At 62.8% G+C, this 55,881-nt stretch carries 44 protein-coding genes, 1 other RNA gene and 12 pseudogenes; 15 read left to right on the plus strand and 42 right to left on the minus strand.

The genetic code is table 11. The features are described from left to right. Positions 1–90: 90 nt before the first annotated feature. From lpxC to rsmI, 18 genes and pseudogenes are all read right to left on the minus strand, one after another. Positions 91–1,002, minus strand: coding sequence for a UDP-3-O-acyl-N-acetylglucosamine deacetylase (lpxC, locus tag G3436_RS08305; RefSeq protein ID WP_043862073.1), 912 nt, complete (start codon positions 1,000–1,002; stop codon positions 91–93). A gap of 112 nt (positions 1,003–1,114) precedes the next feature. Then, positions 1,115–2,303: pseudogene (gene ftsZ / locus G3436_RS08310) on the minus strand (cell division protein FtsZ). Positions 2,304–2,358: 55 nt separating this feature from the next. After that, positions 2,359–3,611: pseudogene (ftsA, locus tag G3436_RS08315) on the minus strand (cell division protein FtsA). 15 nt (positions 3,612–3,626) lie between these two features. Beyond that, positions 3,627–4,493: a cell division protein FtsQ/DivIB gene (locus G3436_RS08320; RefSeq protein WP_163943474.1), complete on the minus strand. Its 867-nt coding sequence runs from the start codon at positions 4,491–4,493 to the stop codon at positions 3,627–3,629. A gap of 4 nt (positions 4,494–4,497) precedes the next feature. Then, positions 4,498–5,454, minus strand: coding sequence for a D-alanine--D-alanine ligase (locus G3436_RS08325; protein ID WP_163943477.1), 957 nt, complete (start codon positions 5,452–5,454; stop codon positions 4,498–4,500). Then, positions 5,451–6,905, minus strand: coding sequence for a UDP-N-acetylmuramate--L-alanine ligase (murC, locus tag G3436_RS08330; RefSeq protein WP_163943480.1), 1,455 nt, complete (start codon positions 6,903–6,905; stop codon positions 5,451–5,453). The genes G3436_RS08325 and murC overlap by 4 nt, the downstream gene beginning before the upstream one ends. Beyond that, complete coding sequence (gene murG, locus G3436_RS08335; protein ID WP_163943482.1) at positions 6,898–7,977, minus strand: undecaprenyldiphospho-muramoylpentapeptide beta-N-acetylglucosaminyltransferase; 1,080 nt, start codon at positions 7,975–7,977, stop codon at positions 6,898–6,900. The genes murC and murG overlap by 8 nt, the downstream gene beginning before the upstream one ends. Further along, positions 7,967–9,181, minus strand: coding sequence for a putative lipid II flippase FtsW (gene ftsW, locus G3436_RS08340; protein WP_163943485.1), 1,215 nt, complete (start codon positions 9,179–9,181; stop codon positions 7,967–7,969). Before ftsW ends, murG begins: the two co-directional genes overlap by 11 nt. After that, positions 9,178–10,524, minus strand: coding sequence for a UDP-N-acetylmuramoyl-L-alanine--D-glutamate ligase (gene murD / locus G3436_RS08345; protein WP_163943488.1), 1,347 nt, complete (start codon positions 10,522–10,524; stop codon positions 9,178–9,180). Before murD ends, ftsW begins: the two co-directional genes overlap by 4 nt. Positions 10,525–10,529: 5 nt before the next feature. Beyond that, positions 10,530–11,612 carry a phospho-N-acetylmuramoyl-pentapeptide-transferase gene (gene mraY, locus G3436_RS08350; protein WP_163943491.1) on the minus strand — a complete coding sequence of 361 codons (1,083 nt, stop codon included), beginning with the start codon at positions 11,610–11,612 and terminating at the stop codon, positions 10,530–10,532. Next, positions 11,612–12,979, minus strand: a complete 1,368-nt coding sequence (locus tag G3436_RS08355; RefSeq protein ID WP_163943493.1) for a UDP-N-acetylmuramoyl-tripeptide--D-alanyl-D-alanine ligase — start codon at positions 12,977–12,979, stop codon at positions 11,612–11,614. The genes mraY and G3436_RS08355 overlap by 1 nt, the downstream gene beginning before the upstream one ends. Continuing rightward, positions 12,972–14,438: a UDP-N-acetylmuramoyl-L-alanyl-D-glutamate--2,6-diaminopimelate ligase gene (locus G3436_RS08360; RefSeq protein WP_163943496.1), complete on the minus strand. Its 1,467-nt coding sequence runs from the start codon at positions 14,436–14,438 to the stop codon at positions 12,972–12,974. The genes G3436_RS08355 and G3436_RS08360 overlap by 8 nt, the downstream gene beginning before the upstream one ends. Continuing rightward, positions 14,438–16,170, minus strand: a pseudogene (locus G3436_RS28260) (peptidoglycan D,D-transpeptidase FtsI family protein). Before G3436_RS28260 ends, G3436_RS08360 begins: the two are co-directional and overlap by 1 nt. Then, on the minus strand, positions 16,170–16,463 hold the full coding sequence (gene ftsL, locus G3436_RS08370; RefSeq protein ID WP_163943499.1) for a cell division protein FtsL: 294 nt from the start codon (positions 16,461–16,463) through the stop codon (positions 16,170–16,172). The pseudogene G3436_RS28260 and the gene ftsL overlap by 1 nt, the downstream one beginning before the upstream one ends. Continuing rightward, positions 16,460–17,407 (minus strand): 16S rRNA (cytosine(1402)-N(4))-methyltransferase RsmH, encoded by a 948-nt coding sequence (gene rsmH / locus G3436_RS08375; RefSeq protein ID WP_163943501.1) that lies wholly within the window; start codon positions 17,405–17,407, stop codon positions 16,460–16,462. The genes ftsL and rsmH overlap by 4 nt, the downstream gene beginning before the upstream one ends. Further along, a complete protein-coding gene (gene mraZ / locus G3436_RS08380) occupies positions 17,404–17,859 on the minus strand; it encodes a division/cell wall cluster transcriptional repressor MraZ (protein WP_163943504.1) in 456 nt (151 codons plus the stop codon). Before mraZ ends, rsmH begins: the two co-directional genes overlap by 4 nt. 308 nt (positions 17,860–18,167) lie before the next feature. Continuing rightward, positions 18,168–18,528: RNase P RNA component class A (gene rnpB, locus G3436_RS08385), an RNA gene on the minus strand. Positions 18,529–18,595: 67 nt separating this feature from the next. Continuing rightward, positions 18,596–19,472 (minus strand): annotated as a pseudogene (gene rsmI, locus G3436_RS08390) (16S rRNA (cytidine(1402)-2'-O)-methyltransferase). Positions 19,473–19,659: 187 nt separating this feature from the next. Here rsmI and G3436_RS08395 point away from each other — a divergent pair. From G3436_RS08395 to G3436_RS08410, 5 genes and pseudogenes are all read left to right on the plus strand, one after another. Next, entirely contained in the window at positions 19,660–21,474 is a 1,815-nt protein-coding gene (locus tag G3436_RS08395; RefSeq protein ID WP_163943507.1) for a penicillin-binding protein activator, read from the plus strand. Next, positions 21,474–21,845 (plus strand): YraN family protein, encoded by a 372-nt coding sequence (locus tag G3436_RS08400; protein ID WP_163943509.1) that lies wholly within the window; start codon positions 21,474–21,476, stop codon positions 21,843–21,845. The genes G3436_RS08395 and G3436_RS08400 overlap by 1 nt, the downstream gene beginning before the upstream one ends. Positions 21,846–22,043: 198 nt before the next feature. Continuing rightward, positions 22,044–22,381 (plus strand): annotated as a pseudogene (locus tag G3436_RS28810) (SIS domain-containing protein); the annotation flags it as partial. Between the two features lie 12 nt (positions 22,382–22,393). Continuing rightward, entirely contained in the window at positions 22,394–22,573 is a 180-nt protein-coding gene (locus tag G3436_RS28815) for a phosphoheptose isomerase family protein (protein WP_420801189.1), read from the plus strand. Beyond that, positions 22,570–23,148, plus strand: coding sequence for a BON domain-containing protein (locus G3436_RS08410; RefSeq protein ID WP_163943512.1), 579 nt, complete (start codon positions 22,570–22,572; stop codon positions 23,146–23,148). Before G3436_RS28815 ends, G3436_RS08410 begins: the two co-directional genes overlap by 4 nt. An 82-nt stretch (positions 23,149–23,230) precedes the next feature. On the opposite strand, the gene G3436_RS08415 is transcribed toward G3436_RS08410, so the two are convergent. From G3436_RS08415 to rplM, 7 genes and pseudogenes are all read right to left on the minus strand, one after another. Further along, complete coding sequence (locus G3436_RS08415; protein ID WP_163943514.1) at positions 23,231–23,659, minus strand: ClpXP protease specificity-enhancing factor; 429 nt, start codon at positions 23,657–23,659, stop codon at positions 23,231–23,233. A gap of 17 nt (positions 23,660–23,676) precedes the next feature. Then, on the minus strand, positions 23,677–24,294 hold the full coding sequence (locus G3436_RS08420) for a glutathione S-transferase N-terminal domain-containing protein (protein ID WP_163943518.1): 618 nt from the start codon (positions 24,292–24,294) through the stop codon (positions 23,677–23,679). Positions 24,295–24,413: 119 nt separating this feature from the next. Beyond that, positions 24,414–25,193 carry a cytochrome c1 gene (locus G3436_RS08425; RefSeq protein WP_163943520.1) on the minus strand — a complete coding sequence of 260 codons (780 nt, stop codon included), beginning with the start codon at positions 25,191–25,193 and terminating at the stop codon, positions 24,414–24,416. Next, positions 25,193–26,404: a cytochrome b gene (locus G3436_RS08430; protein WP_163943523.1), complete on the minus strand. Its 1,212-nt coding sequence runs from the start codon at positions 26,402–26,404 to the stop codon at positions 25,193–25,195. Before G3436_RS08430 ends, G3436_RS08425 begins: the two co-directional genes overlap by 1 nt. After that, positions 26,404–26,996, minus strand: a pseudogene (petA, locus tag G3436_RS08435) (ubiquinol-cytochrome c reductase iron-sulfur subunit). Before petA ends, G3436_RS08430 begins: the two are co-directional and overlap by 1 nt. Before the next feature lie 262 nt (positions 26,997–27,258). Next, entirely contained in the window at positions 27,259–27,651 is a 393-nt protein-coding gene (rpsI, locus tag G3436_RS08440) for a 30S ribosomal protein S9 (RefSeq protein WP_163943526.1), read from the minus strand. A 14-nt stretch (positions 27,652–27,665) separates the two neighbouring features. Then, on the minus strand, positions 27,666–28,094 hold the full coding sequence (rplM, locus tag G3436_RS08445) for a 50S ribosomal protein L13 (protein ID WP_043862045.1): 429 nt from the start codon (positions 28,092–28,094) through the stop codon (positions 27,666–27,668). 247 nt (positions 28,095–28,341) lie between these two features. Between rplM and G3436_RS08450 the strand changes: the two genes are divergently transcribed. Both G3436_RS08450 and G3436_RS08455 read left to right on the plus strand, forming a co-directional pair. Next, a complete protein-coding gene (locus G3436_RS08450; protein ID WP_163943529.1) occupies positions 28,342–29,382 on the plus strand; it encodes an NADP(H)-dependent aldo-keto reductase in 1,041 nt (346 codons plus the stop codon). Positions 29,383–29,596: 214 nt separating this feature from the next. Next, positions 29,597–30,493 carry a GlxA family transcriptional regulator gene (locus G3436_RS08455; RefSeq protein ID WP_178116376.1) on the plus strand — a complete coding sequence of 299 codons (897 nt, stop codon included), beginning with the start codon at positions 29,597–29,599 and terminating at the stop codon, positions 30,491–30,493. A gap of 89 nt (positions 30,494–30,582) precedes the next feature. Here G3436_RS08455 and zapE read toward each other — a convergent pair. From zapE to G3436_RS08470, 3 genes and pseudogenes are all read right to left on the minus strand, one after another. Continuing rightward, positions 30,583–31,678: pseudogene (gene zapE, locus G3436_RS08460) on the minus strand (cell division protein ZapE). Between the two features lie 81 nt (positions 31,679–31,759). Continuing rightward, a pseudogene (locus tag G3436_RS08465) lies at positions 31,760–33,108 on the minus strand (tryptophan--tRNA ligase). A gap of 24 nt (positions 33,109–33,132) precedes the next feature. After that, positions 33,133–33,768 carry an alpha/beta hydrolase gene (locus G3436_RS08470; protein WP_163943531.1) on the minus strand — a complete coding sequence of 212 codons (636 nt, stop codon included), beginning with the start codon at positions 33,766–33,768 and terminating at the stop codon, positions 33,133–33,135. 137 nt (positions 33,769–33,905) lie between these two features. Between G3436_RS08470 and G3436_RS08475 the strand changes: the two genes are divergently transcribed. Next, positions 33,906–34,337 (plus strand): ZapG family protein, encoded by a 432-nt coding sequence (locus tag G3436_RS08475; RefSeq protein ID WP_163943534.1) that lies wholly within the window; start codon positions 33,906–33,908, stop codon positions 34,335–34,337. A 75-nt stretch (positions 34,338–34,412) separates the two neighbouring features. On the opposite strand, the gene mdeB is transcribed toward G3436_RS08475, so the two are convergent. Together mdeB and G3436_RS08485 are read right to left on the minus strand one after the other, a co-directional pair. Next, on the minus strand, positions 34,413–37,094 hold the full coding sequence (gene mdeB / locus G3436_RS08480; protein WP_163943536.1) for an alpha-ketoglutarate dehydrogenase: 2,682 nt from the start codon (positions 37,092–37,094) through the stop codon (positions 34,413–34,415). Positions 37,095–37,119: 25 nt separating this feature from the next. Next, positions 37,120–38,316, minus strand: a complete 1,197-nt coding sequence (locus G3436_RS08485) for a methionine gamma-lyase (RefSeq protein ID WP_163943539.1) — start codon at positions 38,314–38,316, stop codon at positions 37,120–37,122. Positions 38,317–38,443: 127 nt separating this feature from the next. Between G3436_RS08485 and G3436_RS08490 the strand changes: the two genes are divergently transcribed. Next, a complete protein-coding gene (locus G3436_RS08490) occupies positions 38,444–38,923 on the plus strand; it encodes an Lrp/AsnC family transcriptional regulator (RefSeq protein ID WP_163943542.1) in 480 nt (159 codons plus the stop codon). Positions 38,924–39,050: 127 nt separating this feature from the next. On the opposite strand, the pseudogene G3436_RS08495 reads toward G3436_RS08490, so the two are convergent. From G3436_RS08495 to G3436_RS08505, 4 genes and pseudogenes are all read right to left on the minus strand, one after another. Beyond that, positions 39,051–40,672 (minus strand): annotated as a pseudogene (locus G3436_RS08495) (bifunctional sulfate adenylyltransferase subunit 1/adenylylsulfate kinase). 127 nt (positions 40,673–40,799) lie between these two features. After that, positions 40,800–40,949 (minus strand): hypothetical protein, encoded by a 150-nt coding sequence (locus G3436_RS28820; protein WP_420801188.1) that lies wholly within the window; start codon positions 40,947–40,949, stop codon positions 40,800–40,802. A gap of 15 nt (positions 40,950–40,964) precedes the next feature. Continuing rightward, a complete protein-coding gene (cysD, locus tag G3436_RS08500; RefSeq protein WP_163943545.1) occupies positions 40,965–41,882 on the minus strand; it encodes a sulfate adenylyltransferase subunit CysD in 918 nt (305 codons plus the stop codon). Positions 41,883–42,018: 136 nt separating this feature from the next. Further along, entirely contained in the window at positions 42,019–42,777 is a 759-nt protein-coding gene (locus G3436_RS08505; RefSeq protein WP_163943560.1) for a Nif3-like dinuclear metal center hexameric protein, read from the minus strand. 239 nt (positions 42,778–43,016) lie between these two features. Between G3436_RS08505 and algW the strand changes: the two genes are divergently transcribed. Further along, positions 43,017–44,174 (plus strand): Do family serine endopeptidase AlgW, encoded by a 1,158-nt coding sequence (gene algW, locus G3436_RS08510; protein ID WP_163943562.1) that lies wholly within the window; start codon positions 43,017–43,019, stop codon positions 44,172–44,174. Positions 44,175–44,271: 97 nt separating this feature from the next. Here the strand turns inward: algW and G3436_RS08515 are convergent. The 4 genes and pseudogenes from G3436_RS08515 to G3436_RS08530 all read right to left on the minus strand — a co-directional run bounded on the left by G3436_RS08515 (position 44,272) and on the right by G3436_RS08530 (position 48,424). Then, positions 44,272–45,035: pseudogene (locus G3436_RS08515) on the minus strand (amino acid ABC transporter ATP-binding protein). 12 nt (positions 45,036–45,047) lie between these two features. Then, positions 45,048–46,144 (minus strand): annotated as a pseudogene (locus tag G3436_RS08520) (amino acid ABC transporter permease). 10 nt (positions 46,145–46,154) lie between these two features. Further along, positions 46,155–47,332, minus strand: a pseudogene (locus G3436_RS08525) (amino acid ABC transporter permease). Between the two features lie 63 nt (positions 47,333–47,395). Next, positions 47,396–48,424, minus strand: a complete 1,029-nt coding sequence (locus tag G3436_RS08530; protein ID WP_163943563.1) for an amino acid ABC transporter substrate-binding protein — start codon at positions 48,422–48,424, stop codon at positions 47,396–47,398. 336 nt (positions 48,425–48,760) lie between these two features. On the opposite strand from G3436_RS08530, the gene G3436_RS08535 reads away from it, so the two are divergent. The 4 genes from G3436_RS08535 (at position 48,761) to G3436_RS08550 (ending at position 52,812) form a co-directional block, all read left to right on the plus strand. Then, complete coding sequence (locus G3436_RS08535) at positions 48,761–49,420, plus strand: alpha/beta hydrolase (RefSeq protein WP_163943565.1); 660 nt, start codon at positions 48,761–48,763, stop codon at positions 49,418–49,420. 102 nt (positions 49,421–49,522) lie between these two features. Continuing rightward, a complete protein-coding gene (gene rhlB, locus G3436_RS08540) occupies positions 49,523–50,974 on the plus strand; it encodes an ATP-dependent RNA helicase RhlB (RefSeq protein ID WP_338001220.1) in 1,452 nt (483 codons plus the stop codon). A gap of 193 nt (positions 50,975–51,167) precedes the next feature. Continuing rightward, positions 51,168–52,112, plus strand: a complete 945-nt coding sequence (locus G3436_RS08545; protein ID WP_163943569.1) for an ornithine cyclodeaminase family protein — start codon at positions 51,168–51,170, stop codon at positions 52,110–52,112. Positions 52,113–52,185: 73 nt separating this feature from the next. Continuing rightward, the gene (locus G3436_RS08550) at positions 52,186–52,812 is read left to right on the plus strand and encodes a helix-turn-helix transcriptional regulator (protein ID WP_163943570.1); all 627 of its coding nucleotides are present in this window, start codon (positions 52,186–52,188) and stop codon (positions 52,810–52,812) included. Between the two features lie 28 nt (positions 52,813–52,840). Here G3436_RS08550 and G3436_RS08555 read toward each other — a convergent pair whose 3' ends face one another. Beyond that, entirely contained in the window at positions 52,841–53,620 is a 780-nt protein-coding gene (locus G3436_RS08555) for an ABC transporter substrate-binding protein (protein WP_163943573.1), read from the minus strand. Positions 53,621–53,844: 224 nt separating this feature from the next. Between G3436_RS08555 and G3436_RS08560 the strand changes: the two genes are divergently transcribed. Beyond that, a complete protein-coding gene (locus G3436_RS08560) occupies positions 53,845–54,333 on the plus strand; it encodes a GNAT family N-acetyltransferase (RefSeq protein ID WP_163943576.1) in 489 nt (162 codons plus the stop codon). On the opposite strand, the gene moaE is transcribed toward G3436_RS08560, so the two are convergent. From moaE to moaC, 3 genes are read right to left on the minus strand one after another with little or no spacing between them, the layout of a single operon-like run. Continuing rightward, complete coding sequence (gene moaE / locus G3436_RS08565) at positions 54,334–54,780, minus strand: molybdopterin synthase catalytic subunit MoaE (RefSeq protein ID WP_163943579.1); 447 nt, start codon at positions 54,778–54,780, stop codon at positions 54,334–54,336. Between the two features lies 1 nt (position 54,781). After that, positions 54,782–55,027 (minus strand): MoaD/ThiS family protein, encoded by a 246-nt coding sequence (locus tag G3436_RS08570; protein ID WP_163943581.1) that lies wholly within the window; start codon positions 55,025–55,027, stop codon positions 54,782–54,784. After that, positions 55,024–55,497: a cyclic pyranopterin monophosphate synthase MoaC gene (gene moaC / locus G3436_RS08575; protein WP_163943585.1), complete on the minus strand. Its 474-nt coding sequence runs from the start codon at positions 55,495–55,497 to the stop codon at positions 55,024–55,026. Before moaC ends, G3436_RS08570 begins: the two co-directional genes overlap by 4 nt. Positions 55,498–55,881 lie beyond the last annotated feature (384 nt).

Below are 55,881 nucleotides of genomic sequence, written 5' to 3' on the forward strand. Positions count from 1 at the left end.
TGCCAGCGAAGAGGCCGGTAAAGGCAGCACAATAAAAAAGGGCCACCCGAAGGCAGCCCCAAAAATAACTAAAGAAGAGAGAGTTCGTACTTACACTGCCGCAACCGGACGCATGTAAGAGATCGGTGCCGTACTGGCATCTTCGAAGGTCACCACTTCCCAGGCATCGGTTTCCTCGATCAGCTTGCGCAGCAGCTGGTTGTTCAGCGCGTGCCCGGACTTGTAGCCCTTGAACTCGCCGATCAGGCTGTTGCCCAGCAGGTAGAGGTCGCCAATCGCGTCGAGGATCTTGTGCTTGACGAATTCGTCTTCGTAACGAAGGCCGTCTTCGTTGAGCACGCCATCCTTGTCCACAACGATCGCGTTTTCTACGCTGCCGCCGAGGGCGAGGTTGTGCTTGCGCAGGTACTCGATGTCACTCATGAACCCGAAGGTACGGGCGCGGCTGACTTCCTTCACGAACGAGGTGCTGGAAAAGTCCACGCTGGCACTTTGAGTCCGGTTGTGGAACACCGGGTGGTCGAAATCGATCTCGAAACTCACCTTGAACCCTTCGAAAGGCAGGAAAGTGGCGCGCTTGTCGCCGTCTTCCACTGTCACTTCACGCAGGATGCGGATGAACTTCTTGGCTGCGTCCTGTTCTTCCAGGCCGGCAGATTGAATCAGGAATACAAAGGGCCCGGCGCTGCCGTCCATAATTGGCACTTCGGACGCGGAGAGCTCGACGTAGGCGTTATCGATGCCCAGGCCAGCCATGGCCGAGAGCAGGTGCTCTACCGTGTCTACCTTGGTATCGCCATTGACCAGTGTCGTCGACATGGTCGTCTCGCCGACGTTTTCCGCGCGGGCAGGGATCTGCACCACAGGGTCGAGGTCGGCGCGGCAAAATACGATGCCGGTATCCACAGGGGCGGGCTTGAGGGTCAGGTAAACCTTTTCCCCGGAGTGCAGACCGACACCTGTGGCACGGATGATATTTTTCAGGGTGCGTTGTTTAATCATGGCATTGGCCGCTTCAGCGCAAATTGCGAACTGGTATCAACAAAGGCTGAGGATAATAGCAGACCCGGCCTTTGCTGAACACCAATCACCTTCATAGCCCTGATAAATTCCATTAATCGGCCTGGCGACGAAGGAAAGCCGGGATGTCCAGATAATCCAGGTCGTCCTGTGGGTTGAGCTTCTGTGCCGCGGCGGCCCGGCGTGCGCCTGGTTGCGCATGACGGTCGGACGCTCGAGGTCGCGGTAGTTGACCGACGCCTGTTCCGGACGTACCGGTGCCGGGGCAGCGGTTTGTACGGCAGCCGTCTGCAGGGTGTTGTCGATGACCTTGACCGGTTTCTCGATCTTGGCACCCAGCCCGGTGGCCACCACGGTGACGTGCAGCTCGTCGCGCATGTCCGGGTCGATGACAGTACCGACCTTGACCATGGCGTGGTCGGACGCGAACGCCTCGATGATGCTGCCCACGTCGGAGTATTCACCCAGCGACAGGTCAGGACCTGCAGTGATGTTCACCAGGATGCCGCGGGCGCCTGCAGGTTGACGTCTTCGAGCAGCGGGTTGCGGATGGCCGCCTCGGTCGCTTCACGCGCACGGTTCGGGCCGCTGGCGCAGCCGGTGCCCATCATGGCCATGCCCATCTCGCTCATCACGGTACGCACGTCGGCGAAGTCGACGTTGATCATGCCCGGACGCTTGATGATGTCGGAGATACCGCGAACGGCACCGGCCAGCACGTCGTCAGCCTTGGCAAATGCCGACAGCAGGCTGGCATCCTTGCCCAGGATGGTCAGCAGCTTCTCGTTCGGGATGGTGATCAACGAGTCGACGCTGTCGGCCAGAGCACGGATGCCCTCGTCGGCAATCTGCATGCGCTTGCGACCTTCGAACGGGAACGGACGGGTCACCACCGCAACGGTGAGGATGCCCATTTCCTTGGCCACTTCGGCAATGATCGGGGCTGCACCGGTACCGGTACCGCCGCCCATGCCGGTGGTGATGAACACCATGTTGGTGCCCTGCAGCACTTCGGCAATGCGCTCACGGTCTTCCAGTGCGGCCTGACGACCGACTTCCGGATTGGCCCCGGCACCCAGGCCCTTGGTCACGCCAGTGCCCAGTTGCAGGATGGTGCGCGCGCCGATGTTTTTCAGCGCCTGAGCATCGGTGTTGGCGCAGATGAATTCGACGCCTTCAATGTTGCTCTTGACCATGTGATTGACGGCGTTGCCACCGCCGCCACCGACGCCGATCACCTTGATGACCGGACTTTGCGGGACGTTGTCTACGAGCTCGAACATTTTCCCTCTCCTTTCAGTTCTCTAGTTTTTGCGCCTACTACTACTGCTTTGAAACTTAAAAGTTGCCCTGGACCCAGCGCTTGAGTCGCTCAAGCACGGGGGCCTTCGGTTCATCGCCATAGCTGTTGCTGCTGATACCGGTCAGGGTCACGCCTTCGGACTGCTTCTGCAGGCCATAGGTCAGAAGGCCCACGCCGGTGGAATAGATGGGGTTGCGCACCACGTCGCTCAGGCCCCGCACGGTGTACGGCACGCCCAGGCGTACCGGCATGTGGAAAATCTCTTCGGCCAGCTCCACCGCGCCTTCCATCTTGGACGTACCGCCGGTGAGCACGATGCCCGCAGGCACCAGGTCTTCGTAGCCGCTGCGGCGCAGTTCAGCCTGGATCAGGGTGAACAGTTCGTCGTAACGTGGCTCGACCACTTCGGCCAGCGCCTGGCGCGACAGTTCGCGCGGTGGGCGATCACCCACGCTCGGCACCTTGATGGTTTCACCGGCACCGGCCAGCTTGGCCAGGGCGCAGGCGTAGCGGATCTTGATCTCTTCGGCGTACTGGGTCGCGTACGCAGCGCCATGGCGATGTCGTTGGTGACCTGGTCGCCGGCAATCGGGATCACCGCCGTGTGGCGGATAGCGCCCTCGGTGAAGATCGCGATGTCGGTGGTACCGCCGCCGATGTCCACCAGGCACACGCCCAGCTCTTTCTCGTCATCGGTCAGTACCGAATAGGCCGAGGCCAGTTGCTCGAGAATGATGTCATCGATTTCGAGGCCGCAGCGGCGCACGCACTTCTCGATGTTCTGCGCTGCATTCACCGCGCAGGTGACCACGTGCACCTTGGCTTCCAGACGCACGCCCGACATGCCCAGTGGCTCGCGCACGCCTTCCTGGTTGTCGATCACGTAGTCCTGCGGCAGGGTATGCAGCACCCGCTGGTCGGCCGGGATGGCCACGGCCTGGGCCGCGTCGAGTACCCGCTCAAGGTCCGCGGCGCTGACTTCGCGATCACGGATCGCGACGATGCCGTGGGAGTTCAGGCTGCGGATATGATTGCCCGCCACGCCGACGAACGCCGAGTGAATCCGGCAGCCAGCCATCAGCTGGGCCTCTTCGACAGCGCGCTGGATCGACTGCACGGTGGATTCGATATTGACCACCACGCCCTTTTTCAACCCGCGCGAGGGATAGGTGCCGATACCGACGATTTCCAGGGTGCCGTCGGCGGCGACTTCGCCCACCAGTGCAACCACCTTGGACGTACCGATATCCAGCCCGACGATCATTTTGCCGCTATGCGCATTTGCCATGGGTCCTGCCTCTCTCTAATTCTTCGCAACAGCGGGTTGGGCTGTCGTCGGTGCATTCGGTTCCCGCCAGCCAACGGCCAGGCCATTGGCATAACGCAGATCGATGCGGGCGATGTTCGTGATCTGTTCTTTGAGCGTCTTGTCGTAAATGGCAATGAAGCGGCGCATCTTTTCCACCAGGTGGTCACGCCCCAACAGCAACTCGATCCCCGGGCCGGCGCTGCCAGCACCGGTGGTCAGAAACCAGCTGCCGCGCTCGCGCAGTTCCAGCCGGGCAATCGAGAACCCCATGGGGCGCAACATCTGGCTCAATACCTGGTACTGCTGCATCACTTGCTGCTGTGCCCGTTGCGGCCCGAACAACTGCGGCAGGTGCTCGTAGTTGGCCAGCTCACGCGGGGTGAATGCCTGGCCCTGGTTGTTGAGCAGCGCCTCATCACCCCAGCGCGCCACCGGCAGCTGTTCTTCGAGGCGGATCACCACCTCGTCCGGCCACACCCGACGCACTTCGGCATGGGCGATCCAGGGCATCAGCTCCAGCTCGGCACGCATGCTGGCCAGGTCCACGGTAAAGAAACTTGCCGCCACATACGGGGCGATACGCTGCTGCACCGCCTGCTGGCTGATGTAGCTCAGATCGCCTTGTACGGCGATCTTGGTAATCGGCCGGTCGGCGTACGGCATCAGGCGCTGCGCACCCTCATAGGCGCCGAAACCGGCAACCACCAGCAGCACCGGCCACAGCAGGCGCTTGAACACACTGAAGTTGGCCTTGGGCAGGCGCGCCGACAGTGGCTCCTTGGCCACCATCCGGCTGGCACCACGCGGCACCGGCTTGCGGCCGGTGGCGGGTTGCTGATGACGTACCATCGCGCCTTGCATGGGCTTAACCTCGCGCCTCGACGCTGGCCGCCAGGATCGCCAGCACCAACTGCTGGAAGTCCAGGCCGGCCGCGCGTGCCGCCATCGGGACCAGGCTGTGATCGGTCATGCCTGGTGCTGTGTTGACTTCCAGGGGCCAGAAATTGCCCTGCTCGTCCTGCATCACGTCCAGGCGGCCCCAGCCGGCAATGCCGATGGCGTCGCACGCACGTGCAGTCAGTTCGATCAGTTCCTGTTCCTTGGCAGCGTCCAGGCCGCACGGAATGCGGTACTGGGTATCGTTGGCAACGTACTTGGCGTCGTAGTCGTAGAAGGTGTGCGGGGTGCCCAGCGCAATCGGCGGCAAGACCTGACCACGCAGAACGGCAATGGTGAACTCCGGACCGTGAATCCACTGTTCAACCAATACTTGCGAGTCGTAGGTGGCGGCGTCCTTCCAGGCAACGATCAATTCGTCCACGTTGCTCACTTTCGCCATACCGATACTGGAACCTTCATGGGCCGGTTTGACGATCAAAGGGAAGCCCAGTTCCGCGCCTGCAGAAATACAGTCTTGCTCGCTGGCCAGCACGGCGTGGTGCGGGGTCGGAATACCCAGGCTTTTCCACACCTGCTTGGTACGCAGCTTGTCCATGGCCAGGGCCGAGGCAAGGATGCCGCTACCGGTGTAGGGGATGCCCAGGCATTCGAGCAGGCCCTGCATGCTGCCGTCTTCGCCGCCACGGCCGTGCAGGATGATGAAGGCACGGTCGAGCTTTTCGTGCTGCAGGCGCGCCAGCAGGTCATCGCCCACATCGATGGCGACCACGTCGACACCGGCACGGGTCAGCGCGTCGATCACCGCCGCACCGGACTTGAGCGATACCTCGCGCTCGGCGCTCTTGCCGCCATACAGCACACCGACGCGGCCGAAGGCTTGCGGCTCGAGGGTGGAAGGCAGCGTGGAATAGTTGGCCGTCATTTCGACTTCCCCTGACTGGCAACGGCACCCGCGAACAGCGGGCTCTTGATTAATTGCGGTGCAAGCCCGCCGATGTCACCGGCGCCCTGGCACAGCAGGATGTCACCGGCACGCAGCAACGGCTTGACCAGCGGCGCGAGTTCCACGCCGCGTTCGATGTAGATCGGGTCGAGCTGACCGCGCTGGCGGATGCTGTGGCACAACTGGCGGCTATCGGCACCGGGGATCGGCTCTTCGCCGGCCGGGTAGACCTCCATCAGCAGCAGTACGTTGGCGTCGGCCAACACCTGCACGAAATCGTCGTACAGGTCGCGGGTGCGGCTGTAGCGGTGCGGCTGGTACACCATCACCAGGCGGCGCTCCGGCCAGCCACCACGCACGGCCTTGATCACCGCCGCGACTTCGGTCGGGTGGTGACCGTAATCGTCGACCAGCATCACGCTGCCGCCTTCGACCGGCAGCTCGCCGTACACCTGGAAGCGTCGACCCACGCCCTGGAAGCCCGACAGCCCCTGCACGATGGCTTCGTCGCTGATGCCTTCGTCGGTGGCGATGGCGATGGTCGCCAGCGCATTGAGCACATTGTGGTTGCCCGGCATGTTCACCGACACGTCCAGCGGCTCGCGGTCACGGCGCAGTACGGTGAAGTGGGTCTGCATGCCCGACTGACGCACATTGATCGCGCGCACGTCGGCTTCCTCGGCAAAGCCGTAGGTCACCGCCGGACGCTTGACCAGCGGCAGGATCTCGCGCACCACCGGGTCGTCCAGGCACACCACCGCCAAGCCGTAGAACGGCAGGTTGTGGAGGAACTCGACAAAGGTCTTCTTCAGCTTGTTGAAGTCACCTTCGTAGGTTGCCATGTGGTCGGCGTCGATGTTGGTGACCACCGCGACCAGCGGTTGCAGGTGCAGGAAGCTGGCATCGCTTTCATCGGCTTCGGCGATCAGGTAGCGGCTGGTGCCAAGCTGAGCATTGGTGCCGGCTGCATTGAGCCGGCCACCGATAACGAAGGTCGGGTCCAGGCCACCTGCGGCGAACACCGAGGCCAGCAGGCTGGTGGTGGTGGTCTTGCCGTGGGTGCCGGCCACCGCGATACCGTGGCGGTAGCGCATCAGTTCGGCCAGCATCTCGGCACGTGGCACCACTGGAATGCGGCGCTCCAGCGCGGTGGCGACTTCCGGGTTGGCAGTATTGATGGCGCTGGAGACCACCAGCACATCGGCACTGGCAGCGTTCTCGGCACGGTGGCCGATGAAGATTTCGGCACCGAAGGATTCCAGGCGCTCGGTGACCGCCGAGGTCTTGAGGTCGGAACCCGACACCTGGTAACCCAGGTTCAGCAATACCTCGGCAATGCCGCACATGCCTACGCCGCCGATACCGACGAAGTGGATGCGGCGAATCCGGCGCATTTCTGGTTGCGGCATGGCTTTCTGGTGCTCAACCATGGGCCACCTCCAGGCAGATATCGACCACGCTGCGGGTGGCGGCGGGCTTGGCCAGGCGCCGTGCGGTGGCGGCCATGGAGTCGAGTTTTTGCGGTTGCATCAGCACCTCGTTCAGGCGTTCAGCGAGCTGCGCTGCGCCAGTTGTCGCTTGTGGCAGCAGGAAGGCGGCGCCTTCACGTGCCAGATAATGGGCGTTGTGGGTCTGGTGATCGTCGATGGCGTGGGGCAAGGGCACCAGCATCGAGGGCAGACCGGCCGCCGCCAGTTCGCTGACGGTCAGCGCACCGGCCCGGCAGATCACCAGGTCGGCCCAGCCATAGGCATGGGCCATGTCTTTGATGAACGGCTCTACCTGAGCCTCGATCCCGGCTTCGCGATAGCGCTCGGCGGTGATCTGGTCGTGTTGCTTGCCGGCCTGGTGGAACACCTCTGGGCGCAGCGCCTCGGGCACCAGCGCCAGGGCTTGCGGCAACAGCTTGTTCAACGGCTCGGCACCCAGGCTGCCGCCCAGCACCAGCAGGCGCGCGCGGCGCCCGGCCAGCGGTGCACGTACAGGCTCCAGGAACAGTTCGCCGCGCACCGGGTTGCCGGTGGTGCGCAGCTTGTCGCTGGCCGCGAAGGTCGCGGGGAAAGCTTCGCAGACTCGCCCGGCCAGGGGCACCAGCAGCCGATTGGCGGTACCCGCCCTGGCGTTCTGCTCGTGAATCACCACCGGTACGCCGGCCAGCTTCGCCGCCACACCACCCGGCCCCGTCACGTAGCCGCCAAAGCCGACCACGCACACCGGTTTGAGGCGGGCGATGATGCGGCGTGCCTGCAACACCGCCTTGAACAGGGTGAACGGCGCCTTGAGCAGCGACAGCTTGCCCTTGCCCCGCAGGCCGGTGACCTGGATCAGGTGCAGTTGCAAGCCGGCCTGTGGCACCAGCTCGTTTTCGATACCGCGGGGGGTGCCCAGCCAGTGCACGGTATAGCCGCGCGCCTGGAATTCGCGGGCGCAGGCCAGCGCCGGGAACACGTGGCCCCCGGTGCCGCCGGCCATGATCAGTACGTTTTTGCCATTAACGGCCATGTTTCGGCTCCTCGGCAAAATCGCTTTCGTCGAACTCGTGCTCTTCGCTGCCCAGGTGTGTGCGGCTCTCCCACTCGATGCGCAACAGCAAGCCCATGCAGGCACAGCAGATCACCAGCGAGCTGCCGCCGTAACTGAGGAACGGCAGGGTCAGGCCCTTGGTCGGCAGCAGGCCGACGTTCACCCCGATGTTGATCAGGAACTGACCGATCCACAGGAACGCCAGGCCATAGGCCATGTAGGCGGCGAAGAATTGCTTGGCTTTCTCGGCCCACAGGCCGATGTACATGGCACGCACGCTGACGAACACGAACAGCGCCACGGTCAGCAGCGAGCCGACCACGCCCAGTTCTTCGGCCAGCACCGAGAACACGAAGTCGGTGTGCGCTTCGGGCAGGTAGAACTGCTTCTGCACGCTATTGCCCAGGCCCACGCCCAACCACTCGCCACGCCCGAAGGCAATCAGTGCCTGGGTCAACTGGTAGCCGGAGCCGAACTGATCCGACCAGGGGTCGGTAAAGGTGATCAGCCGCGCCATCCGGTAGGGCTGTGCCTGCACCAGGATGAACACCGCAGCCACCGCCAGCACCACCATCAGGCTGAAGCGGAACAGCCCCACCCCGCCCAGGAACAGCATCGCCGCAGCGGCGCCCATCATCACTACGGTGGCGCCGAAGTCCGGCTCCATCAGCAGCAGGCCGGCCATCGGCAACAACACGATGAACGGTTTGAAGAAACCCATCCAGCTCTCGCGCACTTCGGTCTGGCGACGCACCAGGTAGCCGGCGAGGTAGATCACCACGAACACCTTGGCGATTTCCGAGGGCTGCACGTTGAAGAAACTGAAGCCGATCCAGCGCATCGAGCCGTTCACTTCGCGCCCGATCCCGGGCACCAGCACCAGCACCAGCAGGCCGAAGGCACCGACCAGCATCATAAAGCCCATGCGCTGCCAGGTGGCGATCGGCACCATCATGGTGACGATGCAGGCGAACAGGCCGATGGCCACGTAGATCAGGTGGCGAATCATGTGGTACAGCGGGTTGCCCGACTGCACGGCGGCCACTTCCGAGGACGCCGAGGTGATCATCACCAGGCCCAGGCCCAGCAGTGCCAGGCAACCGGCGAGCATGGCAAAGTCGAGGTCGATGCCACGGCCAGTGATCAGCGGGGACGGGTACGGTCTGACGATACCGAAGATCATGCCAGCCCCTCCACCGCCTGGGCGAACAGCCGCCCACGCTCTTCGAAGTTCTTGAACATGTCCAGGCTCGCACAGGCTGGCGACAGCAGCACGGCATCGCCGGCCTGGGCCAGCGTGGCGCATTGCTGCACGGCTTCGTCGAGGCTGGCGACGCGAATCAGCGGCACGGCGTCGCCCAGGGCTTCGGCCAGGCGCTCGGCATCACGGCCCAACAGCACCACGGCGCGGCAATGGGCGGCCACCGGTGCGCGCAGGGCAGCAAAATCGGCGCCCTTGCCGTCGCCACCGGCAACCAGCACCAGCTTGCCGTCGATATCCGCGCCCAGGCCCTCGATGGCCGCCAGTGCGGCACCGACGTTGGTGGCCTTGGAATCGTCGTACCAGCTCACGCCGTCACGCTCGCGCAGCCATTGGCAACGGTGCGCCAGGCCGGCGAAGGTACGCAGGCTCGCCAGCATGGCATCGAACGGCAGGCCGACCGCGTGGCCCAGGGCCAGGGCCGCCAGGGCGTTGGACTGGTTGTGGGCACCGCGGATCTTCAGCTCGCGTACCGGCATCAACGCCTGGAACTCGAATGCCAGGCATTTCTCGCCGTTTTCTTCGCGCAGGCCAAAGCCCTTGAAGTCTGGTGCGTTCAGGCCGAAGGTCCAGTACGGCACGCTCTCCATCAGCAACGGACGGCTCAGTGCATCCTGACGATTGACCACCACCTGGCGCGCGCCGCGGAAAATCCGGTGCTTGGCCAGGTGATAGGCCGGCAGGCCGCTATAGCGATCCATGTGGTCTTCGCTGACATTGAGCACCGTGGCCACTTCAGCGTTGAGCTGGTCGGTGGTCTCCAGCTGGAAGCTCGACAGCTCCATCACGTACAGCTCAATAGCATCGTCCAGCAGGTCCAGCGCCGGCGTGCCGAGGTTGCCGCCCACGGCCACGCGCTTGCCCGCCGCCGCCGCCATCTCGCCCACCAGCGTGGTGACGGTGCTCTTGGCGTTGGAGCCGCTGATGGCGACGATGGGCGCCTTGGCGTGGCGGGCGAACAGCTCGATATCACCCGACAGCTTCACACCACGTGCGGCAGCCAGTTGCAACGCCGGGGTGGCCAGGGCCAGGCCAGGGCTTACATACAACTCGTCGGCACGGCACAGAAACTCCACATCCAGTTCGCCGCAACGCACTTCCACCTGCGGGTAGTCGCGACGCAAGGTCGCCAGCTCCGGCGGGTTCTCGCGGGTGTCGGCCACCGCAAACGCAATGCCCCGGTTCGCCAGGAAGCGAACCAGGGACATGCCGCTCTTGCCGAGGCCGACAACGATGCGGAAGTGGTCAGACGCGATCAGGGACACTCGTTCTACCTCAGTTTCAGGGTGGCAAGGCCGAACAGCACGAGAATCACGGTGATGATCCAGAAGCGGACGATCACCCGAGGCTCGGGCCAACCCTTGAGTTCAAAGTGGTGGTGGATCGGTGCCATGCGAAACACACGCTTGCCGGTCAATTTGAAGGACGCCACCTGGATCACTACCGAGAGGGTCTCCATCACGAACACACCGCCCATGATGAACAGCACGATTTCCTGGCGCACGATCACCGCGATGGTGCCCAGCGCAGCGCCCAGCGCCAGCGCGCCGACATCGCCCATGAACACCTGCGCCGGGTAGGTGTTGAACCACAGGAAGCCCAGGCCTGCGCCGATCAGCGCGCCGCAGAACACAATCAGCTCGCCGGCACCGGGTACATAAGGGATCAGCAGGTATTCGGCGAACTTCACGTTACCCGACAGGTAGCAGAAGATGCCCAGCGCCCCCCCGACCATCACGGTCGGCATGATTGCCAGGCCATCGAGGCCGTCGGTCAGGTTGACCGCATTGCTCGAACCGACGATGACGAAATAGGTCAGCACCACGAAGCCGATGCCCAGCGGCAGGGTGACGTCCTTGAGCATCGGCACGATCAGGGTGGTTTCCACGCTGGTCGGCGCCGTCATGTACAGGAAGATTGCCGCGCCCAGGCCGAACACCGATTGCCAGAAGTACTTCCAGCGGCTTGGCAGCCCGCGCGAGTTCTTTTCGATCACCTTGCGGTAGTCGTCGACCCAGCCCACCGCACCGAACAGCAGGGTGACGATCAGCACCACCCACACATAGCGGTTGGTCAGGTCGGCCCACAACAGCGTGCTCACGCCGATGGCCGAGAGGATCAGCGCACCGCCCATGGTCGGGGTGCCGGACTTGGACAGGTGCGATTGCGGGCCGTCATTGCGCACGGCTTGACCGATCTGGCGAATCTGCAGGGTACGGATCATCCAGGGGCCCAGCCACAGGGCCAGCGACAACGCGGTCAGCACACCCAGAATCCCGCGCAGGGTCAGGTACTGAAAGACCGCGAAGCCTGTGTAGAACTGTTGCAGATACTCAGCCAGCAGCAGCAGCATTAATGTTTCTCCCCGCTGGAACCGCACAAGGCCGCCACGACGTTTTCCATCGCTGCGCTGCGCGAACCCTTGATCAAAATAGTGGTGTTGATGGCCTGCTCGACGCGAACGGCGTCGATCAGGTCAGCTTGAGTAGCGAAATGATGGGCACCTGTGCCAAACGCCTTGACGGCATGGGCCATCATCGGGCCCACGGCGTAGAGTGCCGCTACCTTGCCTTTGGCATACTCGCCAACCTGGCGATGCCCTTCTTCGGCCCACTGGCCCAATTCGCCGATATCCCCGAGCACCAGGACGGTGCGCCCGGAAAAGCCGGCGAGTATATCAACGGCAGCGCACATGGAGGTGGGGTTTGCGTTGTAACTGTCATCGATCACGCGTACACCCGTGGGGGCGATCTGCACCACCGTACGGCCCTTGACCGGTTGCACGGCGTTCAGGCCGGCGACAATACCGCCCAGCGTCAGACCAAAGGCGTGCGCCGCCGCCGCCGCCGCCAGTGCATTACTGACGTTGTGGGTGCCCAGCAGATTGAGCTGCACGCGCGCGTTGCCCAAGGGGCTGCGCAGCTCGAAGCCCGGGCAGCCGCGCACATCGTGACGGATATCGGCGGCATGGAAATCGGCGCGGCCATCGGCCAGGGCAAAGGTGACCACGCGATGGGAGCCGGCGCGCTGCTTCCAGATGCCGAACGCCTTGTCATCAAGGTTCAATACAGCCACGCCATCCTGAGCCAGACCTTCGAGGATCTCGCCCTTGGCTTCGACGATTTTCTCCGGCCCGCCGAACTCGCCCACATGTGCAGTGCCGGCATTGTTGATCAGCACCACCTGCGGCTTGGTCAGGCCCACGGTGTAGGCGATTTCACCCAGGCGCGAAGCCCCCAGCTCGACCACCGCCGCAGTATGCTGCGGGGCAATTTCGAGCAGGGTCAGCGGCGCCCCCAGGTCGTTGTTCAGGTTGCCCCGCGTGGCCAGTACCGGGCCGCGCGTGCGCAGGATGCTGGCGAGCATTTCCTTGACCGTGGTCTTGCCGCTGGAGCCGGTGATGGCTGCCACTGGCCGAGTAAACTCGGCACGGTTGAGCGCGCCCAGTTGCCCCAGGGCGATACGGCAGTCGGCCACGAGCAGTTGCGGCAATGGGCTGCCCGCCACTTCGCGCTCGACCAGCGCGGCCACGGCGCCTTTGCCGGCCACTTCATTCAGGTAGTCGTGGCCGTCGAAACGCGGCCCGGCCAACGCGACGAACAGTTGCCCGGCGACGATGGCACGGCTGTCGATGCTGACGCCGGTGAAGGTCGCGTCGGCGCCCAGCACGCGCCCCTGCAACGAGGCCGCGAGCTGGCTCAGCGAACGGGCTTCAAGCATGCTCGGCCTCCCAGGCGGCCAGGGCTTTCTCGGCCTCGACCAGGTCGGAGAAGTCATGGCGCTGGCCATTGATCTCCTGGTAATCCTCATGCCCCTTGCCGGCCAGGACGATGACATCGTCGGCCTTGGCACTGGCGATCAGGTGGGCAATGGCCTCGCCACGGCCAGCGATGAACTCGACGCCTTGATCACGCGCAAAGCCTGGGCGAATGTCGTCGAAAATCTGCTGCGGGTCTTCGCTGCGCGGGTTGTCGTCGGTGACCAGCACGCGGTCGGCCAGGCGCTCGGCCACTTCGGCCATCAGCGGGCGCTTGCCGCGATCACGGTCGCCACCACAGCCGAACAGGCACGACAACTGGCCACGAGCATGCGGGCGCAAGGCTTCGAGTACCTTTTCCAGCGCGTCGGGGGTGTGCGCGTAATCGACCACCACCAGCGGCTTGCTGCCGCCGCCCAGGCGTTGCATGCGGCCTACCGGACCTTCGAGTTTTGCGGTGACCTTGAGAATGTCGTCCAGCGGGTGGTCCATCGCCATCAGCGTACCCACTGCTGCCAGCAGGTTGCTGAGGTTGAAACGCCCCAGCAAGCGGCCGCACAGCATGTGCTCGCCCTGTGCAGTCACCAGCACCGCACGTACGCCATCGTCGTCGAAGTGCGCATCGCGGCAATACAGTGAGGCGTCAGGATTGCTCAGGCTGTAGCTGATCAGGCGGGACTCGCCGCCTGCAGCCGCCAGCTCGCGCCCGAACGCATCGTCGAGGTTGACCACCCGGCAACGCAGGTTCTGCCAGTTGAACAGGCGTGCCTTGGCCGCCTGGTAGGCCTGCATGCTGCCATGGTAGTCCAGGTGGTCGCGCGACAGGTTGGTCATTACCACGATGTCGAACGCCAGCGCCGCCACCCGCCCCTGCTCCAGCGCGTGGGAAGAGACTTCCATGGCCACGGCCTTGGCCCCGGCCTTTTTCAGGTCGTTGAGGGTCGCCTGTACCGCGATCGGGTCGGGGGTCGTCAGGCGGCCGCTCTGCAGCGAACCGTAGAAACCGGTACCCAGGGTGCCGATCAGGCCACAGTGCTGGCCCAGCAGGTCCAGCGCCTGGGCCACCAGCTGGGTCACACTGGTCTTGCCGTTGGTACCCGTCACGCCGATCAGCTCCAGCTGACGGCTTGGCTCGCCATAGAAGCGCCCGGCGATGTCGGACAGCTGGGCAATCAGGCCCTTGACCGGAATCAACGGCACGTCGGTGATCGGCAGCACGGTGGCGCCGTTCACTTCATAGGCCACCGCCGCCGCGCCACGCTTGAGCGCATCGGCAATGTGCTCGCGACCGTCCACCCGCGCCCCCGGCACCGCCAGGAACAGGTCGCCGGCACGCACGCTGCGGCTGTCCAGGGTCAGCTCGCGGATCAACGGGTCGTTGCTGCCGCTCAGGGCAAACAGTTTACTCAATGGCATCGTCATCAACCGCGCCCTCCCTTGGCCGGGGCAGCATCGGCCTGCTGCGCTGGAGTGGGTGCCGGCAGGTTGTCTGGCGGCACATTCATAAGACGCAGGGTGCCGGACATGACCTTGCTGAAGACCGGCGCGGACACCAGGCCACCGAAGTAGCCGCCCTTGCTCGGTTCGTCGATCACCACGACGATGGCATAACGCGGGTCGCTCATCGGCCCGAAGCCGGTGAACAGCGAACGGTAGGCGTTCTCGGTGTAGCCCTTGGAGCCCACGGTGGCCTTGCGCGCGGTACCACTCTTGCCGCCGACGTGGTACGACGGCACCTGGGCGCGGAACACACCGCGCGGGGCCTCGATCACCTGCTGCAGCATGGCCTGGATGGTTTCAGCGGTTTCCTTGGGCACCACTTGCGTCGACTCGGGCTCCTTGTCGACCTTGAGAATGCTCAGCGGCACCATCTTGCCGTCGTTGGCCAGGGCCGCATAGGCATGCACCAACTGCAAGGCGGTGACCGACAGGCCATAGCCATACGACAGGGTCGCGGTCTCGGCCTTGCGCCACTCGCGGTGGTTGGGCAGGTTGCCGACACGCTCGCCCGGGAAGCCCAGGCCGGTGTACTGGCCAAGCCCCAGTTGCGACATCACGCGGTAGATCGATTCGCCACCGATATCGAAGGCGATCTTGCTCATGCCGACGTTACTGGAGTTGATCAGGATACCGGTCAGATCGAGGATCGGGCCTTCGCTCTTGGATACGTCGCGGATGGTGTAGCGCCCCAGCTGCAAGGTGCCCGGATACACCTCGACCTTGTCGGTAGGCTTCCAGCGGCCGCTTTGCAGCGCAGCGCTCATCGAGAACGGCTTGACCGTCGAACCCGGTTCGAACACGTCGATGATGGCGCGGTTGCGCATGGCCGCAGGGAACATGCTGCGGCGGTTGTTCGGGTTGTAGGTGGGCTGATTGACCATGGCCAGCACTTCACCGGTCTTCACGTCCATGATCACCAGGCTGCCGGCCTTGGCTTCCTGCTCGGCGATCGCGTTGCGCAGCTCGCGGGTAGCCAGATATTGCAGGCGCAGGTCGATGGACAACGCCAAGGTCTTTCCGGCCTTGGCGTTTTTGGTTACCTGGATGTCCTTGATCAGACGCCCTCGCCTGTCCTTGATCACCTGGCGCTTGCCGGGCACCCCGGCCAGCCACTCGTCATAGGCCAGCTCCACACCCTCGCGACCGTGGTCGTCCAGGTCGGTGAACCCGACCATGTGCGCGGCGACGTCGCGGCCGGGTAGAAGCGGCGGAACTCTTCGATGCCGTAAACACCGGGCACCTTGAGGTCGAGCACCACCTGCCCCTGCTCCGGGGTCAGGCCACGCACCAGGTAAATGAATTCCTTGTTGGCCTGCTGCTCGAGGCGCTCGGTCAACTGCTGCGGGTTCTGCTTGAGCGCAGCGGCCAGGGCCGGCCAGCGGTCTTTGGCAGCCTGCATTTCCTTGGGGTTGGCCCACAGCGTAGTGACCGGCGTACTCACCGCCAGCGGCTCGCCATTGCGGTCGGTGATCAGCCCACGATGCGCCGGGATCGGAATATGGCGCAGGCTGCGGGCATCGCCCTGGCCCTTGAGGAAGTCGCGATCGACCACCTGCAGGTCGACGATGCGCCAGGCAATGGCACCCACCATGATCGCCAACAGGCCGATCACCACGCGGAACCGCCACGGATACAGGGCGCCCTCGAGTTTCATCATGGCGCCACCATCCGCACTTCGTCAGCGGCAGGGATGCGCATGTGCAGCTGTTCGCTGGCCAGGTTCTCGATGCGGCTGTGGGCGGTCCAGGTGCTCTGCTCGAGGATCAGCCGGCCCCACTCAGCCTGCGCCTTGTCGCGCTCGCTGAGTTCGCCATACAGGATGTTGAGCAACTGGCGGTTCCAGTGCGCGCTGTACGACACGGCAATCGCCGAAACGAGCACGCCGACAAAAAGCAGAAGCATCAGGAAGCTTCCGCCTGGCAAAGGCTTGGCGAAAAGCCTGCTCACCGCAGCTTCTCCGCCACACGCATGACCGCGCTACGCGAGCGCGGGTTGGCCTTGAGCTCGGCCTCGGAGGCAAACTGCGCCTTGCCGTGCACCTTGATCTTGGGGTCGAACGGCGTGTGCTGCACCGGCAGGTTGCGCGGCAGGTTGTCGGCCTCGCCCTTGGCCAGCTTGCGCATGAACAGCTTGACGATACGGTCTTCGAGCGAGTGAAAGCTGATGACCACCAGGCGGCCGCCAACTTCGAGGGTATCGAGCGCAGCCTGCAGCCCGGCTTCGAGATCGCCCAGCTCGTTGTTGACGTGGATGCGCAGGCCCTGGAAGGCACGGGTGGCAGGGTTCTTGCCCTTTTCCCAGGCAGGGTTGGCAACCTTGAGCACTTCGGCAAGGTCGGCGGTACGGGTGAACGGTTGCTGCTCGCGACGCGCGACCACGGCGTTGGCCATGCGCTTGGCAAAACGCTCCTCACCGTATTCCTTGAACACCCGGGCGATTTCTTCGGCGGGTGCGCTGGCAATGAACTCGGCTGCACTGACGCCGCGGCTCGGATCCATGCGCATGTCCAGCGGGCCATCGTTCATGAAACTGAAGCCACGCTCGGGGTCATCGAGCTGCGGCGACGACACGCCCAGATCGAGCAGGATGCCATTGACCTTGCCGGTCAGACCGCGCTCGGCCACTTCATCGCCCAACTCGGCAAAACTGCGCTGCACAATGACAAAGCGGCCGTCTTCGGCCGCCAGCGTTTGCCCGGTGGCAATCGCTTGAGGATCCTTGTCGAACCCCAGCAGCCGGCCCTGCGGCCCGAGGTGCTGGAGAATCAGCCGGCTGTGCCCGCCGCGACCGAAGGTACCATCCAGGTAGCAGCCATCGGCGCGTACGGCGAGAGCCTCGACGGCTTCGTCCAGCAGTACGGTGATGTGTTTAAAGCCGCTATCTATAGTCACAGGATCAAATCACGCAGTTCATCAGGCATCGCGCCCGGTTGTTGAATGGCCGCCAGGTCTGCTGCAGATACAGCGTTCCAGGCGTCCTCGTCCCACAGTTGAAACTTGTTCAGTTGCCCCACCAGCATCGCCCGCTTGTCCAGCTTGGCGTAGTCGCGCAAACGCGGTGGCACCAGAAAACGCCCACTGCCGTCGAGCTCCAGATCCACCGCATTGCCAATCAGCAAACGCTGCAGGCGACGGTTCTCTTCGCGTAACGACGGCAAGGCGCGCAACTTGGCTTCGATCAGTTCCCACTCATCCAGCGGGTAAACGCACAAGCAGGGATCCACCGCATCGATCGTCACGATCAGTTGCCCGGAACTGCGCGAATCGAGCTCGTCACGGTACCGGCTCGGCATGGCGAGACGACCCTTTGCGTCGAGGTTGATTGCGTTGGCTCCGCGAAACACGGCTGCACTTCCCTAAATGTTAGCTTTTTTGTGTCTGAAAACCCACTTCATGCCACTTTCCGCCACTTGCGCACACTATAGGAATCCGCCTACCACACCGTCAAGGCGCGCTTATAAGGAAAACCCTTACAGATCGGAGATTTAGCGCAACAAGGCGACAAGAAGGGGCAAATCAGAGGGGGTTTTGACGGGGAAACGCAAATGCACTCAAACGGATAGCGTGCAAAGTTAAAGTGATTTATTAAGAGTAAGATTTTTTTGGTATTACCAGGACACGCCTGCTATCGAATCAAGCAGGGAGGGAAGAGGTGGAGAGTCGATCTGTAAGCCGGGTTCTGTCGAGGACAGTCATTCCTCTACGACGGCCATCACTGGACGCCTTTAGCAACCTACCCGGTTCCAACGCGGGCCGCGCCATATGGAACCCTATTTGGTCTTGCTCCGAGTGGGGTTTACCTAGCCACGAACTGTTGCCAGTCGTGCGGTGCGCTCTTACCGCACCTTTTCACCCTTACCGGCACCGAAGTGCTTAGGCGGTTATTTTCTGTGGCACTTTCCGTAGGCTCACGCCCCCCCAGGCATTACCTGGCACTCCGCCCTATGGAGCCCGGACTTTCCTCCCCCCTCTTTTGCGGAACAAAAGAAGGCAGCGACTGTCCAATCGACTCTCCGCCGCAAAGGTTAACGGCAGAGGGCCCGGAGAACAAGCGATAAAACAAATAATATCACTACGCCACTAGTGGTCTTTCTGTTTTTCCAGGGCAATTTGATACAAGACGTTCTTGCGCACCCCGGTGATTTCCGCCGCCAGCGCTGCTGCGCGCTTGAGTGGCATCTCGGCCAACAGCAGGTCCAGCACGCGCACCACCTCGCTACTGACGGCCTCTTCGCTTTCCGGTGCCGTCCATCCGGCCACCAGCACCACGCACTCGCCGCGCTGCTGATTGCTGTCAGCCTCGACAAACGCGCGCAACTGCGCCAATGGCAACCCCTTGAGCGTCTCGAAGGTCTTGGTCAGCTCGCGCGCCAGCAACGCCGGGCGTTCGCCCCCGAACACGCTTTCCATGTCTTGCAGGCACTCCAGGATACGGTGTGGTGCCTCGTAGAAGATCAGCGTACGCGGCTCCTCCTTGACCTGGCTCAGGCGCGCACGACGCCCCACTGCCTTGGCCGGCAGAAACCCCTCGAAGATGAAGCGATCAGAAGGCAGGCCCGCCGCCGACAGCGCCGCAATCAGGGCACACGCCCCCCGGCACTGGCACCACCTCGATACCGGCAGCGCGCGCCTGGCGTACCAAGTGATAACCCGGATCGGAAATCAGCGGCGTACCGGCATCGGAAATCAGCGCCACCGCATCGCCGGCCAGCAGGCGCGTAATGAAGCGACTGCCTTCATCCCGCTCGTTGTGCTCGTGACAGGCCGCCAACGGGGTGTTGATGCCGAAATGCTGCAGCAGGCGGATCGAATGGCGGGTGTCCTCGGCCGCGATCAGCGCCGCGTCGCGCAGCACTTTCAGCGCCCGTGCACTGATGTCGTCCAGGTTGCCGATGGGCGTGGCCACCACATAAAGCTTGCCGGCAGTGGAATTGAAAGCACCTGGAGCATCGGTCACAGCACACACCTGTCGTATAGATCAAAGCGCCATTGTAGCCCGTAAGACCGCAATAATGCGTTACCTGCGCTGGCGGCACGTACCGCCGGCACGACCTATATTGAAGGATTAACGCCAGCAAGATCGCGCCCCGGCCAGCGCTTGGGTACAATTGCAGGTTAATTTGATCGAGTAACAGGATTTTTACATGATCGCTTGCCTGCGGCTGCTCTCAGCCCTCTGCCTCGCTGCCCTGCTGGCAGCTTGCGCCAGTTCGCCCTCGTCCAGCCTGGGCGAGCTGCCGCGCACACCTGACGCCAGCATCGAGCAACTGCTCGACCAGGCTGCCACCAGCAAGACACCGGAAAAGGCCGCACTGCTGCGCCTGAGCGCTGCCGACCTGGCCTACCGCCAGAAAGACAACGCACGCGCCTCGCGCATTCTCGAGCACGTGTCGATCGACACCCTCAAGCCGGCCCAGCAAGTCTTCGCCAGCACCCTGAGCGCAGAACTGGCCATGAGCCGCAACCAGCCCAAGGCGGCCGTCGCAGCCCTGAGCCACCCGAGCCTGGCGCGCCTGGACGAACTGCCGGCCGAGCAGCAACTGCGCACCCGCAGCGTGCATGCCGCAGCACTGGAGGCCGACGGCCAGACCCTCGCCGCCGCCCAACAGCGCGTCGCCATGGCACCACTGCTCAGCGGCGCCAGCGCCAGCGCCAACAACGACGCGATCTGGGCCCTGGTCGCTTCGCTGCCGACCGAACAGTTGCAAGGCACCGGCACCGACACCCTGGCTGGCTGGACCCGCCTGGCCCTGGCTGTGAAAAGCGCCGGCACCCTGGAACAGCAGCAGGCCGCCATCGAAACCTGGCGCAGCCAGCACGCCGATCACCCGGCAGCCCAGCAACTGCCCCAGGCACTGGTCAAACTCAAGGAACTGGCCAGCCAGCCGCTGACCAAGATCGCCTTGCTGCTGCCCCAGGAAGGCAGCCTGGCAAGCGTTGCCCGCGCCCTGCGCGACGGCTTCATGGCCGCGCACTTCCAGGCCCAGCAAGCCGGCCAGAAGCCACCTGCCATCGAAGTATTCGACAGCTCGCGCCTGACCTCGCTGGACGATTTCTACCGCAAAGCCCAGGCGGCCGGCGTGCAGTTGGTGGTCGGCCCGCTGGAGAAGAATCTGGTCAAGCAACTGAGCGCCTACCCGCAACTGCCGATCACCACCCTGGCCCTGAACTACAGTGATGCGGGCCAAGCTGGCCCGGCACAACTGTTCCAGTTCGGCCTGGCGGCCGAAGACGAAGCACGTGAAGTCTCGCGCCGCGCCCATGCCGACGGCATGCGTCGTGCCGTTGCCATGGTGCCGAGTGGCGAATGGGGCGACCGCGTGCTCAAGGCCTTCCGCCAGGACTGGGAAGCCAAGGGCGGCACCCTGATCGCCGCCGCACACGTGACCCAACCGGTGGCCCTGGCCCAGCAGATTGCCGACCTGTTCCAGCTGCGCCAGAGCGAAGGGCGCGCCAAGAGCCTGCAAAGCACCGTGGGCGGCAATGTCTCGTCGCAGCCATCGCGCCGCCAGGACATCGACTTCATCTTCCTCGCCGCCACCCCGACGCAGGCGCAGCAGATCAAGCCGACCCTGAACTTCCAGTACGCCGGCGACGTGCCGGTGTATGCGATTTCCAGCGTGTACAGCGCCTCCGGCGACGTCAACGCCTACAACGACATGGCCGGCATCCGCTTCTGCGAAACCCCATGGCTGCTGGACACTGGCAACAGCCTGCGCCAGCAAGTGGTGCGCCAATGGCCGCAAGCCGCCGGCAGCCTCGGCCGCCTGTATGCAATGGGCGCCGATGCCTACAGCCTCGCGCCGCGCCTGGGCCAGCTCAAGACCCTGCCGGACAACCGTATCGAAGGCCTGTCGGGCAGCCTGAGCATGAACCCCAACCAGCGTATCGAGCGTCAGTTGCCGTGGGCCGAGTTTGCCGGCGGTCAGGTCAAACGCCTGCCAGACACCCCACGCTGATGCCCGACAGTTCGCGCCAGGCGGCCGGCAATGCGGCCGAACAGCAAGCCCTGCACTACCTTCAGGCGCAGGGCCTGCAACTGCTGGCGCAGAACTGGCGATGCAAACGCGGTGAGCTTGATCTGGTCATGCTTGACGGCGATACAGTAGTATTCGTCGAAGTCCGCTACCGTCTGCACGCGGGCTTTGGCGGAGCACTGGCCAGCGTCGATACCCGCAAACAGCAAAAACTGGTGCTTGCCGCCCAGTATTTTCTGCAGAAGGAGGCACGTTGGGCCAACCAGCCCTGTCGTTTCGACGTGATTGCCCTGCAAGGCCGTGGTCATTCAGGCACACCGCTCGACTGGCTGAAAAATGCCTTCGACAGTTGAACCCGCCCCGCCTGATGCACGCGTTACCCACTCAACTTTTTTGCTCTTTGTTTCGCGGGCTGCACAGTCATGTGCCGCAGGACCTTCAAGGTGCTGCGACACGCCCGACCAGCCGCCCCACTTAAGGTCACACAGATGGACATGCAATCCCGAATTCGCCAGCTATTCCAGGCCAGCATCAACACCAAGCAACAGGCGATGGAAGTCCTTGCACCACACATCGAGCAAGCCAGTCAGGTGATGGTCAACGCGCTGCTCACCGAGCGCAAGATACTTGCCTGCGGCAACGGCGGCTCGGCCGGCGATGCCCAGCACTTCTCCTCCGAGCTGCTCAATCGCTTCGAACGCGACGCCCGAGCCTGCCGGCGATCGCACTGACCACCGACAGCTCGACGATCACCTCGATCGCCAATGACTACAGCTACAACGAGATCTTCTCCAAGCAGATCCGTGCCCTGGGCCAACCGGGTGATGTGTTGCTGGCCATTTCTACCAGCGGCAACTCGGCAAACATAATTCAGGCGATCCAGGCCGCACATGATCGCGAAATGATTGTCGTAGCTCTGACCGGACGCGACGGCGGCGGCATGGCCTCGCTGCTGCTGCCCGAAGATGTCGAGATTCGCGTACCGGCCAACGTCACCGCACGTATCCAGGAAGTCCACCTGCTGGCGATCCACTGCCTTTGCGACTTGATCGACAGCCAATTGTTCGGGAGTGAAGAATGACCCCTAATCGCCTCGGCCTGATGGCCCTGACCCTGTGCCTGAGCCTCACCGGCTGCAGCTCGGTGATCACCGCCAGCCGCGAAAAACCGATCGAGGACGATCGCGGCACCCGCACCTTTGGCAGCAAGATCGACGATTCGCTGATCGAGACCAAGGTTGCCGTCAACGTTGCCAAGGCCAGCCCGGACCTGGACAGCAACTCGCATATCGTCGTGACCAGTTTCAACGGTATCGTGCTGCTCGCCGGGCAGACGCCACGCGCCGACCTCAAGAGCCTGGCCGAGCAGACTGCCGGGCAGGTTCAGCGGGTCAAGCGGGTACACAACGAGCTGCAGGTGCTGCAGCCCTCCTCACTGCTGGCACGCAACAACGACGCCTGGCTGACCACCAAGATCAAGACCCAGATGCTGGCGGACAACAGCATCCCCGGATCGCGGATCAAGGTCGTCACCGAAAACGGCATCGTCTACCTGCTGGGCCTGCTGACCCAACAGGAAGCCAACCAGGCCACCAGCCTGGTACAGGGCGTGTCGGGCGTGCAGAAGATCGTGAAGCTGTTCGAGTACATCGATTGACCTCACCAGCCCTTCGCCGGCAAACCAGCGAAGGGCTGGCGAAGCCCACAAAAAAAAGGCGACCTGCTCAGGTCGCCTTTTTTCATTTCACCACTTTCAGGCTTGGCCGGCCGCTTGGACGCGGTGGCTGGCCGCCACTGGGCGGGCCATCGTCTTCAGGCTCCGCGCCTTCCTCGTCAAGCTCGTCATCCTCCACCAGCGGCGGCTCGAGCTCGAACACCATGCCCTGGCCATTCTCCCGGGCATAGATGCCGAGAATGGCCCCGGCCGGCACGTACAGCGTATGGGCAACCCCACCAAAACGCCCCTCGAAGCTCACCGCTTCGTTGTCCATGTGCAAATGACGCACAGCGCTGGGCGAAACATTCAAAACGATCTGACCATCACTGGCAAAACCTTGTGGCACCTGCACCGCAGGGTACTCGGCATTGACCAGCATGTGCGGCGTGCAATCGTTGTCCACGATCCATTCATACAAAGCACGCACCAGATACGGACGACTGGAGTTCATCAACAGCTCCTTAGAACCTAACGCATATCACGTTCAGCAGCGGACAGACTTGCCTGGAAGGCTTCTCGGGCAAACTGGCGCTCCATATAGTCAAGCAACGGCTTGGCAGGCCGCGGCAATTCGATACCCAATACCGGCAAACGCCACAGTATGGGCAGTAGACAACAATCAACCAGACTTTGCTCCTCACTGAGGAAACAAGGCTTGTCGGCGAACAGCGGCGACACTCCGGTAAGGCTCTCGCGCAGCTCCTTGCGCGCCTGCACACGGGCGGCTTCCTTGCTGCGCGGGTCGAGAATCAGGTCAACCAGCGAACACCAGTCACGCTGGATACGGTGAATCAGCAGACGGCTGTTGGCCCGCGCCACCGGGTACACCGGCAACAGGGGCGGATGCGGATAACGCTCGTCGAGGTATTCCATCACGACCGTCGATTCATACAACGCCAGGTCACGATCTACCAGAGTCGGTACGCTGCCATACGGGTTGGCTTCCAGCAGCTTGGGCGGCTGGCGCCCGGCTTCGACACTGATGATCTCGACGCTGACACCTTTCTCGGCGAGAACGATGCGCACCCGATGAGAATAATGATCAGCGGGGTCGGAGTAGCAGGCTAACCGATTGGTCACGCCCATGGGGGTCCTCCTCGCGTGTTGAAATTATGAAATTGCAAATGCAAACGCGCCCTGAAGGCCCCTCCATACTGCGGAGTGACCCCAGGGCGCGCGTTAAACTACCAGAAATTACGCTGTGATCAGTGCACGTCCTTCCAGTATTCGCGCTTGAGCAGGTAGGCGAATACAAAGAAGAAGGCCAGGTACAGCAGCACGTAAGTCCCGATGCGTTGGCTCTCGAGCTTGACCGGGTTGGCCGAGTACGCCAGGAAGGTCACCAGGTTCTTGACCTTCTCGTCGAACTGCTCGTCCGTCAGGGTACCGGATTTCGGCACGATGGTCAGCTGGTCGCACGCCTCATGGGTCAGCGGCGCACCGGTCAGCGGGTCGAACTGCTTCTTGCCCTCGACCACGGTCTGTACCTGCTTGCAACCCACCACCTGACGCCCCTGCAGGCCCACCAGGACGTTTGGCATACCTACGTTAGGGAAGACCTTGTTATTCACGCCCCATGGCCGTGAAGGGTCCTCGTAGAAGGCACGCAGGTAACTGTACAGCCAGTCATTGCCACGCACCCGTGCCACCAGGGTCAGGTCGGGCGGCGCTGCGCCGAACCAGGCCTTGGCATCGTTGGCCTGCATGCCGATGTTCATGTGGTCGCCGATCTTGGCGCCGGTGAACACCAGCTTCTCGAGCATCAGCTCGTGGGGGATGCCCAGGTCATCGGCAACACGCTCGTAACGCTGGAACTTGGCGCTGTGGCAACCCATGCAATAGTTGGCGAAGGTGCGGGCACCGTCCTGCATGGCGGCCTTGTCGGACAGGTCGATATCGACCTTATCCAGTTCAAGGCCATGCTCGGCGGCGAAGGTCAGCGCAGGCATCACTGCCAGGATCAATACTGCAAATAGCTTTTTCATCAGCCAGTCACCCTTTCCGGAACCGGTTTGGTCTTCTCGAGCCTGGTGTAGAACGGCATCAGAATGAAGTAGGCGAAATACAGGAAGGTACATACCTGCGACAGCAACGTGCGGCCCGGGGTTGGCGCGAGCACGCCGAGCACACCCAGGATCACGAAGGAAATGCAGAACACCCACAGCCAGATCTTGCTCATCCAGCCCTTGTAGCGCATCGACTTGACCGGGCTACGGTCGAGCCACGGCAGCACGAACAGCACCGCAATGGCCGCACCCATGGCGATCACGCCCAGCAGCTTGTCGGGAATCGCACGCAAGATCGCGTAGAACGGCGTGAAGTACCAGACCGGCGCGATGTGCTCAGGCGTCTTGAAGGCGTTGGCCTGTTCGAAGTTGGGTTTTTCCAGGAAGTAGCCACCCATTTCCGGGAAGAAGAACACGATCAGACAGAAGACGAACAGGAACACGACCACGCCGACGATGTCTTTGACGGTGTAGTACGGGTGGAACGGGATACCGTCCAGCGGGATGCCGTTTTCATCTTTTTTCTTCTTGATGTCGACACCATCGGGGTTGTTCGAACCCACTTCATGCAACGCCAGGATGTGCAGCACCACCAGGCCCAGGATCACGATCGGCAACGCGACCACATGCAGGGCGAAGAAGCGGTTCAGGGTAATGCCGGAGATCAGGTAGTCACCACGGATCCACTGGGTCAGGTCATCGCCGATCAGCGGGATGGCACCGAACAGCGAGATGATCACCTGGGCCCCCCAGTACGACATCTGCCCCCACGGCAGCAGGTAGCCCATGAAGGCCTCTGCCATCAGCGCCAGGTAGATCAGCATGCCGAACAGCCACACCAGCTCGCGAGGCTTCTGGTACGAGCCGTACAGCAGGCCACGGAACATGTGCAGGTAGACCACGACAAAGAACGCCGATGCACCGGTAGAGTGCAGGTAGCGCAGGATCCAGCCGTACTGCACGTCACGCATGATGCCTTCGACCGAGGCGAACGCCTCTTCGGCCGAAGGGGTGAAGCTCATGGTCAGCCACACGCCGGTCACGATCTGATTGACCAGCACCAGCAGGGCGAGGGAACCGAAGAAGTAGAAGAAGTTGAAGTTCTTCGGTGCGTAGTACTTGCTCAGGTGATCTTCCCACATCTTGGTCGCGGGGAAGCGGGCGTCAACCCAGTCCATGAACTTACTCATCACGCATTCTCCTGATCGACGCCGACGACGATGATGTCATCCGACTCGTACGAGTGCGGCGGCACTGGCAGATTGAGCGGCGCCGGCTGGGCCTTGTAGACGCGGCCGGCGAGGTCGTAGTGGGAACCGTGGCACGGGCAGAAATAGCCGCCTACCCACTTGGGGCCCAGGTCAACAGGCGCCACTTCGGGGCGGAACGTCGGCGAGCAGCCCAGATGGGTGCACAGACCCACGAGCACGAGGATTTCCGGCTTGATCGAGCGGTTCGACGGGTCGACGTAAGTCGGCTGTACCGAGGCCTTGGATTCAGGGTCGGAGAGGTCGCCGGTGATCTTCTTCAGGTTGCCCAGAATCTCTTCGGTACGGCGGACGATGAACACAGGCTGGCCGCGCCACTCAGCAATCATCTGCTGACCTGGCTCCACCTTGGCGATGTTGACCTTGACCGGTGCACCGGCAGCTTTCGCCTTGGCACTGGGAAACCATGACCCTACGAACGGGACCGCAGCCCCCACCGCTCCTGCAGCACCCACCACGGATGTGCTGCTACAAGGAAGCGACGCCGGCCTGCATTGACGCCGTCATTGCTCATTCAGTCCTCTCCCATCAGCTTTGTGGCCTGTTGCAACAGGCATCTACTAAGTAAATTTCGAACTGCTAAAAATTTGCCGCATGGTAATGAAAAGACCCATCTAACACAAGGTTATTACCTGACCTAAAGCCTGTATCCCTTATAGCACTTGACCTGCGTCTATGCGGCAAGTTGTCACACAGCCCGTACGCCCCCTTTATTCAAGACATAAAAAAAGCCCGGTTCCACCAGGAACCGGGCTTTTTTTGAACGCCGAAGCGAATTAACGCTTGGAGTACTGAGGACGCTTACGTGCTTTACGCAGGCCCACTTTCTTACGCTCGACTTCACGGGCGTCACGGGTAACGAAGCCAGCTTTGCGCAGTGCGCCACGCAGGGTTTCGTCGTACTGCATCAGTGCACGGGTGATACCGTGACGGATAGCGCCCGCTTGACCGCTGACACCACCACCGATAACGGTGACGTAGATGTCGAACTTCTCGGTGGTTTCGGTGAGTTCCAGCGGCTGGCGAACTACCATGCGCGCGGTTTCACGACCGAAGAAGGTCTCGAGGGTGCGGTTGTTGATGGAGATGCTGCCAGTACCCGGACGCAGGAAAACGCGTGCGGTTGCAGTCTTGCGACGGCCAGTGCCGTAATTTTGAGTCGCCGACATAATGAACTATTCCGTTAAATCTTCAGTTCTTGGGGCTGCTGAGCAGTATGAGGGTGTACAGCGCCCGCATAGACTTTCAGCTTACGGTACATGTCGCGACCCAGCGGGTTTTTCGGCAGCATGCCTTTTACCGCGGTCTCGATCACGCGCTCAGGCGCTTTGGCGATCAACTTCTCGAAGTTGATTTCCTTGATGCCGCCCGGGAAACCGGAGTGGGAGTAGTACATTTTGTCCGAAGTCTTGGCACCAGTGACACGTACCTGCTCGGCATTGATCACGACGATGTAGTCGCCGGTGTCAACGTGAGGGGTGTACTCTGGCTTGTGCTTGCCACGCAGACGGCTCGCGATCTCGGTGGCCAGACGACCCAGGGTCTTGCCAGCAGCGTCAACGACGAACCAGTCGCGTTTTACTGTTTCGGGTTTAGCAGTAAAAGTTTTCATTCTTTATAGCCTCAGGGGCCGTCCCGCAATTTTAAGACGGCAGATCTTACTGAATAGTGCGTACTTTGACAAGGTCAAAGGCAGCCGGATACGGACGCTATCGGGGGCTCGGGTCAGCACGTCCAATACTCGGCAAGATTCTTCGGCGGCGGGGCATCACTTCCACTGCTGAGAGAGGTGCAGAATTATCCAGATTGCAGAAAAAATATCAACCTGCTTTTATGCTTCTTTTGCCGTGGAGATCGACATGGAGTATCGCCAGCTGGGTCGCACCGACCTCAACGTGAGCGCATTGTGCCTGGGCAGCATGACCTGGGGCGAGCAGAACGACCAGGCCGAGGGCTTCGCCCAGATCGAACGGGCCAAGGCGGCCGGGGTCAATTTCATCGATACCGCGGAGATGTACCCGGTGCCACCGCGCCCGGAAACCTACGCGGCCACCGAGCAGATCATCGGCAACTGGTTTGCCCAGCGCGGTGACCGCGCCGACTGGATCCTGGCGAGCAAGGTGGCCGGCCCCGGCAATGGCATCAGCCACATTCGCGACGGCCAGCTCAAGCACAACCGCCAGCACATCGTCGCGGCGCTGGACGCCAGCCTCAAGCGCCTGCAGACCGACTGGATCGACCTGTACCAGTTGCACTGGCCAGAACGCAGCACCAACTTCTTCGGCAAGCTGGGCTACCAGCACCTGCCCCAGGACCACTTCACTCCGCTGGAAGAAACCCTCGAAGCGCTGGACGAGCAGGTCAAGGCCGGCAAGATCCGCCACATCGGCCTGTCCAACGAAACACCGTGGGGCACCATGAAGTTCCTGCAACTGGCCGAGAGCCGCGGCTGGTCGCGCGCAGTATCGATCCAGAACCCGTACAACCTGCTCAACCGCAGCTTCGAAGTGGGCCTGGCGGAAATCGCCATCCGCGAACAGTGCGGCTTGCTGGCCTACTCGCCCCTGGCGTTCGGCATGCTTTCGGGCAAGTACGAAAACGGCGCACGGCCGCCACAGGGCCGCCTGACCCTGTTCAACCGTTTTTCGCGCTACTCCAACCCACAGACCGTCGCCGCCTGCAGCCGCTATGTGGCGCTGGCCCGCGAGCACGGCCTGGACCCGGCGCAGATGGCCCTGGCGTTCGTTACCCAGCAACCGTTCGTGACCAGCAACATCATCGGCGCCACCTCGCTCCAGCAACTGGACAGCAACCTGGCCAGTGCCGAACTCAGGCTCGGTGACGATCTGCTGGCGGCCATCGAGGCGATCCACCAGGACCAGCCCAACCCTGCCCCGTAAAGTGCTGCAACGGTTCCCGTGCCCGGCACGGGAACCGAGGGTAGACACAATCGCCAAAAAATAAGACGATCCAGCCGGTGATTGACCACTCTACCCTATAAGAATAACGACAATGATGTTTACCCAACCTACCGCATCACTGCGGCGCGTCAGCATCCTGGCCATCGACAAGGTGTTTGCTTCGACGCTCATGCAGGCCAAGGATTTCTTTCACCTGGCCAGCCTGCGCTATGGCAAGCAACTGGGCATAGGCCTGCAGCCGATGTTCGAAACGCGCCTGGTGAGCCCCGACGGCCTGCCGGTGCAGAGCTTCAGCGATGTGCAGATCCCCGTGGACAGCGGCCTGGAACAGGCCGATGTGATCATCCTGCCGGCCTTCTGGGACGATTTCGATGCCCTGTGCCAGCGTTACCCTCAAGTGTTGCCGTGGCTGCGTGAGCAGCACGCACGCGGCGCGGTGCTGTGCGGCGAAGCCAGTGGGGTGTTCTGGCTGGCCGAGGCCGGCCTGCTGGACGGCAAGGAGGCGACCACCTACTGGCGCTTCTTCAGCCAGTTCGCCGAACGCTTCCCGCAGGTCACGCTGAACCAGGACAAGCACCTCACCGATGCCGACAACCTGTACTGCGCCGGCGGCACCACCTCGGCCTGCGATCTGTACATCTACCTGATCGAGCGCTTCTGCGGCGCCAACGTGGCGCAGGCGGTGGCCCGCGACATTCTTTACGAAGTACAGCGCAACTACACGCCGGGACGCATGGGCTTTGGCGGGCAGAAGCTGCACCAGGACCTGATCATCCTGCAGATCCAGCAGTGGCTCGAGGAGCACTTTGCCGACAAGTTCCGCTTCGAGGATGTGGCGCGCAACCACGGCATGAGCATCCGCAACTTCATGCGCAGGTTCCAGAGTGCGACCGGGGACAAGCCGCTGCACTACCTGCAACGACTGCGTATCGAAACGGCGAAGGGGTTGCTGTCGGGAACGCGCAAGAGCATCAAGACCATCAGCTACGAGGTGGGCTATGACGATGCGAGTTTCTTTGCGCGGCTGTTCCGCCAGCACACGGAGTTGTCACCGAACCAGTACCGGCAGCAGTTCATGCAGGCGGCCTGAGCGGCCTATCACAGCTCAAGCCCGCTCCCACAGGTTCGCTGCAAACCTGTGTGGGAGCGGGGCCTGAGCCGCGATAGCAGCGACGCGGTTTAAGGCTTGTGCGCCCGCGCCAGAAACTCGTGGGACTGCATCTCCAGCAACCGGCTCAGGGTACGCTGGAATTCGAAGCTCAGGCGCCCGCCGGTGTACAGGTCCTTGAGTTCCACTTCAGCCGAGATGATCAGCTTGACGTTGCGGTCGTAGAATTCGTCGACCATGTTGATGAAGCGTCGCGCCAGGTCATCGGTAGCCACACCCATCTGCTCCACGCCGCTGAGCAGCACCGCATGGAAGATCTTGCCCAGCTCGATGTAGTCGTTCTGGCTGCGCGGCCCGTCGCACAGCTCGCGGAAGTCGAACCAGGCCACGTCATCGCAGGTACGCAACGCACGGATCTCGCGGTTCTCGATCATCAGCACGTCGTTTTCCACCGCCTGGGTGCACTCCGGCGTCAACGCCCGGAAACTCTTGCGCAGGCTTTCGTGGGCGGCTTCGTCGAGCGGGAAGTGGAACAGTTCGGCCTGCTCCAGGTGCCGCAGACGGTAGTCCACGCCGCTGTCGACGTTGACGATGTCGGTGTTCTGCTTGATCAACGCGATGGCCGGCAGGAAACGCGCCCGCTGCAGCCCGTCCTTGTACAAACCGTCGGGCACGATGTTGGAGGTGGCCACCAGGGTCACGCCGTTCTTGAACAGCTCCTCCATCAGGGTGCCGAGGATCATCGCGTCGGTAATGTCGGAGACGAAGAACTCGTCGAAGCAGATCACCCGCGCCTCGTCGGAAAAAACGCTTGGCGATGATCGTCAACGGGTTCTTCTCACCCTTGAGGGTGCGCATCTCTTCATGCACACGCTTCATGAAGCGGTGGAAGTGCGTACGCACCTTCTGCTCGAACGGCAGCGCCTCGTAGAAGGTATCGACCAGGTAGGTCTTGCCCCGGCCTACCCCGCCCCAGAAGTACAGGCCCTTGACGGGCGCCTGCTCTTTCTTGCCGAACAGCTTGCCGAACACGCCCGGCTTGCTGTTCTGAGCCGCGACCAGATCGTCATAAAGGCGCTGCAGGTGACGCACCGCTGTTTCCTGCGCCGCGTCATGGAAGAAATCGGGACGTTTCAGATCTGCTTGATATCGTTCTAAGGGCGTCATAATTCGTTAGCAAGGCAACAAAAGCGGGCCGTCACTGTAGCGACGGCCCCGGGTAATGGCAATCAGACTTGCGATTGACCGTTAGTCCTGCTGGGGCTGCAAGGCCGCGCGCAGGCTGTGGATGGCAGCGTCGCGCGCCGCAGCATCATCGAACTGCGGGCCATCGGCCACGCACTCGCCTTCCAGCCACAGGCTGAAGCCCAGGCCTTCGTCGCGCACGTCCAGGGCCTGGCCCGCCTGCAGCTGCTTGCTCACAGCGCCCGCAGCCTTGCCGTCGGCAAACGTGCGCGACAACAGCAACTGCTCGCCGTCTGCCGAGAGCAGGCGGAAGCGGAAGCTGCCGTCCTCTTCACGGAAGCTGACGAAGCGGGCGGCCTTGGCGGCCTTCTTCTTCACCTCGCCACCCACCTGCACACTGCTGCGGAACGAACGCAGGCCCACCGCCTCGCGCAGTTGCTCGAGGAACGGCGTGGCGATTGCGCGGGCCTTCTGCGCGCCGGCGAGGAGGATGTCCTCCAGGTCGGCCGGGCGCGCGATCAACTGATGGTAATGCTCGCGCGGTTCGCTCAGCTGGCTGTCGAGGAGTTGGAACAGGCGCTGCTTGGCCTCGCCCCAACCCAGCCCTTGCAGCAGCTCGCAGCGCAACGCTTCGGCCTGGGCCGGGGTCGCGAACGCCTGGAACAGGGTGAACAGGTGCGAGTTGTCCGGGTCCTTCGCTTCGCCGGGGGCACGCGAGTCGGTGACGATGCGCGAAATCGCGTCCTTCATGTCCTTGGCGCTGGTGAACAACGGGATGGTGTTGTCGTAGCTCTTGGACATCTTGCGGCCGTCCAGGCCCGGCAAGGTGGCGACGCTTTCCTCGATCAGCGCTTCGGGCATGGCGAAGAACGCCTTACCCTGGCCGAACAGGTGGTTGAAGCGCTGGCCGATGTCGCGCGCCATTTCCACGTGCTGGATCTGGTCACGCCCCACCGGCACCTTGTTGGCGTTGAACATCAGGATGTCGGCGGCCATCAGCACCGGGTAGCTGTACAGGCCCATGCTCACGCCGGCATCCGGGTCTTCACCGGTCTCGACGTTCTTGTCCACCGAGGCCTTGTAGGCGTGCGCACGGTTGAGCAGGCCTTGGCCGCGACGCAGGTCAGCAGCCAGGTCAGCTCGGGGATCTCGGGGATATCGGACTGACGGTAGAAGGTCACGCGCTCCGGGTCCAGGCCACCGGCCAGCCAGGTGGCGGCGATTTCCAGGCGCGAACGCTGGATGCGCTGCGGGTCATCGCACTTGATCAGCGCATGGTAGTCGGCCAGAAAATAGAACGAGTCGACACCCGGCTCGCGGCTGGCAAGGATCGCCGGGCGGATGGCGCCGGCGTAGTTGCCAAGGTGCGGCGTGCCCGTGGTGGTGATACCGGTAAGGATACGAGTGGTCATGGCTAATCGCTTATCAGGCTTGTATCAGTTCGAAAGGCGCGGCAGCACCAGATCCTTGAGGTCGGTCAGCTTGCCGTGAAAAAAGTGTCCGCATTCTGCCACTTTCAGCAGCTCGTGGGGGCGCGGCAGTGCATCGGACCAGTCGTGGACGATCTGCGGGTCGATCACTTCGTCGGCTTGCGGCTGAATCACGCTCAACGCGCAACCCTGCGGCAGGCTGTCTGCAACGCCCAGGCGCATCACTGCCGGGGCCACCATGAACAGGTGCCTGAGGGCCACGCCTGCGGCCTCGAGCCGACCACCGAGGCTGGCCGCGACGAAGCCACCGAAGGAGAAGCCCATCAGCGTCAATGGCAACTGCGGATGTTTTTCCAGCAGCCAGCGGGCTGCAGCCTGTGCATCATCGACTTCGCCGCTGCCCATGTCATGGCTGCCGGCACTGGCGCCCACGCCGCGGTAGTTGAAACGCAAGGTGATGTAGCCGGCATCGCGGGCGGTGCGTTGCAGCATCGACACCACCTTGTTGGTCATGGTCCCGCCTTGCACCGGATTGGGGTGGCACAGCAGGACGATGCCGCGGGCGTCTGCCACGTCCAGGTACAGGGCTTCCAGTTGGCCGACCGGGCCATCGATGAATACGGGGGTTTCGCGGATAAGCAAGGATGAACTCCGTGACCTCTGGAGGGGTCGACTCGTCTAGCTGATGATTCTGTCTGAGATATTTGCGATCGCTCGCGGTATACAGCGCAGGTCCGAGCCGTTAACGTAAAGCAAAGCCGTTTATAGAGGAAGGACTCGTGGAACTCTCGCTCTTAGTTTGGTTGTTGCCGACCCTGGCCCTGGTTGTGGGTGTCGTCGTTGGTTTCCTGGTCGCCCGCCTCTTGCCCAATGCTGCCCCGAGCAGCACGCAGCGGCAGCTGGACGATATCCAGGAACGTTTTGACAGTTATCAGAGTGAAGTGGTGACCCACTTCAACAGCACCGCTGCGCTGGTCAAGAAGCTCACCCAGAGCTACCAGGAAGTGCAGGATCACCTGGCCGAAGGCGCCAACCGCCTGGCCCTGGACGAGCAGACCCGTCAGCGCCTGCTGGCCGCGCTGCACTCGGAGACGCAAGGCCCACGCGACCGCCTCACGCCGCCCAAGGACACCGAAGTGCCCCGCGACTACGCGCCCAAGGCACCGAACACCCCGGGCATGCTGGACGAGCACTACGGGCTCAAGCGCTGATCGCAGCGGCCCATTCGCCATCAGGCAGTAAAAAAGGGGCACTTCGACAAGTGCCCCTTTTTTCATTCTTGCTGTTCAACGGTACCAGGGCCCAGCCACATGCAGCGCCGGATACCGCTCCCGCGCAGCGACCATCACGCCCTCCTCCAGCACGCCGTCATCCACCAGCGCCTGCAAGCTGGCCAGCACCACACTGAACCGGTCCACCTCGAAGAACTGTCGCAAGCGCTGGCGCGTATCACTGCGCCCGAAGCCATCGGTCCCCAGCGTCACATACGGCGCCGACACATACTCGGCGATCAGTTGCGGCCAGGCGCGCACGTAATCCGTGGCGGCGATCACCGGCGCGTCACCCAGCAGGCACTGCGCCACATGGCTGCTGCCGCCCTGCCCCAACCGTTGAGCGCGCTGTACATCCCGCGCATCACGCGCCAGTTCGCTGAAACTGGTCACACTGAACACCTCGCTGGCCACGCCCCAGTCGGTGGCCAACAGTTCACTGGCGGCGATCACCTCCCGCAGGATAGCGCCGGCCCCCAGCAGGCGAACCCGCCCATGGGCGGGTTCCACCGGCTGCTCTGCAAACCGGTACATCCCGCGCAGCACGGCCTCATGCACCTCTGCCGGCAATGACGGATGGGGATAGCTCTCATTCATCAGCGCCACGTAATGGAACTCGTCACACTGCTCCACCATCATCCGCTGCGACGCGTGCGCCAGGATCACCGCCAGCTCGCCGGCAAAGCATGGCTCCCAGGCGCGGCAATTGGGCACCATGCAGGCCATCACCAGGCTGGACCCGTCCTGGTGCTGCAAGCCCTCGCCACCCAGCGTGGTGCGCCCGGCCGTGGCGCCCAACAGCAGGCCCCGCGCGCGTTGGTCGGCAGCGGCCCAGATCAGGTCACCCACGCGCTGGAAACCGAACATCGAGTAATAGATGTATACCGCCAGCATCGGCTCGCCGTGCACCGCATACGACGTGGCAGCGGCCACCCAGGACGAGATCGCGCCGGCCTCGGTGATGCCCTCCTCCAGCAACTGGCCATCCTGCGCCTCCTTGTAGGAGAGCAGCGAACTGGCATCTTCGGGCTCATAGCGCTGGCCGTGGGGCGAGTAGATGCCGATCTGGCGAAACAGGCTGGCCATGCCGAAGGTGCGCGCCTCATCGGCGACGATCGGCACCACGCGCGGGCCCAGCTGCGGCGCCTTGAGCCACGCACCCAGCATGCGCACCGCCGCCATGGTCGTCGACATCGCCTTGCCCTCGGCCTGCAGCGCAAAACCGCCCATCACCTCCAGGGCGGGCACCGGTACGGGCAGGGCCTGCGCCCGCCGTGCCGGCAGGCTGCCCCCCAACGCGGCACGTCGTTCACGCAGGTAGCGCATCTCGCGGCTGTCCTCTGCGGGGCGATAGAACTGCAACTGCTCCACCTGCGCATCACTCAGTGGCAGATGAAAGCGGTCACGAAACGCCAGCAAGGCCTCTACATCCAGCTTCTTGGCCTGGTGCGCCGTCATCCTCGACTCACCGGCGGCACTCATGCCGTAACCCTTCTTGGTCTTGGCCAGGATCACCGTCGGGCGGCCCTTGCAGGCCTTGGCGGCAGCAAACGCGGCGTACAGTTTGCGAAAGTCATGGCCACCGCGTTTGAGCGCATTGATCTCGGCCGAGCTCATGTGCTCCACCAGACGCTGCAATGCAGGGTGCTGGTTGAAGAAGTGCTCCAGGTTATAGGCCCCGTCATTGGCCCCCAGCGTCTGGAACTGGCCATCGGGCGTGGCGGCCAGTTGGCGCAGCAGCACATGCTCGCTGTCCCGCGCGAACAACGCGTCCCACTCCGAGCCCCACAGCACCTTGATCACATTCCAGCCGGCGCCACTGAACAGCGCCTCCAGTTCCTGGATGATCTGCCCGTTGCCGCGCACCGGGCCGTCCAGGCGCTGCAGGTTGCAGTTGACGATGAAGGTCAGGTTGTCGAGCTTTTCGCGGGCCGCCAGGGTCAGCCCGGCAATGGACTCGGGCTCGTCCATCTCGCCATCACCGAACACGCCCCAAACCTGACGCCCGGCCGTTTGCGCCAGGCCGCGGTGCTGCAGGTAGCGCATGAAGCGCGCCTGGTACACCGCATTCAGCGGGCCGATGCCCATGGACCCGGTGGGAAATTGCCAGAAGTCCGGCATCAGCCACGGGTGCGGATAAGAGCACAGGCCGCAGCCCCCGACCTCCTGGCGATAGCTGGCCAGTTGCGCTTCGCTCAGGCGCCCCTCCAGAAACGCTCGCGCATAGATGCCTGGCGCCGAGTGCGGCTGGAAGAACACCAGGTCGGCGCTGCGCTGTGCGCCGCCCTGCTCGCCACGGAAAAAGTGCTGAAAACCGACTTCGAAGATTTCCGCCGCCGAGGCATAGCTGGCGATATGCCCGCCCAGGTCGCCGTAGGCGTGGTTGGCGCGCATCACCATCGCCAGCGCGTTCCAGCGCAGGATGCTGGTGATGCGCTCATCCAGTTCCAGATCGCCGGGATAGGCGCCCTGGTGCTCCAGCGAGAGGGTATTGCGGTAGGCCGAATAGGGTTGCGCGCCGCGCTCAAGACCCAGCTCGCGTGCATGCGTCTCCAGTTGCTCCAGCAGGAAACGCGCCCGCGCCGGCCCGCAATGGGCCAGGGTCGACTCCAGTGCCGCCAGCCACTCGGCGGTTTCGCCGGGGTCGCTGTCGTCGTCCAGGCCGTCCTCCGGCACAAGGTTCATCATTGCCACCATTGCCAAGACCTCATCCGTGACGGGTTCAGGCACACGCCTTGAGTGCCTGTTGCACATCGGCCAGCAGGTCGTCGATGTCTTCCAGCCCGACCGAAAACCGTACCAGCCCCTCGGAGATGCCGTAGTGCGCACGCTCTTCTGGGGTATAGCTGGAATGGGTCATGCTTGCCGGGTGCTGAGCCAGCGATTCGGCGTCGCCCAGGCTTACGGCGCGGCTGAACAGCTGCAGCGCATTCATGAACCGTCGCCCTGCGCTGATGCCGCCCTTCAGTTCAAAGGCGATCATGCCGCCCGGCAGGCGCATCTGCTGCCGCGCCAGTGCGTACTGGGGAAACGCCGTCAGGCCAGGGTAGTGAATCACCTCGACTTCCGGCTGCTCGGCGAGGAACTCGGCCAGCGCCTGGGCGTTGGCACAGTGCCGGTCCATGCGCAGGTTGAGCGTTTTGATGCCGCGCATCAGCAGCGCCGCGTCATGCGGTGACAGCACCGCACCGGTCATATCCTTGAGCCCTTGCAGGCGAATGCGATCGATCAGCGCCTGGCTGCCCACCACCAGCCCGGCGGTGATATCGCCATGGCCGCTGAGGTACTTGGTGGCCGAATGCACCACCAGGTCCGCCCCGAGTTCCAGCGGGCGCTGCAGGTACGGCGTGCAGTAGGTGTTGTCGACCACCAGCGTGGCGCCGTGCTCGCGCGCGATCTTGGCCACCCCGGCGATATCGGCCATGTGCATGTTGGGGTTGGCGGGCGACTCGAAATAGATCACCCGGGTGGCGGGCGTCATGGCGGCCTCGACCGCTTGCAGGTCGGCCATGTCGACATGACGCAGCTTCACCCCGAACTCGCCGATACCGTGGTGCAGGAACGCGAAGGTGCAGCCATAGAGGGTGTTGCCCAGCAGAATCTCGTCGCCTGGGCGCAGCAGCGTCCACAGCGTGGCGGTGATCGCGCCCATGCCCGACGCCAGCGCCAGCCCTGCTTCACCGCCTTCGAGGCTGGCCATGCGCGCTTCCAGCAGGTTCAGGGTGGGGTTGGAGATACGGCTGTAGAAATGCCCGGCCTGCTCGCCGGCAAAACACGCGGCGCCAAACTCCACCGTGGGGAAGGCGAAGGTCGCCGTCTGGTAGACCGGGGGCACCAGCGCCCCGTCGTGGTCCAGTGGGTCGTAGCCGTGATGGATGGCGCGAGTGGCAAATCCTGCGAGCTTGTTGGAGCCGTTCATGGCAACCGCCTCTTGTGGTTTGTTATAAGCTTATTCCACAGTCCGACGTATTTTTTTCCAAATACGCCTACGATTTGCGCCACTTACTGACATAAAAACAACAAATACAGGCTATGGAGGGCAAGACATGCCTAGCACTATCGACCGTACCGACCGCGCCCTGCTGGCGGCGCTGCAAGACAATGCACGCCTGACCGTGGCTGAACTGGCCGACAGCGTCGCGCTCACCACCTCGCCGTGCTGGCGGCGGGTGAAATTGCTGGAAGAGTCGGGTTGCATCACCGGTTACCAGGCAATACTTTCGCCCAAGGCGCTGGGTTTTGGCGTGACCGCGTTTGTCAGCATCATGATGGATTCGCACACCAAGGATGCCGCCCGTGCATTCGAGCAGCGGCTGATCGAGATTCCGGAGATCGTGGCGTGCCATAACATTTCGGGCCGCTATGACTTCCTGCTGGAGATACTGGCACGGGACCTGGAGTCGTTTGGCGAATTCACCCGTGAGGTGCTGCAGCGCTTGCCGGGGGTGAAGGAGATCTATTCCAGCTTCTCGTTCAAGGCGGTGAAGGAGAAGCGGGTGATACCGGTGTCGGAGAAGCATATTTGAGGGGGGATAGGTGCACCGCGCCCTGAAGCCAGACTTGTCTGTTCGGCCTCAGATCGCAGTGCCCGCCCCACAAAAAAGCCCGCGACTGGCTCTCACCATCGCGGGCTTTTTCATTCAGCAGCAGCGCTTAGATCGCGCCACGCTTGCGCAGCAATTCCAGCACCTGCTTCACGCTGTCTTCCAGGTTGACGCTCTGGGTGTCGATCACCAGGTCCGCATCCTGCGGCACATCATACGGGAAGCTCTCGCCCGGAATGTTGTCGCCACCGGCCGCATACAAGCCCTGCGGGTCACGCTCGCGACACGCCAGCGGCGACGCCTGAACGTAAACGGTGAGCAAGCGCTCCTTGCCGATCAACGCCTTGGCCTGTTCACGGCCCTCGGCATCCGGCGCCACGAACGCGGCCAGCGTCAACAGGCCCGCTTCGTTGAACTGACGCGCCACATGCGCCGCACGACGCCAGTTCTCGGTACGCCCGGCGCGTCCTGCGGCAAGCCCTTGTTCAGGTCATGGCGCAGGTTCTGGCCATCGAGCACGTACACCGCACGGCCCATGTCGAAGAGCTTGCGCTCAACGGCATACGCCAGGGTGCTCTTGCCCGCACCCGACAGGCCGCTGAACAGCACGGTGGCCGGCTGCTGGCCAAAGCGCAAGGCACGCTCTTCGGTGGCCACGTGGGCCTGCTTGCCGTGATGACCGGTGCTGCCATGCGGCAGTACCGGCGGCGCGATGATCATGCCCGCGCCCACGGTGCCGTTGGTCAGGCGGTCGATGATGATGAACGCGCCCGTGGTGCGGTTGCTGTCGTAACCGTCCAGCGCAATCGGTGCGTCCAGGCTGACCTTGACCTTGCCGATCTCGTTCAACTGCAACGAACTCGCCGCGCCCTGCTCCAGGGTGTTCACATCGACCTTGTGGCTGATGCTGGCAATCGAGCCCGGCACGTAGCTGGTGGCACGCTTGATGTCGTATTTCTTGCCCGGCAGCATCGGCTCTTCGGCCATCCACACCAGCATCGCCTCGAACTGCTCGGTCACCGGCGGTACGTTGTCGGCATGTACCAGCAGGTCGCCACGCGAGATGTCGATCTCGTCTTCCATGGTCAAGGTCACGGCCTGGCCCGGGCCGGCGTGCTCCAGTTCACCTTCGAAGGTGACGATGGACTTGACCCGGCTGCTCTTGCCCGACGGCAGCACGACGATTTCATCGCCCTTGTGCACCACACCGCTGGCCAGGGTACCGGCAAAGCCACGGAAGTTCAGGTTGGGACGGTTGACGTACTGCACCGGGAAGCGCAGGTCGGTGAAGTTGCGATCGGCCGCCACTTCCACGGTTTCGAGGATTTCCATCAGCGCAGGGCCGGTGTACCACGGCGAACGCTCGCTGCGGTTGACCACGTTGTCGCCCTTGAGCGCCGACATCGGCACGAAGTGCAGGCTGCTCGGGGCCATGTTGATGGCCTCGGCAAACTTCAGGTAGTCGGCCTTGATGCTCTCGAACACGCCCTCGTCGAAGCCCTTGAGGTCCATCTTGTTCACGGCCACGACGATGTGCTTGATGCCCAGCAGCGAGGCGATGTAGCTGTGCCGGCGGGTCTGGGTCTGCACGCCGTAGCGCGCGTCGACCAGGATGATCGCCAGGTCGCAGGTGGACGCACCGGTGGCCATGTTGCGGGTGTACTGCTCGTGGCCCGGGGTATCGGCAATGATGAACTTGCGCTTGGCGGTGGAGAAGTAGCGGTAGGCCACATCGATGGTGATGCCCTGCTCACGCTCGGCCTGCAGGCGTCGACCAGCAACGCCAGGTCGATGTCGTCACCGGTGGTGCCGACTTTCTTCGAATCGCGGGTGATGGCTTCCAGATGGTCTTCGTAGATCATCTTGGAGTCGTGCAGCAGCGCCCGATCAGGGTGCTCTTGCCGTCGTCGACGTTGCCACAGGTCAGGAAGCGCAGCAGTTCCTTGCGCTCGTGCTGGGCCAGGTAGGCGAGGATATCCTCGCTGATCAGATCAGATTGGTGCGACATGGAGTAACCCTGAGATTAGAAGTAGCCTTGGCGTTTCTTGTCTTCCATGGAACCTGCGCCATCATGGTCGATGACTCGGCCCTGGCGTTCGGACGTTCGCGTCAGGAGCATTTCCTGAATGATGTCCGTGAGGCTCTCGGCCTCTGATTCCACCGCACCCGTCAACGGGTAGCAGCCAAGGGTACGGAAGCGCACTTTCTTCTTGACGATACGGGCCTTTTCTTCATCCGAGAGGTGCTCCAGGATGCGCTCGTCGTCAATCATGATCAGGGTGCCATTCTTCTCGATGACGTCACGCTCGGCCGCGAAGTACAGCGGCACGATCGGGATGCCTTCCAGGTAGATGTACTGCCAGATGTCCAGTTCGGTCCAGTTCGACAGGGGGAACACGCGAATCGATTCGCCCTTGTTGACCTTGCCGTTGTACACGTTCCACAGCTCGGGGCGCTGGTTCTTCGGGTCCCAGCGGTGCTTGCTGTCACGGAACGAATACACGCGCTCCTTGGCCCGCGACTTCTCTTCGTCGCGACGCGCACCACCGAAGGCGGCATCGAAGCCGTGCTTGTCGAGTGCCTGCTTGAGGCCCTCGGTCTTCATGATGTCGGTGTGCTTGGCACTGCCGTGGGTGAATGGGTTGATGCCTTGGGCGACACCATCCGGGTTGACGTGGGTGATCAGTTCCAGGCCCATTTCCGCGACCATCTTGTCGCGGAAACTGTACATCTCCTGGAATTTCCACTGGGTGTCGACGTGCATCACCGGAAACGGCAGCTTGCCCGGGAAAAAGGCCTTGCGTGCCAGGTGCAGCATCACGGCCGAATCCTTGCCAATCGAGTACAGCATCACCGGGTTGTCGAACTCGGCGGCCACCTCACGAATGATGTGGATGCTCTCCGCCTCCAACTGTTTCAAATGCGTCAGCTTGTCGACCATGGCTACTCACGGAAAATCGATCTTATGGACGGCCAGCGGGCCGTGTTCGAGCGGGCCACTTTATCACAGCACCCGATTCTATTTAGGCAGGCTACTAGAACGAAACAGTATAAGAATATGCCCTGTCGTTTTAGCCTCAGATGGGGTTGGGGCAGTCGATGAACAGATGCTCCAGCGCGAAACGCCGCGCCAGATAGTCACCCAGCGCCTGCACGCCATAGCGTTCGGTGGCGTGGTGGCCGGCGGCGATAAAGCTGATGCCGTTCTCGCGCGCACTGTGGAAGGTCTGCTCGGAGGCTTCGCCGCTGAGGTACAGGTCCACACCTGCCGCAATCGCCTGGTCGATGTAGCCCTGGCCGCCACCGGTGCACCAGCCCACCCGGCGAATCACCGCGTCACCCTCGATCAGCAGCGGCTCGCGCCCCATCACCTCGCTCACCCGGCGCGCGAAGTCGCGCGCCGACATCGGTTCGGCCAGCGAACCGACCAGGCCCACCACGCGCGGGTTGGCCGGGTCCAGCGGGCCCTCCACAGTAATGTCGAGCTGGCGCGCCAACTGCACGTTGTTGCCGACTTCGGCATGCACGTCCAGCGGCAGGTGGTAGGCCAGCAGGCTCAGGTCGTTTTTCAGCAGGGTCTTGAGACGGCGCTGCTTCATGCCGGTGATGCAGGGGTTCTCGCCTTTCCAGAAGTAACCGTGGTGCACCAGCACCAGGTCGGCGCCGGCCTCGACCGCGGCGTCGAGCAGCGCCTGGCTGGCGGTCACGCCACTGACGATGCGCGACACTTGCGGGTTGCCCTCGACCTGCAGGCCATTGGGGCAGTAATCCTGGATGTTCGCGCTGGCGAGGTAGCGATCGGCTTCCTCGACCAGGGTGTTCAGGGCAACAGCCATGCAAAGACTCCTCAATTCAGCCGTTCGATGCGGCACAAGGCCTCGTATAATGACCGCCATTATGAGCCGTCGACTGTTTTTGGGGAAACCGACGGCAACTGCCTGGGGGCACGTCGTTGCGACAGTCATGCGCCGACGTGATTTAGCGGTTCCTGCACGGGCCTTGCCGAAGTATGATCGCGCGCGTTCATCAACTCCCCACTGCGGTATCGGCTCCAGCCACCTCCAGGATTCGTCAAATGTTCAAGGCTCTGCGTTACTTTGCCTGGCCGCTGGTCACCGGCGTACTGATCGCCCTACTGGTCATCCAGCGTTTTCCCCAATGGGTCGGCCTGCCCAGCCAGGACGTCAACCTGCAACAGGCACCGCAGACCACGCGGCTGATGCAGGGCCCGGTGTCGTATGCCGATGCAGTGAGCAACGCCGCACCGGCGGTGGCCAACCTGTACACCACCAAAGTGGTGAACAAGACCGCCCACCCGCTGTTCGAAGACCCGCAGTTCCGGCGTTTCTTCGGTGACAACCTGCCCAAGCAGCGGCGCTGGGAGTCGAGCCTGGGCTCGGCGGTGATCATGAGCCCGGAAGGCTACCTGCTGACCAACAACCATGTCACTTCCGGTGCCGACCAGATCGTGGTAGCGCTCAAGGACGGCCGTGAAACCCTGGCGCGGGTGATCGGCAGCGACCCGGAAACCGACCTTGCGGTGCTGAAGATCGACCTGAAGAACCTGCCGTCGATCACCATCGGGCGCTCCGACAACATCCATATCGGTGACGTCGCACTGGCCATCGGCAACCCGTTCGGCGTCGGCCAGACCGTCACCATGGGCATCATCAGCGCCACCGGGCGCAACCAGTTGGGCCTGAACAACTACGAAGACTTCATCCAGACCGACGCCGCGATCAACCCGGGCAACTCCGGCGGCGCGCTGGTGGATGCCAACGGCAACCTGACCGGCATCAACACGGCGATCTTCTCCAAGTCCGGTGGTTCGCAGGGCATCGGCTTCGCCATCCCCACCAAGCTGGCGCTGGAGGTGATGAAGTCGATCATCGAGCATGGCCAGGTGATTCGCGGCTGGCTGGGTATCGAGGTGCAGCCGTTGAGCCAGGAGCTGGCCGAGTCGTTCGGCATGCAGGGGCGCCCGGGTATCGTGGTGGCGGGGATTTTCCGCGACGGTCCGGCGCAGAAGGCCGGGCTGCAGCTGGGTGACGTGATCCTGAGCATCAATGGCGAACCGGCCGGTGACGGTCGACGCTCGATGAACCAGGTGGCGCGGATCAAGCCCACCGACAAGGTGGCGATCGAGGTGGTGCGCAATGGCAAGCCACTCAAGCTGACCGCCGAGATCGGCCTGCGCCCGCCGCCGGCGCCGGCGGTCAAAGAAGAAAACTAAGCCGCCAAAAGCTTCGCTGGCAAGCCAGCTCCCACAGGTACAGCGGTGATCTCAGGATCACTCGAGCCTTGTGGGAGCTGGCTTGCCAGCGAAGGGGTCAGTGCAGAATCTGGCTCAAAAACAGCTTGGTCCGCTCGTTCTGCGGCCGGTCGAAGAAGTCATCCGGCGCAGCCTGCTCGACGATCTCGCCCTTGTCCATGAAGATCACCCGGTTGGCCACGGTGCGCGCAAAGCCCATCTCGTGGGTCACACACAGCATGGTCATGCCGTCTTCGGCCAGGCCCACCATGGTATCGAGCACTTCCTTGACCATCTCCGGGTCCAGCGCCGAGGTCGGCTCGTCGAACAGCATGATCTTGGGCTTCATGCACACGCCCGCGCAATCGCCACGCGCTGCTGCTGACCACCGGACAACTGCCCCGGGAACTTGTTGGCCTGCTCCGGAATACGCACACGCTCCAGGTAGTGCATGGCGATTTCCTCGGCCTTGCGCTTGGGCATCTTGCGCACCCACATCGGCGCCAGCGTGCAGTTCTGCAGGATGGTCAGGTGCGGGAACAGGTTGAAGTGCTGGAACACCATGCCGACTTCACGGCGGATCGCCTCGATCTGCTTGAGGTCATTGGTCAGTTCCACGCCGTCCACCACGATGCGCCCCTGCTGGTGCTCTTCGAGGCGGTTGAGGCAGCGGATGGTGGTCGACTTGCCTGAGCCCGACGGCCCGCACAGCACGATGCGCTCGCCTTGGCGCACGTTCAGGTTGATGTCCTTGAGCACGTGGAACTGGCCGTACCACTTGTTCACGCCCTGCATCTGAATAATGCCTTCAGGGCCCACAGGCTGTTTGATCGCTTCACTCATTTCGAAACACTCCTAACGCTTGTGGCCTGTGTCCAGCTTGCGCTCCAGATGCATGGAGTAGCGGGACATACCGAAACAGAAAATCCAGAACACCAGGGCCGCGAACACATAGCCCTCGGTCGCCATGCCCAGCCACGCCGGGTCGGCTGCCGCCTGCTTGACGCTGTTGAGCAGGTCGAACAGGCCGATGATGATCACCAGGCTGGTGTCCTTGAACAGGGCAATGAAGGTGTTGACGATGCCGGGGATCACCAGCTTCAGGGCTTGCGGCAAGATCACCAGGCCCATGCTGCGCCAGTAGCCCAGGCCCATCGCCGCAGCCGCTTCGTACTGGCCCTTGGGGATGGCCTGCAGGCCACCGCGCACCACCTCGGCGATGTATGCCGACTGGAACAGGATCACCCCGATCATGGCCCGCAGCAGCTTGTCGAAGCTCATGCCCTCGGGCAGGAACAGCGGCAGCATCACCGACGACATGAACAGCACGGTGATCAGCGGCACGCCGCGCCAGAACTCGATGAAGGTCACGCACACCACCTTCACCGCCGGCATCTTCGAGCGCCGCCCCAGCGCCAGCAGAATGCCCAGTGGCAAGGCACGACGATGCCCACGGTAGCAATCACCAGGGTCAGCATCAGGCCGCCCCACTGGCTGGTCGGCACCTGGGTCATGCCCAGCACACCGCCATGCAGCAGGAAGTAGGCCATGACCGGGTACAGCACCAGGAAGCTCAGCCCGTACACCGCCTTGCGCGGGAAGCGCGAGATGAACAGCGGCGCCGCACCGATCACCGCCAGCCACACGGTCAGGTCGACCCGCCAGCGCAGTTCGCTGGGGTAGTAGCCGTACATGAACTGGCCGAAGCGCTGCTGGATGAACACCCAGCAGGCGCCCTCCTTGGTGCAGTCGGCGCGGGTGCTACCGACCCAGTTGGCATCGAAGATCGACCACTGCAGCAGCGGCGGCACGATCAGCCACACCAGGTACACCGCCAGCAACGTCAACAGCGTGTTGAGCCAGCTGGAGAACAGGTTGGCGCGCATCCAGGCGAGCACACCCACGGCCTTGACCGGAGGTGGCATATCAGGTTTGAAAACATGGGAAGTCATGCGCGTTTCCTCACCGCTCGATCAGCGCAATGCGCTTGTTGTACCAGTTCATCAGCAGGGAAATGCTGATGCTGATGGCCAGATACACACTCATGGTGATGGCAATCACTTCAATCGCCTGGCCGGTCTGGTTGAGCACGGTGCCGGCGAACAGCGAGACCATTTCCGGATAACCGATACCGGCGGCCAGCGACGAGTTCTTCGCCAGGTTCAGGTACTGGCTGGTCAGCGGCGGGATGATCACCCGCAGCGCCTGGGGAATGATCACCTTGCGCAGCGTCGGCCCCTCACGCAGGCCCAGCGAGCGCGCCGCTTCGGTCTGGCCGTAGCTCACCGAACGGATGCCCGAACGCACGATCTCGGCAATGAACGCCGCGGTGTAGATGGTCAGCGCCAGGGTCAGTGCCAGCAGTTCCGGGATCAGCACCCAGCCACCGACAAAGTTGAAGCCCTTGAGTTGCGGCATTTCCCAGCTCAGCGGGTTGCCGAACAGCAACACGCTCAGCCCCGGCACCACCAGCAACAGGCCCAGGCCTGCCCAGAACGTGTGAAACGGCACGCCAGTGGCCTCGAAGCGCCGGTTGGCCCAGCGCACCATCAGTGCGATGGCCACGCCCGCCAGCAGCAGGCTCAGCGCGAATGCCCAGAAACCGGGTGCCATCGAGGCACCCGGCATGTTCAGGCCACGGTTGCTGATAAAGAAGGTGTCGCTGAAATTGATGCTGCCACGCGGCCCCGGCAGGGTCAGGAACACCGCGAAGTACCAGAACAGGATCTGCAGTAGCGGCGGGATGTTACGGAAGGTCTCGACATACACCGTGGCCAGCTTGTTGATCATCCAGTTCGGTGACAAGCGCGCCACACCGATGATGAACCCCAGCAGGGTGGCCAGGATGATGCCGATGAAGGTCACCAGCAGCGTGTTGAGCAGGCCGATGACGAACACCCGTGTGTAGCTGTCCTGCTCGGTATACGAGATCAGGTGCTGGGCGATGCCGAAGCCGGCGCTGCGTTCGAGAAAGTCGAAGCCCGAGGTGATGCCCCGGTGCTGCAGGTTGGTCTGGGTGTTGTGGAACAGGTACCAGCCCAGACGACCACCACCGCGATGGTGAGGATCTGGAACAGCCACGCACGCACACGTGGATCGCTCAGGGACAAGCCCTTGGGTGCGCCGATTTGATTTTGCATGAAAGGCCCCGAAGAGTAGGAACGAAACGGGCTGCGGCGCGCCTGCGCCGCAGCCTGCTCCCGTCAGCGCACCGGTGGTGCGTACTGGATGCCGCCGTTGTTCCACAAGGCGTTCAGACCGCGATCGATCTGCAGGGGCGTTCCTTTGCCCAGGTTCTTCTCGAACACTTCACCGTAGTTGCCGACCTGCTTGACGATCTGCACCACCCAGTCCTTGGGCAGCTTCAGGTCCTTGCCGTACTCGCCGTCGGCACCGAGCATGCGCGCCACGTCAGGGTTCTTGGTGGCCTTGGCTTCGGCTTCGACGTTTTTCGAGGTGATGCCCATTTCCTCGGCGTTGAGCATGGCGAACAGGGTCCACTTGACGATGCTGAACCACTCCTCGTCGCCCTTGCGTACCACAGGCCCCAGTGGCTCCTTGGAGATGGTTTCGGGCAGCACCACGTACTCGGTCGGCGCCGCCAGCTTGGAGCGCTGTGCGTACAGCTGCGACTTGTCGGAGGTAAGCACGTCACAACGGCCCGACTCCAGCGACTTGGCGCTTTCATCGGAAGTGTCAAAGGTGATCGGGGTGTACTTCAGGCCATTGGCGCGGAAGTAGTCGGACACGTTCAGTTCGGTGGTGGTACCGGCCTGGATGCAGATGGTCGCGCCATCCAGCTCCTTGGCGCTGGAAACACCCAGTTTCTTGTTCACCAGGAAACCGATGCCGTCGTAGTAGGTAACGCCGGCAAACACCAGGCCCATGCCCGAATCGCGCGAACTGGTCCAGGTAGTGTTACGCGACAGCACATCGACTTCGCCCGACTGCAACGCAGTGAAACGCTCCTTGGCGTTGAGCTGGCTGAACTTGACCTTCTTGGCGTCGCCGAACACCGCCGCGGCGACCGCACGGCACACGTCCGCATCGATACCTACGATGGTGCCCTTGGCATCGGGCACCGAGAAACCCGGCAAGCCGTCACTCACGCCACATTGAACGAAACCCTTCTTCTGCACTGCGTCCAGGGTCGCACCCGCCTGGGCGAAGGCACTGATGCCCAGCGCTGCGGCAGCCGTCACGACCGCCAGGGTGGATTTCAACATCTTCATTCAAACCTCCAATTCGCTCTTGTTGTGTTGAGCCGGGGTTGCACCGCACCCTTATGAGGCGCATCCGACCCGTGTTGGCTTGTTTTTGGGTCAATTGGCGCAATAGGCTGTTCTGTGACAGCCTTGGGTACCCTCAATGAGGTGTTACCGTCCAAACGCGTAATCTCACGTCGGAAGTTACTTAGCAAAGCGCGTACCACTCTGTGCGGCTAAAGCGTTTCAGTGCCAGTCAACAGGCAAACTTTCAACAGTGCGACACGTTTGATGGCGAATCGCCCTTCAGTGCCTTTTTTTCATGCACGCAAACAGGCCAGCGTGCACATTTTCGGAGCAGCCATGACCCAGCCCTTGATCCTTGAACCCCAGCATGCCGCCGACGCCTGTGTGATCTGGTTGCACGGCCTGGGGGCCGACCGTTACGACTTCATGCCGGTGGCCGAAGCGTTGCAGGAGGTGCTGCTGAGCACGCGGTTCGTGATGCCGCAGGCGCCGCACCAGCCGGTCACCATCAACGGTGGCTATGAAATGCCCAGCTGGTACGACATCAAGTCCCTGACCCCGGGGGCGCGGGCAATCGACGAAACGCAACTGGAGGCCTCGGCACAATCGGTCATCGACCTGATCAAACAGGAGCAGGCCAAAGGTATCTCGCTCTCGCGCATCATCCTCGCCGGCTTTTCCCAGGGCGGCGCGGTCGTGCTGCACACCGCCTATATAAAGTGGAAGGAAGCGCTGGGCGGGGTCATGGCCCTGTCCACCTATGCGCCGACGTTCAATCAAGGTGTCGAGCTGACCGCCAGCCAGCAACGCATTCCGGCGCTGTGCCTGCACGGCGTGTACGACCCGGTGGTAATACCGGCCATGGGCCGCACCGCGTACGAGCACCTCAAGGCCTGGGGCGTCAGCGTGGAATGGAAGGAGTACCCGATGGAACACGCGGTGCTGCCTGAAGAAATCAACGACATTGGCACCTGGCTGGCCGAGCGGTTGCGCTAAAAGCAGGCTTGCCTGTAGTTGTCGGAGCAATCCACTACGCCGCGCCCGAATCTTGCATTACACTGGCCGGCGTACATTCCTTAACCAATTGATGAGATGACCGTGCTCAAAGCACTCAAGAAGATGTTCGGCAAGAGCGAGGTTGAGCAACTCGCCACCGAAAGCGTTGCTCCCGTGAAGCAGCCGCCCGCAGCACCCAAGGCCCCGGCCCCCACCGTGCAGCCCCAGGCCGAGCCTGTGGCGCCAGTCCATGCTCACACGCCGGTCGAGGCGCCGGGCAGCCAGCCGGTCGAGGCCAAACCGCGCCGTGAGCGCAAACCAAAGCCCCAGGCCAGCACCTGGAAGCTGGAAGATTTCGCGGTAGAACCGCAGGAAGGCAAGACGCGCTTCCACGACTTCAAGCTCTCGCCCGAGCTGATGCACGCCATCCACGACCTGGGCTTCCCCTACTGCACGCCGATCCAGGCCGAGGTACTGGGCTTCACGCTGCGCGGCAAAGACGCGATCGGCCGGGCCCAGACCGGTACCGGCAAGACCGCCGCGTTCCTGATCTCGATCATCAGCCAGCTGCAACAGACCCCGCCGCCCAAGGAACGCTACATGGGTGAGCCGCGGGCGCTGATCATCGCCCCTACCCGCGAGCTGGTGGTGCAGATCGCCAAGGACGCTGCCGAGCTGACCCGCTACACCGGCCTGAACGTGATGACGTTTGTCGGCGGCATGGACTTCGACAAGCAGCTCAAGGCCCTCGAAGCCCGTCACTGCGACATCCTGGTGGCAACCCCGGGCCGCTTGCTGGATTTCAACCAGCGCGGCGAAGCGCACCTGGACATGGTCGAGGTGCTGGTGCTGGACGAAGCCGACCGCATGCTCGACATGGGCTTCATCCCGCAGGTTCGCCAGATCATTCGCCAGACACCGCCCAAGAGCGAGCGCCAGACTTTGCTGTTCTCGGCCACCTTCACCGAAGACGTGATGAACCTGGCCCAGCAGTGGACCACCGATCCTGCCATCGTCGAGATCGAGCCGGAGAACGTCGCCAGCGAGACCGTCGAGCAGCACGTGTATGCCGTGGCCGGGGCCGACAAGTACAAGTTGCTGTACAACCTGGTCACCGAGAACAAATGGGAACGGGTCATCGTGTTTGCCAACCGCAAGGACGAAGTGCGTCGGATCGAAGAGCGCCTGGTGCGCGACGGCGTGAATGCTGCACAGCTGTCCGGTGACGTGCCGCAGCACAAGCGCATCAAGACCCTGGAGAACTTCCGCGAGGGTCGTGTGACCGTGCTGGTGGCCACCGACGTGGCGGGGCGTGGTATCCATATCGATGGCATCAGCCACGTGATCAACTTCACCTTGCCGGAAGATCCGGACGATTACGTGCACCGTATCGGCCGCACTGGGCGGGCGGGCATGAGTGGTGTGTCGATCAGTTTTGCGGGCGAAGACGACTCGTACCAGTTACCGGGTATCGAGGCATTGCTGGGGCGCAAGATCAGTTGCGAGACCCCGCCGACCGAGTTGCTCAAGCCGGTGGCGCGCAAGCATCACTGAGTGGTGGAGCAGACAGACAGAGCGCAGCCCTTGGGGGCTGCGTTTTTTTTGCATTGCCTGGTCCGGCCTCTCGGCCGGCAAGCCAGCGAAGGGCGCACCACAGGTCCGGATTGAAACTCCATTTGATGTCGGCACTGTCGCAGATCTACACTATCTGTCCATAATAGACAAAATAGTTTAATAGGAGCGCCGCATGTCCACGCCACTCGTGATCGACCAGCCCCTTGCCCACCAACTGCTCACGCAAGTGGACGTGCCGCAGATCCTGCGCAAACTGTTTCGTGACCTGGCCGCCGGCCACGCCGTGCAACCGCCACAGCAATTGGTGGAGTTTCCAGCCGACAAAGGCGATTTCATCAACTACGGCGGCGTACTCGCCGAAGACCGCGTCTACGGCATCAAGACCTCGCCCTACATCGTGCGCGACGGTGCGCCGCTGATCACCGCCTGGACCCTGCTGATGTCGATGGACAGCGGCCAACCCCTGCTGCTGTGCGACGCCGGTGAACTGACCACCGCACGCACCGCCGCCACCACCGCCGTGGCCGTGGACGCCCTGGCCCCTGCCAACGCAAAACGCCTGACCCTGATCGGCAGCGGCCCTGTTGCACAGGCTCACCTGCACTACGTGCGCGGCCTGCGCGAGTGGCAGGACATCCGCCTGCATTCCCCCAGCCTCAAGAGCAAGCGCACCGCACAGCGTGACGCCCTCACCGCACTGGACCCGCGCCTGAGCCTGGTTGACGACCTGCAAGCGGCCCTGCACGACGCCGACGTGATCCTGCTCTGCACCTCGTCGGCCAAGCCGGTGATCGACCCGCGCCAGCTCAGCAAGCCAGCCCTGATCACCTCGATCAGCACCAACGCACTACGCGCCCACGAAGTGCCGCCCGAGTGCCTGGGCGACATGGACGTCTACTGCGACTACCGCGTGACCACCCCAGGCTCGGCCGGCGAAATGCGCATCGCCCGCGAACAGCACGGCTGGCAGGCCGAAACGATAGTCGGCGACCTGCCCCAACTGCTCAGCGAACAGGCGCCACGCCCGAGCTACCAGCGCCATGCCTTCTTCCGCTCCATCGGCCTGGGCCTTGAAGACATCGCCCTGGCCAACGCCCTGTACCGCCTGCACGGGTGACGCCTGCGCGCGTTTGCGGCACACTCCCAGCGCCCTTTGCCTGGGGCGCTGACACCGCCTGGAGCCTGCCCGAATGCCGACACCGCCCCGCGACCCTGCGCTGGACAATTTCCGAGCGATCGCCGACGCCATCGCCACCTTGTTCTTCCCCCACGCCGAAGTGGTGCTGCACGACCTGCGCAGCCAGAAGATCGACTACATCGCCAACAACCTGTCCAAGCGCGAGATCGGCGACGAAGCCGCGCTGGAGGACATGTTCGAGGCAGGTACCGACGAAACCAACATCGGCCCCTACGAGAAACTCAACTGGGACGGGCAGAAGATCCGCTCGCTCAGCACAGTGCTGCGCGACGCCGCCGGCAAGCCGCTGGCGGTGCTGTGCATCAACCTGAACATTTCGCTGTTCGAGAACGCCAAGGCGGCGCTGGACCTGTTCCTCTCACCCAACCGACTGATTGCCCAGCCCGACTCGCTGTTTCGCGATGACTGGCAGGAGCGCATCAATACCTTCCTCAACAGTTGGCTGCGCGAACGTCAGCTTGCGCTCAGCACCCTGAACCGTGATCACAGGCGTGAACTGGTGCTGGCGCTGCACGCCGAAGGGGCGTTTCGCGGCAAGAGTGCGGCCAACTACGTGGCCAATGTGCTGAATATGGGGCGGGCCACGGTGTACAAGCACCTGAAGGAACTCAAGGCCTGAGGGCGTCAAGCCTTGAGCTGGACGTAGGTCAGTCGCCGTAGATATCGGACTTGAAGTACTTGGCCTGAATCTTCTGGTACTCGCCGTTGGCACGGATCGCATCGATTGCCTGGTTGAGCTCGCCGACCAGTTGCGTGTTGCCCTTGCGCACCGCGATCCCGGCGCCCTCACCCACGTATTTGGGGTCTTTGAGCTCAGGCCCGACAAACGCGTAGCCCTGGCCCTTCGGCGTCTCCAGGAAGCCCAGCTGCAGCGGGATGGTGTCGGCGAACACGCCGTCCAGGCGCCCGGCGACCAGGTCCATGAAGATCTCTTCGTTGCTGGTGTAGCGCACGATCTCCACGCCCTTGGGCACCAGCACGGCGGTCACGTAACGGTCGGTGGTGGTCGCACGCTGCACACCGATACGCTTGCCCTTGAGGCTGGCGTACTCGGCATCGACCTGGATGCCTTGCTTCATGGCCAGGCGCGCCGAGGTGAAATAGTACTTGTGGGTGAAATCCACCGACTTCTTGCGCTCTTCGGTAATGGTGATCGAGGACAGGGCCGCATCGATTTTCTTGACCTTGAGCGACGGGATCAGGCCGTCGTACTCCTGCTCGATCCATTGGCACTTGGCCTGCATCTGCGCGCACAGGGCGTTACCGATGTCGTAGTCGAAACCGCTGATGGTGCCTTCGGCCGTCTTGAAGGCGAAGGGCGGGTAGGCGGCTTCGATGCCGATGCGCAGGGTCTTTTCGGCAGCGAACGACGGAGCGGCGGCAAACAGGCTCAAAGCCAGCGCGGCAAACAGGGAAGTGGGTTTCATCAAGGTCTCTCTCGCTCGTTATTGGTGATGTGGTGCAAGACAGATAAAAGGTGACCGGCACACAGCGGCCTGGGCTTGTTTTGTACTTATAAATCCATAATGGACTTAATGGTATTAAATTTCAACGGTGACGCCGTGCGCGCCTCACTTTCGGAAGGCTCCTACATAACGCATCGAGCACTGGGGTTAGATTCACGCTTCGATCAGTTGCCCCGGTCACGCCCATGCCTACCCATACGAGCCCCATCCTGTACCTGCAACCGATGCCGCCCAGCGACTTCGACGCATTTCGCCAACGTTCGATCAAAGGCTACGCCGATGATCTGCAGCAACGCCACGGCGCTGCGGCACACGCCCACCTGCATGCCGCCATCCGCAGTTTTGACGGCCTGCTGCCCAAGGGCCTGGACACACCCGAGCAGCATCTGCTGCAGATCCGACTGCCACAGATACACGCACCTATCGGCGTGCTGTGGTACGAATGCGAGGCACTGAGCGCGCAGGAGGCGTTCATCAACGAGATCGAAATCGCTCCGGCGTATCGCCGCCAGGGCCATGGGCGGGCCGCCCTGCAGTTGCTGCAGGCACGCCTGCGTGCGCAAGGGGTCACGCGCCTGGAACTGTCGGTATTCAGCCACAACCGCGCAGCACGTGCGTTCTACCGCACGCTGGGGTTCTCGCCGTCGACCCTGACCCTGGGCAAGGCCTTGTGATCACCAGCGCGCAGCCGCCGCTGCATCACTGTCCTTGCCTTCCACCCAGCGTGGCCCGTCGCTGGTCTGCTCTTTCTTCCAGAACGGCGCGCGGGTCTTGAGGTAGTCCATCACGAAATTGCACGCATCAAACGCCGCCTGCCGGTGTGCACTGGCCACCCCGACGAACACGATCGGCTCGCCCGGCTGCAGGGCACCGATGCGATGCAGCACCTCGACCTTGAGCAGCGGCCAGCGTTGCTCGGCTTCCAGCACGATCTTGCCCAAGGCCCTTTCGGTCATGCCCGGGTAGTGCTCCAGAAACATTCCCGCCACCTCGCGCCCGTCATTGAAGTCGCGCACGTACCCGACGAATGTCACCACTGCGCCCACTCCGACGTTGGCGGCATGCATCGCATTGGTTTCAGCGCCAGGGTCGAATACGCCGGTCTGCACTCGAACACTCATTTCAGCCTCCGGTCACTGGCGGGAAGAATGCCACTTCGTCGCCGTCGGCCACCGGCTCGGCCAGCTTGCACAGGTCCTGGTTGCGCGCGCACATCAGGTTCTGCTCGGCCAGCAGCTCATACCCTTCACCCTGCGCCAGCAGCGCCTCGCGCACGTCCGCGACCGTGGCGAACGAACCCTCAAGGCGCTCACCGTCACGCCCCAGCACCTCGCGATAACGGGCGAAATACACGACGTCGATCTTCATGGCGCCTCCACCTGATAGTGCCCGCTCTTGCCGCCCAGCTTCTCCAGCACCCGCACACTGTCGATGGTCATGCCGCGGTCGACTGCCTTGCACATGTCATAGATGGTCAAGGCTGCCACGCTGGCCGCCGTAAGTGCTTCCATCTCGACGCCGGTCTGCCCGGCCAGCTTGCAGCGCGCCACGATATGCACGGTGTCGCTACCCTCTGCCGACAGCTCGACCTTGACGCTGGTGAGCATCAGGGGATGGCATAACGGGATCAGGTCACTGGTTTTCTTGGCCGCCTGGATGCCGGCGATGCGCGCCACGGCGAACACATCCCCCTTGGGATGAGCACCGTCGACGATCATCTGCAGGGTCTGCGGCTGCATGCGAATCCGCGATTCGGCCACCGCTTCGCGGGACGTCACGGCTTTGTCGGTGACGTCGACCATGTTGGCACGACCTTGGGCATCGAGATGAGTTAGCACGTTAAGGCTCCTGGACATGAGCCTCGATTGTAACCCCAGGTAACCCGACAAATATCTACCCCGGACGGCAATTTGCTCGGCGTAGATTGGCCTGCGAGCAGCCGACTCGCTGCTTGAACCCATTGATGCCAGGAGGCACAAGCATGAGCGCAGCAGAAAAACGCCAAGAAAATCGTTGGCAAACCCTATACCACCACGCGTGAAGCCGAACTCAAGGCGCTGGTACCCGGCCACGTCATCGACAAACTGAGCAACAACCATGTGCGCACCATCAAGCCCAAGACCACCTATGTGGTGGTAGACAAGGACGAGACCGTGATCACCGTGCTGGTCGGCGCCTGATCCGGCACTGGCGGCACAAAAAAACCCGGTGCATGCACCGGG

The sequence above is a fragment of the Pseudomonas brassicae genome (assembly GCF_010671725.1).
Taxonomy (GTDB): domain Bacteria; phylum Pseudomonadota; class Gammaproteobacteria; order Pseudomonadales; family Pseudomonadaceae; genus Aquipseudomonas; species Aquipseudomonas brassicae.

Excerpts from the sequence above, each read along its gene's own strand:
- lpxC (WP_043862073.1), bottom strand. The coding sequence starts at position 1,002 with ATGATTAAACAACGCACCCTGAAAAATATCATCCGTGCCACAGGTGTC.
- G3436_RS08320 (WP_163943474.1), bottom strand. The coding sequence starts at position 4,493 with ATGCAAGGCGCGATGGTACGTCATCAGCAACCCGCCACCGGCCGCAAG.
- G3436_RS08325 (WP_163943477.1), bottom strand. The coding sequence starts at position 5,454 with ATGACGGCCAACTATTCCACGCTGCCTTCCACCCTCGAGCCGCAAGCC.
- murC (WP_163943480.1), bottom strand. The coding sequence starts at position 6,905 with ATGGTTGAGCACCAGAAAGCCATGCCGCAACCAGAAATGCGCCGGATT.
- murG (WP_163943482.1), bottom strand. The coding sequence starts at position 7,977 with ATGGCCGTTAATGGCAAAAACGTACTGATCATGGCCGGCGGCACCGGG.
- ftsW (WP_163943485.1), bottom strand. The coding sequence starts at position 9,181 with ATGATCTTCGGTATCGTCAGACCGTACCCGTCCCCGCTGATCACTGGC.
- mraY (WP_163943491.1), bottom strand. The coding sequence starts at position 11,612 with ATGCTGCTGCTGCTGGCTGAGTATCTGCAACAGTTCTACACAGGCTTC.
- G3436_RS08355 (WP_163943493.1), bottom strand. The coding sequence starts at position 12,979 with ATGCTTGAAGCCCGTTCGCTGAGCCAGCTCGCGGCCTCGTTGCAGGGG.
- G3436_RS08360 (WP_163943496.1), bottom strand. The coding sequence starts at position 14,438 with ATGACGATGCCATTGAGTAAACTGTTTGCCCTGAGCGGCAGCAACGAC.
- G3436_RS08395 (WP_163943507.1), top strand. The coding sequence starts at position 19,660 with ATGATCGCTTGCCTGCGGCTGCTCTCAGCCCTCTGCCTCGCTGCCCTG.
- G3436_RS08400 (WP_163943509.1), top strand. The coding sequence starts at position 21,474 with ATGCCCGACAGTTCGCGCCAGGCGGCCGGCAATGCGGCCGAACAGCAA.
- G3436_RS28815 (WP_420801189.1), top strand. The coding sequence starts at position 22,394 with ATGATTGTCGTAGCTCTGACCGGACGCGACGGCGGCGGCATGGCCTCG.
- G3436_RS08410 (WP_163943512.1), top strand. The coding sequence starts at position 22,570 with ATGACCCCTAATCGCCTCGGCCTGATGGCCCTGACCCTGTGCCTGAGC.
- G3436_RS08415 (WP_163943514.1), bottom strand. The coding sequence starts at position 23,659 with ATGAACTCCAGTCGTCCGTATCTGGTGCGTGCTTTGTATGAATGGATC.
- G3436_RS08420 (WP_163943518.1), bottom strand. The coding sequence starts at position 24,294 with ATGGGCGTGACCAATCGGTTAGCCTGCTACTCCGACCCCGCTGATCAT.
- G3436_RS08425 (WP_163943520.1), bottom strand. The coding sequence starts at position 25,193 with ATGAAAAAGCTATTTGCAGTATTGATCCTGGCAGTGATGCCTGCGCTG.
- G3436_RS08430 (WP_163943523.1), bottom strand. The coding sequence starts at position 26,404 with ATGAGTAAGTTCATGGACTGGGTTGACGCCCGCTTCCCCGCGACCAAG.
- rpsI (WP_163943526.1), bottom strand. The coding sequence starts at position 27,651 with ATGTCGGCGACTCAAAATTACGGCACTGGCCGTCGCAAGACTGCAACC.
- rplM (WP_043862045.1), bottom strand. The coding sequence starts at position 28,094 with ATGAAAACTTTTACTGCTAAACCCGAAACAGTAAAACGCGACTGGTTC.
- G3436_RS08450 (WP_163943529.1), top strand. The coding sequence starts at position 28,342 with ATGGAGTATCGCCAGCTGGGTCGCACCGACCTCAACGTGAGCGCATTG.
- mdeB (WP_163943536.1), bottom strand. The coding sequence starts at position 37,094 with ATGGTGGCAATGATGAACCTTGTGCCGGAGGACGGCCTGGACGACGAC.
- G3436_RS08485 (WP_163943539.1), bottom strand. The coding sequence starts at position 38,316 with ATGAACGGCTCCAACAAGCTCGCAGGATTTGCCACTCGCGCCATCCAT.
- G3436_RS08490 (WP_163943542.1), top strand. The coding sequence starts at position 38,444 with ATGCCTAGCACTATCGACCGTACCGACCGCGCCCTGCTGGCGGCGCTG.
- G3436_RS28820 (WP_420801188.1), bottom strand. The coding sequence starts at position 40,949 with ATGTCGCACCAATCTGATCTGATCAGCGAGGATATCCTCGCCTACCTG.
- cysD (WP_163943545.1), bottom strand. The coding sequence starts at position 41,882 with ATGGTCGACAAGCTGACGCATTTGAAACAGTTGGAGGCGGAGAGCATC.
- G3436_RS08505 (WP_163943560.1), bottom strand. The coding sequence starts at position 42,777 with ATGGCTGTTGCCCTGAACACCCTGGTCGAGGAAGCCGATCGCTACCTC.
- algW (WP_163943562.1), top strand. The coding sequence starts at position 43,017 with ATGTTCAAGGCTCTGCGTTACTTTGCCTGGCCGCTGGTCACCGGCGTA.
- G3436_RS08530 (WP_163943563.1), bottom strand. The coding sequence starts at position 48,424 with ATGAAGATGTTGAAATCCACCCTGGCGGTCGTGACGGCTGCCGCAGCG.
- G3436_RS08535 (WP_163943565.1), top strand. The coding sequence starts at position 48,761 with ATGACCCAGCCCTTGATCCTTGAACCCCAGCATGCCGCCGACGCCTGT.
- G3436_RS08545 (WP_163943569.1), top strand. The coding sequence starts at position 51,168 with ATGTCCACGCCACTCGTGATCGACCAGCCCCTTGCCCACCAACTGCTC.
- G3436_RS08550 (WP_163943570.1), top strand. The coding sequence starts at position 52,186 with ATGCCGACACCGCCCCGCGACCCTGCGCTGGACAATTTCCGAGCGATC.
- G3436_RS08555 (WP_163943573.1), bottom strand. The coding sequence starts at position 53,620 with ATGAAACCCACTTCCCTGTTTGCCGCGCTGGCTTTGAGCCTGTTTGCC.
- G3436_RS08560 (WP_163943576.1), top strand. The coding sequence starts at position 53,845 with ATGCCTACCCATACGAGCCCCATCCTGTACCTGCAACCGATGCCGCCC.
- moaE (WP_163943579.1), bottom strand. The coding sequence starts at position 54,780 with ATGAGTGTTCGAGTGCAGACCGGCGTATTCGACCCTGGCGCTGAAACC.
- G3436_RS08570 (WP_163943581.1), bottom strand. The coding sequence starts at position 55,027 with ATGAAGATCGACGTCGTGTATTTCGCCCGTTATCGCGAGGTGCTGGGG.